Raw genomic sequence first — 57671 nt, forward strand, 5'->3', positions numbered from 1 at the left:
ATCGGGTCGGTCAACACTTGCGTTAGATTCGCGACTTCCCCCTCGGGGGAATCTGTGCTTAAAAGAGTTTACACAAAATTATTGACAGACCCTCATTATAGACGTTCCTGTTATAGGTGTTTTGTGAAAATATGAGTATTAGGCTCTCCAGTAAACGAAGCAGCGGCAGACAAGACTCGGAAAATAAAGTCTTAGGCTGCCGCTGTTGTGTCGAGCACGTTTCTCGTGAGCACGATAGTCTTATATTTTAATTAGAATCGCTGCTTATAGTTGTGAGGCTTGCCGAACACCTAACGCAGTGACGTCCCGACGGGCTTAGGGAGCTGGATGTGGTCACTCGCTTCTCAGAGTGATGGTGTTAGCCGAAGGAAGTTCTGGAAGCAGCCATTGCATTTAAGGCGTTCTCAAAATAGCTATATACTTCATCTGCGATTCCCAGAAACTCTTCGACAAGTACATTACTATCCAAGTAACAGGCATACAGATAATCAACTAAAGCGGAGTCAATCTCACAATAGTTTAATATGGCATTTTTCATCTTAAGAATGTCATCTTGCCATGTACCTGTATCTTCTAAAACCAAAGAGTATAATGCACGAATTAATCTCTTAGAGTAACCTTTAATATATCTAGTTTTCATTGTGTTATCACTAGCATTAGAAAGTAAACTATGTATATGTTCTACTTCCTCCTTGGTCTCTGTATTTAAGTCTAAAATGAACGCTGGAGAAATCATTATCGGGGGTACTTTTTCACCAACGTCATGACCATATATGCAAACACAAATGATCTTTATCCAAAAACCCCACTCATTCGGTTTACTTAATACATCGTCCATCGAGCAAATTATCGTATCAATCTTAGTTACTACCGGATACTCTTCCAATAGCCTGTCTTTAATATTTGACAATCTTTCGTGATCAATATCTTTGGGATTTACACATACAATAGTAAAGTCTGCATCTGACTTAAAAGGTTTAGCAGTTCCTTTGGGAATCGAGCCACACATATAAATGCTATGAATTGTACCTTTGAATTCGGTAAGTATATTATCGATATACTTATCAACAAAATCCTTATATTCACTTTGTATTACAATTCTATTGATAACTTTTTCTAATATCATATAGACTCCTCCTAAACTAAGAACTTCTTTCGGCTAACGTCTTTCTGCGAATTTCGTAAATTCGTCACGACTTAAGTTATTCACGAAATCATTCAACTATCCTGCCCGTTAACGTAACGAGAGTCAGACGGTCCTTAAGCTCGGCTGCTTCTGTCTGTACTGAGCTACGGTTTTCCGTTAGCTGAATAATCTACGAAGAAATTTAATCCACTTGGGCTCATATGCTTCACTTATTGGAATCCCTGTATAATAACTATGATAAGGGTCCATGTCCCATAATTTCAAAAGCCCCTCGGGAACCTCATACTTAAATAAGGGTGAGCTATGGTCTGCTCTAATATAATACTCATCACATGCAACACAGTACAAAATCTGTGATTGATCAGAGGAATATGCATAAATACTAAGCTCAGTGCTACAGGCTTCGCATCGACGTATTCGATTACGATTTAGCAAATCGATAAATAACTTCAGATTTACCATCTCCCCATATAACAAGCAATATCGATTGCATACTTGTATTCTGTTACGAACCTAGCTTATCCTCATACCGTTCTCCGTTCAAAAAGGCATATTCTTTTTCATATATTCGGGGTCTTCTCCACGCTATCCTGCCCGTTAGTTGAATAAGCATGCTTTCTTGTACTGCACAATATCTTCGTACTGTGTAACAACTAACAGAATAATTTCTGTCAAGTAGACTTTCGATGGATTAAGCTAACAGGCAGTTTATTTGATAATTATGGTGAACCAGGATTAGAATAGTAATATCAAATAAATAAGAGGAGCACGGCATAATGACTCAGGACGAAGTATTACAGGGCGGAAATGTTAACCTCATTGTCCGTAAGGAGAATACTGTTCTCCGCCCCACTGGTTATTGGAGTCCGTCTGTTCACCAACTACTTATACATCTAGACAAGCAAAGCTTCGAGGGAGCACCAAGATTCCTAGGAATCGATGAATCTAATCGTGAAATATTAACATTCATTTCAGGGGAAGTTCCAGGAAACGATTACCCCGACCTTGAACCTTACATGTGGTCGGATGAAACACTTGTGGGTTTAGCACGCCTTTTATGTCGTTTCCATGATGCAACAGAAGGCTCTACTCTCATGACGAAGGGAAAATGGCAGCTTAGTTATAGTGATGATCATTGTTACGAAGTGATATGTCATAATGACGCTGCGTTGTACGATGTGGTCTTTCAAAAGGGGATTCCTGTAGCGCTGATTGATTTTGACATGGCTGGACCAGGTCCACGTATGTGGGACATTGCGTACACCCTCTATACATCGATTCCGCTTACGAGCTTCTCGCCTGATTATTTTTCGGGAAAAACGGTAGGGTACCAAACAGATTTACATTCTATGGAGCGCAGTCGACGAATTCACTTGTTTTTTGAATCGTATGGAACCCCCGTGCCTTATGACCTGCGTGAGTGGATTATCAAACGATTGACTACTATGTGCGATACATTGAGAAATGGAGCCTCCGAAGGAAATCTTGCTTTTCAAAAGATGGTTGATGGGGGACACTTGGCCCACTATGAAAGCGAGATTCAATTTGTAACAGATCATTTCAAAGACTGGATATAGAATTAAGCATTACGCTAACGAGAAAATTCAGTTCAATAAACCAACAGTAGTCTAGACTCTTTTTCTCAGTTTAAGACAGCTGTTGGTTTTTATATTGGAGTCCTCAAAACGAGCTCGTTTGGTCGAATGTGACATAAAACCTCCACTATCTTGTTCAACTAAATATCCTGCCCTATCGTTGAATAAAAGCACCCGATCACATGGAACAGCTGCTTCCTTGGTATTATTGTTCTCATATTGCTTTAACGATTGAATACCAATTAATAGAAGAAGACCGTGGGATTGAGCATTCAATCACCTTTATTTATTTGCTTTGGTTTTACCATAATTAAAATTCTCCTGCCCTGTTCTCTTACATTCTCTTTGCTCTGCCATATCTAATCGCATAACTATAATCCTCTCGGTCGTTTTGATCTGCCCTCTGGGCGGCTAACTCATAATCGTATGGAAGTAAAATATTCTCGAGAACCCATGACTGATCATTTCGGCTTACAATCACATACTTTGCATGTGGTGTCTTTGATTCCATGTAATGAGGGTGGGGGGTGTCTTCAAAGTATGCTGGAAGCCCAACACTTCCAGCATTAACAATCCATTTGCCATCTGGTAACCACACTGTTTTTTGTTTATGTGTATGACCGCAAAAAATTAGTTTTTGATCGACAAAGGCTAGTTCAGACATTAGTTTCGCTACGCTCTTTTCAACAACACCATGTATTGAAACTTCATCCAATAGATATTCGTCATCTGATAAAGGAGTCCCATGGCAGAATAATAAATCATCAATAATACATGTTCTATTAAAAGTTTGAATCCAATGATTTATTTCTTGAGTCAGCAAAGGCTTTACATAATGAAAGGTCAATGAATCCATTTGATCTTGAAGCAAGTACCGGTCACAATTTCCCATAATGTTAGTTATATGGGGTCTCTTCATGAGCAATTCTGCAGTTTTAATAGGATCGATGGGACCGAACAGTGTATCGCCTAAATTTACAATTGTTTTTATTCCGCGTGAATCTATATCATTAAGGACGGCTTCTAAAGCATAAGAGTTGCTGTGTATATCAGATATGACAGCCATAGAACTACTTTTATTCAACTGCAATCACCACTTTCTGTATGTTTATTAATAGTATCAAGTATTTTACTACTGAATTTAACCAATGTACGATTCGATTCTGCAGCCGTACACTATTTGTCACCCAAAATTCTCCGTCACTCATCAAGGTCTTCAAGCGCTGGAACTCATGTGACTGACGCGTGTACTCGGTTGAATGAGATCCTCTGATTGCTTGTAAAAGCTCATTTGGATACTTGCCAGACTACCATTCCACCAAAAGAAATAACTTGGAATGCATCCTTAGTGATATCCTCTATGCTTGAAGCGTAATAAATACTCCTCCCTATATCTTCCTTTCATAAAGCTATCTGCGGTTTCAATATTACCTTCTAATCCCGAGGGCTTATAGCGTTAAACTGCCCGTTAGTTGAATAAGCATGCTTTCTTGTACTGCACAATATCTTCGTACTGTGCAATAATCACTATGACTCTTAATGAAAAAACCTTTTAAGCTAGCGGGCAGGATAGTATGGGTAACCATCTTGAAATAATTAGCGAGGTTAATTTAAGAAAAGGGCTGAGTAGATGCTAAATGGAAAAATCTTAGGAATCGCATATAATGTAATTCCGGTTAAAGATGTAAAAAAATCTGCAGAATGGTTTGTCAGTCATTTTGGTTTTAACATCAGAAACGATAGGGGAAATTATTTAAGCTTATTTAGGGGCAATCGTCCAATAATTGATTTAATTGAATCTGATAATGAAACAAGAGCAGTTTTTGAAGTAAATGAACGGCAAAGGTGGATTGTAACATTTTTTACAGATGATATTAGCTCATTACACATGAGGCTAACATCTGAGGGAGTTACGACCAGGCCAATTAGCAATGAAGGCATTTACGGCAAGTTTTTTGTTTTTGAAGACCTTGATGGAAATTTATTTGATGTATGGGAGCATAATGACTGTGAATTACTCTTTTGAGGCAGCAATCAACGGAATCATTTAGTTTAATAACATAGCGGCAGTCTATGAGCTGCCGCAATATGCTATGATCCTGACCTTCCTATCCCTCTCTTACTGCGCAATATGCGTCGAATGTGACATAAAACCTCCACTTATCTTGTTCAACTAACTGCTCGTTTGCTGAATAAAAGCACCCGATCATTGATCTGCTGCTTTCTCTGTATTACAAACTATCGTTTCCCGTTAGCGTAATGATGTTGGATTCGATCCGAGGGCCGAATGTCTCGAAGCGTGAATGTGGTGTTATATTAAGTCCCCTGACTTCTTGAGTTGCTCTTAAAATTGATTCTTGTTCTTAGTTAATTTACTAAATAAAGTCTTAGAAAGTCTCAGTTGATCCTCCAAGACAAATAAATCTCCCCCGACTTCTTCACGATCCTTCAAATTCAAAACAAGTGTTTCAGATAACTTATATATACTTGTAAATACTTCATTGAACCTGCAGTAAATATTCTTGGATATTAGTTTTCCTTCCTTTGAAAATATTGAATAAATTATGTTCCTGTGATTCTTAACATTCCTTTGAACTAATTTTATTGATAAAACTTCATTGTCAACTAATTGAAATGTTATGAAGTTATTTGTATCAGGATAAAAATATACATGACGTTCCGAAATTGTATTACTTTTTGAAATTAGTAACCTCAATTCTTTCAACATAAATCTCAAAGTTGTAATTGGAAGACCATTGTAATTTCTAGTCGGAAAAGTGAGGTCTGCTGTTTCAATGAAAAATTCAGTCATAAAAGTACTGTGTTCATGAGAGAAAAATATGTGACTTTGATCTATCTTGAATTCAAGTGCAGTTAGTTTCACTAAATCACTACTTTCAAATCGTTTATTAAGCTCTTAAGGGATTTCAATAATAACATATTACGAATATTTACTTGGATTATTCGTGAAGGTATTAAACTATCCTGCCCGTTAACGTAACAAGAGTCAGTCAGCCGGTTCTTGAGCCCGGCTGACTCTGTCTGTACTGAGCTATAGTCTCTCGTTAGTTGAATCTGCACGCTTTAATTTATTGCACAATATCTTCGTACTGTGTAACAATCTCTATGACTCTGGATGAAAAAGCTTCATTGAGCTATCTGGCAGTTTACGCTAATTAAAAAAAAGCTCTGTCCCGCACGAATGCAGAATCAGAGCTTTCCTTCTCTACAGATTTTAACAGCCGTTCTTATTATCCAGTGAACAATGTTCCTCTGATGTATTTTGTAATACATTTGTTTGGGTCAAGCGTTCTTCAATCTCCTCGATGCTCATAGCACCGCCTAGTGAGATCAACTTATTACCGTTACGTAGGAGTAAGCTGGGAAAGCTATTTATCCCAAGTTGCCTTACTTTTGCGAAATCTGCACGGGCTGCTCTTACTGCCGCTAGGTCAACCAATAGTTTCAGAACTGCGTCTGGATCAATATTGTTAGCCATAGCAATTTTATAAAACGTTCCTGGATCACTAAGGCTCATACCCTCGTAGTAAAATGCATGCTGCATGGCGGAGGCAAGATATATCGCACGATCAGGCGCTAGGGAACGCAAAGCGTTAAATCCGATTGCTGCCCGTTCAGAATCCAAAACGAAACTGCCCTCACTTAGGAGTTCCTCGTAAGCTGGTCCAAACTTAACACCAGTAAGTTGACTAATCCGCTTGTTTGCCTCTGGAATATGATGGAATGAACCGATAGAAAGAGTTCGATTACCAATAAATAGACCACCACTCAAAACAGTAAGTGGCAATTCGGGGTGATTTTCATGAAGACTGCGGATAGTTTTTGAAAACCCGTAACACCATCCACAGTAAGCATCCCATGCATAGATAAGTTCTTTATCAGTAGTCATAATGACTCCTTTCCAAATCAATTATTATTGACTCGCTCGTCAACAACTGTTTTTTGTACTTAGAACGTTTGAGCAAGTTCTTTTGCACGTCGGATAGCATCTTCCTTAATTTCTTGTGCTTTATCGTGAGCTTTATTGTGACCCTCAACGAACAATCCTTCGAAAGAAGGAATACCAAAGAAATTCATAATGACTTGGAGATGACGGTGCCCCATTTCAAGTTCTGATGCTGGTGCCTCAGAATAAAATCCGCCGCGTGCTTGAATGTGTAGTGCCTTTTTGTCAGTTAAAAGACCTACAGGCTGCCCTTGTTCCGTGTATCTAAACGATTTACCAGCTACAGAGACTGCATCAATGTAAGCCTTCATAATAGGCGGATATGAGAAGTTCCAAAAAGGAGTAACAAATACATATTTATCAGCCTGGATAAATTGATCAGACAATTCAGCAAGTCGTGTTACTTTAGCTTGTTCCTCTTCTGATAATTGACTGAATTCTGTACCTGAACTAAGTTTTCCCCAACCGCTAAATACATCTGCGTCGATATAGGGGATATACTCTTTATATAAATCAACTGCGATTACTTCATCCTGTGGGTTAACGTCTTTGTAGGATTCAATAAACGTGTTGCCAACAGTCATGCTGTATGACTGAGTTTCATCAAGTGGGTGTGCTGTGATATATAATACTTTTTCCATAAATAGTATCATCCTTTATAATGTATTTGCGTCATGTAACCAAACTTGTTACACCTACCTCTTGTAACTATAATAGTTACAAGTTTATTGCTTGTCAATACCTAGATTTTATATTGACCTTATTTAAATAAGCTAACATATATAATAAAAAATAGGAGAGGTGAAAGAATTGTCAATTAGTAGTCGTTTCTCAGTAGGAATTCACATTTTATCTTTGCTTGAGATAAATAAGACAGGAGTGAATTCATCGGAGGCAATAGCCAACAGTGTCAACACTAATCCCGTTGTGATAAGAAGAATTATGGGTATGCTAAAAAATGCTGAATTGGTTAGAATCAAACCTGGAATTGCAGGGGCTGAGTTGGCTCGGGAATTGTCTGAAATCACCTTGCTTGATGTATACAAAGCAGTGAATGTAGTAAACGAAAATGGATTATTCAGCATCCATGAAAATCCGAACCCAGATTGTCCTGTGGGCAAACAATTGCAAGAAACGATTGAACCCATATTTATTTTAGCCCAATCAGCATTAGAAAAGGTTCTTCAAGAAGTCACCATGGAGGATATTGTTAATAACCTTAATAAAGATGAAAAATAAGGATGACACTGGTTAATTAACCCAGATTAAAAGAGGCTGCAGCAAAATACATTCAATACAAATAGGTCGTAAACAGAAGATCGTGAGAAGAAGATCGTGAGAAGCAGATTGAGAATCTTATGGACGATGATTGGCAAGATTGATCAATAATATGTATTTCTACATTTGTAGTTTTCTTATAATAAAAACCCAACTTCACTTTTAGAAGTCGGGTTTATTCTATCTGATTTCTGTTTCTAACAGCGCTGGGTATTCTAAATCAGTAACCAGTCGCATTGATTGCAGAAAAGGTTTGTTGTGAATTTTCTTTTTAATCTATTTGGGGAATCAGTCTTGTTGAGATAGCGACTCGGTTGAATGTGTTAATCATTATAGCTGCCATAATAAGTTCTGCAATTTCTTCTTGTGAAAAATATTTCTGTACTTCATCATATATACGATCTGGTAGCTGTTCTTTACTTATAAGTGTAATTGCTTCTGTTAAAGCTAGTACAGCTTTTTCTTGTTCTGTGAATAGATTTGACTCTTCCCATGCACTTAAAGCATAGATTTTTTGCTCTGTTACTCCATAGGAACGAGCTTTTTTTGTATGTCCATCGATGCAAAAAGCACATTTGTTTATTTGCGAAGCCCTAATATACATTAATTCCTGTAATGACTTGTCAATAGATGACTCTGTTGCGACCTTATATAAATTGCCTACTGCTGAATAACCTTTGGGGAATACCTTTCCCATTATAAATCTAGTTTCCATTTAATTTCCTCCTCAAATAAATTTCATCTCATCAAATTAAACAACATATTGTTGTGTAATTTATATAATGTTGTTTATAATTTAATGATAAACTTTTCGTTACATTATTCAATCATCAACTTTTCATATTTTATCTGTTAAACGACAGAATACATGAAAGTGTTAATAATTAAAAAATAAATAGATAGGTGATAGAAAAATGTCTAAAAAAACGGATCTTCGTGTTATTCGCACTCGTAAATTAATAAAAGAGGCATTTCTAACCCTGGTGGAAGAAAAAGGATTTGATGCAATCACCATACAAGATATTGCGGATCATGCAATCATTAATCGTGCTACTTTTTATCTACACTATTATGATAAACACGATTTATTGGAAAAACTGACTGAAGAGGTTTTTAAGGAATTAGCTCAATTAATAAAGCCGACTTCATATGTTAAGAACAATGAAGTGCTTATTTCAAAATTAGAAAAAATGATACAGAACATATTTGAAAATATTGGTGAAAATATTCGTTTTTATCAAGTGATGCTCGGCAACAACGGTATATATGGTGTAAACAGTAAAATACAAACAATAATAAAAAGTAATTTTAAACAGGAGTTTTTGTTGCTTAATCTCTATGAAAAGGACCTATCAATACCAATGGATCTACTTGTTGAGTTTATGGCCTCTGCTTTAATGGGAATGATTCGATGGTGGATAATTAATGATCAGATCTACTCTCCAAAACATATGAGTAAAAATTTGGTGAAGATTATCACAATGGGTCCTTTGGAAGCAGCAGGTTTAAAAATTGAAGATAAATAAAAAAAGAAACTCTTAACTTCAGAATTAAGAGGTAGGGCAATTTCCCTACCTTATTGAATAACAGTATTTTGCTTGCTTTTGGTAACAAAATATTTAGGGTAATTAATCATTCAACTAAAGATAAAACGTTAGTTCAACAACACAGCGACATGTATGACTTTATTTTTCGTTCAGAGCTGCCGCGATGGGCTGAGCTTTTTCATCGTACAATCCCTCACTTACTGCGCAATATGCGTCAAATGCGACATAAAACCTCCACTTATCTTGTTCAACTAACTGCTTGTTTGCTGAATAAAAGCAGCCGATCATTGATCAGCTGCTTTCTCTGTATTACAAACTATCGTTTCCCGATCGTTCAATTGGTTGGAGTTATAAATTGAAAGACTCCAAATAAGACGAGTAAAACCACGAACACTAAAATAAAAGTTATGCCGAACCTCAATATATTTGAAGATTGAGGGTTATTGCTCTGAACCTGATTTTCTAGAAAGGCGATTCGTTTTTTAAGTTCCTGAATCTCCAGATCCTTCTCATTCTCCATTGGTAATCCTCCCTTTTATCAGGATGAAGACTTATTACAATTATACCGCATATTGGAACTAATCTGCCCGATAGTTAAACAAAAGCAGCCAATCACCTGATCGGCTGCCTTAATGTCTTTATTGAGCTAATGTTTCCCTTTATGCAGGAGCATTCAGCCCTTTTTGTTATGCAGGAAATAGCCGGACAATATCTTAAGGCTTTCTTCCCGCAATATGCCGCTTGTAACTTCAGGCTTATGATAAGAATGTTCAAATACAAGGGTTCACAGCTTGAATATAACGTGTACTCCTGTAAATCGGTAATCTGTGTTTCTGCACAGAATTTCCGTAGCAATCCTGCTTCTGCATGAAACGTTGGATCACTGAATAAATCTGGTTCTCGTTACTATAAACAAATTCCCTTTCCATCTAACCTCTATGATCCGCTTTAGGAGCTGCAGGCGAGTAAAACACGTCACTATGCATATGCTTGATCTTGTCCCAGTTGCCCGGATTCATCGTATCAGGAGAGCGTTGCTCCAGAATAGCCTGATACAGTTCGGTTTTTTGTTCCAGATGGGCGATATGCTGTTTGGCTTCTTCAAGCTTAGCAAGTGCGTCCTCTTTATGCTCCATCATGAGTGCGTAGCGCTGCGAGAGGGTTGCTTCTCCTTCAAGACAGAGAGTCACGTACAGTCTGATGGCCTCAATGGGCATCCCGGATTGTTTAAGGCATTTGATGCCATGCAGCCAGTTAATCGATTCCTCATCAAATATCCGGATATTGTTTTGATTTCGCTGTATGCTGGGCACTAAACCTTTATCCGTGTAAAAGCGTATTGCGTGTTCAGTGAGTCCCGTTATTAGAGCAGCTTCCTTGACTGTATGCATATGAAATCCTCCGTTCATTTTTTTGAATCCGCTTGACTTCGTGTAACACGAAGGACCTAAGGTTAGTGTAACGCAAATGAGCCGTAGGTGAAATCCCTGCTGCAATGTCCGGTTCAGGGGTTACGTGCCGTTGCTGTTAAACATTTAACCGGGAGGAATTACAATGCACAATGTTACATTAAACAATGGTGTAAAAATGCCGCTCATCGGCTTCGGAGTTTACCAGATTCCTGATGCCCAAGCATGCGAGAACGCCGTGTATGAAGCGCTGATGGCCGGTTACCGCTTAATCGATACCGCCGCCGGTTATCTAAATGAGGAAGCGGTAGGCCGCGCGATTAAGCGCAGCGGTTTACCGCGTGAGGAGCTGTTCATCACGACCAAGCTCTGGGTTCAGGATGCCGGCTACAGGAGCGCAAAGCTGGCGTTTGATAAATCCCTTAAGAAGCTCCAGCTTGACTATCTTGATCTGTACCTGATTCACCAGCCATTCGGTGATTACTATGGTGCTTGGCGGGCGATGGAAGAACTGTACCGCGAAGGCAAAAGCAGGGCGATCGGGGTCAGCAATTTCCTGCCTGACCGTCTGATGGACCTGATTGTCCATAACGAAATAACACCCGCCGTCAACCAGATCGAGACGCATCCGTTCTACCAGCAGGCAGAGAGTGCAGCTTTTATGAAAGAACAGGGGGTACAGCACCAGTCGTGGGCTCCGTTTGCTGAAGGCCTCAACAACCTATTCGGTAACGAGGTATTGCTCTCGCTGGCAGAGAAACACAATAAGTCTGTCGCCCAAGTCGTATTGCGCTGGCTTGTTCAGCGTGGGGTCGTTGTCATTCCTAAATCAGTCAGAAAAGAGCGTATTGCCGAGAACATTAATATTTTTGATTTTGAGCTCCGTTCAGAGGATATGGAACAAATGGCTGCCCTTGATACACGGTCTAGTCTCTTCGGTTCTTACCTGGATCCGAAAACCGCACATATGATGGGTAATTGGAAAGTCGATCTGTAAACCTTTATTTCTTTAAATAATCCTGTAAAAGAGGGTCCCCCGGCCTTCTTTTTTTATGCCTGTATGGACTCAGCACCGGGGCAAACACCATCCTTTTTTGCAAGGAATTTTGGTTATTTGTGATATTTCCCGTGCCGGCACGGCGGTAGAATTAGGGATGAAAGGAGAAGTGATTGCATGAACCAGGTATCACCGGCTGCTTCGAAAGCGATTAATAAGAAAGCGCTTAAACGAAAAGCTAAGCCATTTGCGGACTTTAGAGCGCACAAAACCTACTATTTTATGCTCATCCCGCTGTTCGCCTATTTTATAGCCTTTAACTACCTGCCGCTTGCCGGGCTGTACAATGCTTTTACCAATTATGATTTCAGCAAGGGACTGCTGAGCCCGTTCGTCGGCCTGCAGAATTTCGAGTTTCTGTTCAAGGGCGGGGCGGATTCGATCATCTGGAAGCTGACGCGCAATACCATTCTCTACAATGTGGCTTTTATTATCCTGAGTAATGTGTGCCAGATCGGGATGGCTGTGCTGCTCAAGGAGATTGCGTTCAAGCGGTTCGTTAAAACCTCGCAGACGCTGATGTTCATGCCTTATTTTGTCTCGATGGTTATCATCGGCTCCATCATTTATAACCTGTTCAATTTTAACTATGGCGTACTAAATAATATGTTCACTTCGCTGGGTATGGAAAAATTCGACTTCTACCGCACCCCCTGGGTCTGGCCGATCATCATTGTTGTCGTTGAGATCTGGAAGAGCCTGGGCTATGGAACGGTCATTTATCTGGCTTCCATTATGGGGATCGACGAGAGCATTTATGAGGCCGCTTACGTGGACGGAGCCTCCAAATGGCAGCGCATCCGTTATGTCACTCTTCCGCTGCTCAAGCCGACCGTCATTATACTGCTGCTGTTCGCGGTCGGCGGAATACTGAAAGGACAATTCGATCTCTTCTGGAATATCGTCGGCAATAACGGGCTGCTGCTGAACGCGACGGACATTATCGATACTTATGTGTACCGTTCATTGACCGTTAACTTCAGCATCAATCTGGGAACGGCTGCGGGCTTGTATCAATCGGTATTCGGCCTGCTGCTAATCCTGACCGTGAATGCCATTGTCAGAAAGGTAGACCGGGAAAATTCTTTATTCTAGAAAGGGCTGTGATTGCACGTGAGTTCTGTGGCTGTTGATAAGCACGGCAGTAAAATCCGCAAGGATGCCGGAACAAAAATATTTGATGTTTTCGCTGTAGTGGCGGTTTCCATCGGCGCTCTGCTCTGTGTCATTCCGTTCATTATTATGCTCTCCGGTTCCTTCAGCACAGAGTCGGAGGTTGTGCGGAGCGGATATTCGATTATACCCAAGGGCTTCACTTTGGAGGCCTACCGGGTTGTCTTCACATCACTGGGCAGCACCATCGGCAGAGCCTATATGGTAACCATCTATGTAACGGCGGTGGGGACCTTTCTCGGCCTGCTCTGTACCTCTATGGGTGGATATGTGCTTTCCCGCCCGGATTTTAAGCACAGGGATAAGGTGTCATTCTTCGTCTACTTCACGACACTGTTCAGCGGCGGCCTGATTCCTACCTATCTTGTTGTAGCCAATGTGCTGCATCTGAATCACTCGCTCTGGTCTGTTATTCTCGGCGGCCTGATGTCTGCGTTCAACGTATTCCTGTTCCGGAACTTCATCAAGGGAATTCCCGATGCGCTGATGGAATCAGCGAGAATCGACGGAGCCGGGGATTTCCGGATCTACTGGCAGATCATCATTCCGCTCACCAAGCCGGCTATGGCGACCATCGGTCTGTTCACGGCACTTGGCTACTGGAATAACTGGTTTACCTACAGCCTCTATCTGATTACGGATAAGGATAAATGGGGGCTGCAGTACCTGCTCTACCGGATGCTGTCCAGAGTAACAGATGCAGTCAAGGGCTCAGATGTCCTGATTATCCAGCAGCTGCCCAGTGAAACGATGAAGCTGGCTACGGCGATGCTGGTTACCGGACCGGTTCTGCTGTTCTATCCGTTTGTGCAGCGTTATTTTGTCAGCGGCCTGGTAGTCGGCAGTGTGAAGGGGTAAGAAACGGCAGTCCAAGGCGGCTGACGAATCCGGTTTGAAGCGAAGAAGATGTATATACTGTTTTCTCCGCTGAACATATACTTGTTCTAATAATGGAGGGGTTAAGCTTGAAGAGAAAGCAAATCACAAAGACAATGTTCGTCACATCCATGGCCTTATTGCTGGGCCTGTCTACAGCCTGCTCAAATTCGAATTCGGGCAGCGGTAACAGCGGAAGTGAGCCTGCTAAGACCGGTAACTCGGCAGCAACGGATGCACCGAAAGAAATCGTTGAATTGAAAGCGATTACGATGGGGAACGAGCCGAAAAGCGGTCTGGATAACTTTTACAAAGAGCTGGACGCTTTGACTGAACAGGATCTCGGTATCCGCGTCCGGTTCGACTATATCCCGTGGGGCGATGAGAAAAACCAGATCAGCCGGGCTATCGCCGCCAAGGAATATGATCTTTATGTCGGCGGTGCCTGGTCCGATTTTGCCAACTTTGCCACCAAGAACGCTTTTGCCGATCTGACGCCGCTTCTGGAAGAAACGCCCGATCTGGTAGAGCACTACAAAGGCTCGCTCGACCGCGTAAAAATCGACGGCAAGGTATTCGGCATTCCGCAATACAACAAGCCGGGCGGCGGCGGGGAAGGCATGCTGTACCGTGAGGACCTGCGCCAGAAGTGGGGACTTCCGGAGATCAACAGCCTGGAAACCGCCGAGCAGTATCTCTACAAAGCCAAAGAGGAATATCCGTCTACCCCGATGCTGAATGACAAGCGTTTTGGCACGAATATTTACTCCCAGCTGATTGCCAGCAAATACTATACGGTTGCCGCCGATTATGCTGTAGCCGCCTATGATGATCCTTATAAAATCATCAGCATTTACGATACACCAGAATATAAGGAGGCTGTGGCTAAGGCCAAGCAGTGGTATGACGACGGAATCGTTGATCATGACGTGCTTGCCGCACAGGGGAATGCGACTGCCGAAACGCTGGAGCTGATGAAGGTGGACCAGAAGCCGCTTGAATTCAACAATCACTTTGGTGCAGTCAGCAACAACTATATCAACCAGCTTAAAGAGGCGCTGCCGGATTCAACCTATGGCTGGTATGATTTTTTAATGGATAACAATGCCCCGGCCTTCCTGCCGAGAATGTCGCCAAGCACGATTACGATGATCTCTGTAGGCGCTAATTCCCAATATGCCCTGGAAGCACTGAAATTTATTGAAAAAGGGCATACCGACCAGACCTATTACAACTTACTCGCTTATGGTGTAGAGGGTGAAAATTACAAGGCCGACGCGGAAGGCTTCATTAATTATGAAGGGATTCCGACGGACAATATCAAGCCTGCCTGGACCGGGCTGGCTGACGGGTATATGGCACTCCAGGTCAAATATCCGGGTGAATGGAAAAGCATCTATGACGAGCTTCAGGCTGAAGGAATCAAGCGTTCGGAAGCAGGAGGTACAGATCCGTACGAAGGCTTCAGCTTCGACACCAGCTCGCTGGCTACCGAACTGTCCAATCTGGAGACGGTAAAAACCCAATATATCCAGCCGCTTAGCGTAGGGATGACCAATGACATCGGCGGCGATCTGGCAAAAGTACAGAAGCAGCTGAAGGATGCAGGCTTCGATGCTTATCTGGCTGAATTGCAGAAGCAGGTGGATGCATTCAAGGCATCCAAATAACAGGCTGTGCAAGCCGCCCGGCAGGGACATTCCTGCCGGGCGGATTTGGAAATAGAATCCGAAAGATGGTGGGAACATGGATAAACTAGTGGTTTACACTGCCCCGCCGGACGTACCCGCCAAGGAGGATTTTGCAGTATATGTGCGGATTCCCGGGGAAGCCTGGCAGCAGCTGTTTGTGTATGAGGTCAAGGTGGATATGCACAATGTGCGCTCTGCGTCTATGGCCTATTTTGATATGAGTGGGAAAGTGGAGGTACGGGTAGAGAGCCTGAAGCAGCCGGTTCATGAGGCGGTAATCCGTCCGTTGTCAGTGGACCTCCCTTTTGAGCAGACAGACATGGAATTGACCTTTATGCTGGACCGTCCGCAGAAGCTATCTATTGAAATCAACGGGGAGCGGTTCAGTAATCTGCACCTGTTCGCGAACCCCTGTGAGAGTGATGCACCGGACCCGCAGCAGGAGAACGTTCTCCTGCTGCAGCCGGCCATCCACCGGACGGAGGATATCAGCCGTCTGCTGGCACAGGCTGAGGGAACAGACGGGCGGGTGCGGGACACGCTGTATTTTGCACCGGGCATGCATTATATCGAGGAGACGCTGCTAAGGATTCCATCCGGGATAACCGTCTATATTGCCGGCGGCGCCGTGGTGGCAGGCTCCATGGTCTGTGATCGCGTGCACGATGTTTCCATACGATGCAGAGGGATCATCCGCCTGTCTGACTTTCACCGCTTCTCGGCCTTCCGCGGCATCCGGATTATGTTCTCGGAGCAGATCTCGGTTGAAGGCATTATTACGCTGGACCCGCCTCATTACAGCATTTATCTGGGCAAGTCGCGGCAGGTGTCCGTACGGAATTTCAAATCCTTCAGCACCCGGGGCTGGTCGGACGGCATTGATATGATGGCCTGCACTGATATTGAGATCGATGATGTTTTCCTGCGCACCTCGGATGACTGCATCGCGATCTACGGCTCACGCTGGGACTATTACGGGAACAGCAGCGGCATCCGGGTGCGTAATTCCATCCTCTGGGCGGACGTTGCCCATCCGCTGATGATCGGCACCCACGGCGACCATCACGGGGACGGGGATATTATTGAAGATATCGTGTTCGAGAACATTGATATTCTGGAGCACCACGAGCCGCAGGTGAATTATATGGGGGCCATGGCCATCAATGCCGGTGATAAAAATACAATCAGGAATGTGCTATACCGGAACATCCGGGTCGAGCCCTTCGAGCTAGGCCGTCTGATCGACCTGAGGGTGGTATGGAACAAGGACTATAATCCCGTCCCCGGACACCGGATTGAGCATATCCGCTTTGAGGATGTTTCGTATAACGGGAGTAATGCGCACCCGATCCAGATCTTCGGCTATGATGACAAACGGACCGCCGATCATGTGAGCTTCAAGCGCCTCAAGGTAAACGGGCAGACGATTCTGTAGCCGGAGCAGGGCTTGCTTGAGGTGAATGAGTATGTGCGGGGGATTTTGTTTGAGGAGTAAGATAGCAGCTGCAGTATACCGGCTGCTCCTCACAATTTAAGGATAAAAGGATGGTGTAAGTGAAGTGTTCACAAAGTTTCAGTATCAGCCTCCCGCTAACGGTTATCCCGAGTGGAACAACAATCCGGAAATCTTCAAGCTGAACCGGATGGACGCCCGCGCGTCCTTTACTCCTTATGACACCTTTGAAGAAGCAGTGAAGAATGATGCCGGAGCCTGCGCCCGGATGCTGTCCCTGAACGGCTCCTGGAAATTCTGCTGGGCGGAGAATCCACAGCAGCGGCCGGCTGATTTCTACAAACAGGCGTATGATGTTACGGGCTGGGCTGACATTGCAGTCCCTTCCCACTGGCAATTACAGGGTTATGACTATCCGCAGTACACCAATGTCAGGTATCCATGGAGCGAACGCGAGGACATCCGGCCTCCGTTCGCACCGACCGCCTATAATCCGGTGGGCTCTTATGTACGGATGTTCTCCCTTCCGGAATCATGGACAGGGAACCCGGTGTACCTGCATTTCCGCGGCGTAGAATCCGCGTTCTATGTATGGCTGAACGGGGAGCTGGTCGGCTACAGCGAGGACAGCTTCACCCCGGCCGAGTTCGATCTGACTCCTTATCTGCAGCCTGGTGAGAATAAGCTGGCTGTTGAAGTCTACCGCTGGTGCGATGCCAGCTGGCTGGAGGATCAGGACTTCTGGCGTCTGTCCGGCATCTTCCGCGAGGTGCTGCTGATTTCGCCGCCGCCGGAGCATATTTATGATTTCCGTGTGCGGACGGAGCTGGATGCAGCCTATGCCGATGCGGAGCTTGAGGTTCGCGTGAAGCTGCTACGGTATGCCGGAGGCGCTGATGGAGAGCTTCGGGTGGAAGGCGTGCTGCTGGATAACGCTGGCCGGCAGGTAACCGGCACTGACTTTTGTGCTGCTGCCTGCGTGAATGGCGGCTCGTTTGCCGCTGTGGAGCTGAAGGCGACGGTTCCGGGTCCGCGCAAATGGAGCGCGGAGCATCCGGAGCTGTACACGCTGGTATTAACCCTGCGTAACGCAGAAGAAAGAGTCCTTCAGGCAGTCAGCTGCAAGGTCGGCTTCCGCAGGTTTGAAATCAAGGACGGGCTAATGCTTCTGAACGGCCGGCGTATTGTGTTCAAGGGAACCAATCGTCATGAGTTCTCCTGCCATACGGGCCGTGCAGTCAGTTTGGAGGAGATGGTCAGGGATGTGCAACTGATGAAGGCCTACAACATTAACGCTGTGCGGACCTCCCATTATCCGAATCATCCGGCCTGGTACGAGCTCTGTGATGTATATGGCCTGTATGTCATCGACGAGAACAATCTGGAGAGCCACGGAACATGGCGCTTCTACCCGGAGGAGGATATTGTTCCGGGCAGCAAGCCGGAATGGCGGGAGAATGTAGTCGACCGTGCCCGTTCGATGCTGGAGCGGGATAAGAATCATCCGTGTATCCTGATGTGGTCCCTGGGCAATGAGGCTTCCTGCGGAGAGAATTTCCGGCATATGTACAGATATCTGAAGGAGAATGATCCTGCCCGTCCTGTGCAGTACGAGGGCGTGTTCCTGAATCGGGCGTTCGAGGATGTGTCAGATGTGGAGAGTCAGATGTACACCTTCCCGGCAGATGTGGAGAGATACGCGCTGAAGCAGCCCGAAAAGCCGTTTATTCTGTGCGAGTACAGCCATGCAATGGGCAACTCCAACGGCAACCTGTTTAAATATACCACACTGTTCGACAAGTACCCGGTACTTCAGGGCGGCTTTATCTGGGACTGGATCGATCAGGCGATCCTTACACAGACAAGTGACGGTACGGCATATTTGGGCTACGGCGGCGACTTCGGCGAGACTCCGCATGACGGGAACGGGTGCGGAAACGGTCTGCTGTTCGCAGACCGGCAAATCTCGCCCAAGCTGGATGAGGTCAAAGCCTGCTACCAGAACGTTGACTTCACGGGATGGAATCCCTTAACGGGGGAAGTAACGGTAAGGAATAAGTTCCTGTTCACCAGGCTGGATGAGTACGACTGGGTGTGGCAGCTTGTGTTCAACGGGCGGCCTTATGGAGCGCCGGTCCAGGGGGGCATTGCCGTTGAGCCGCTGACAGAGAGTAATGTCGTCCTCCGTATGCCGGAGCTGCCGCAGGGAGAGGAAGGTGAGCTGCTGCTGGAGGTCAGCCTTCGGCTGAAGCAGGATAAGCTCTGGGCCCGGGCAGGCCATGAAGTGGCCTGGGCACAGCTGCCTGTACGGCTGCAGGCCGGAGGCAGCACACGGGCTTACGACCCCGGAGCGGTCAATCCAGAACTGGTTGAAAGGAACGGCCGGTGGCTGCTGACAGGCAAGCAGTTCGAGGCAGTCTTTGACACGGAGACCGGAACGCTGGTCTCCTATCAGTTCGAAGGCACGGAACTGCTGCTGCAGGGGCCGGAGCCGGTGTTCTGGCGGGCCATGACGGACAACGACCAGGGCAGCGGGCTGCCGGTCCGGGCCGGTATCTGGCGCGAGGCCGGCAAGCAGCGGACCCTCCGCAGGCTGACCAGACGCCTGCTGGCCGGTGCATGGGAGATTACCGCTGAATTCAGGCTGGAAACAGGAGCCCAATCATGCTGTACGGTAAGGTATATGGTGTCAGAGGACGGCAGCATTGCTGTTGAAGAGACGCTGAATCCGGGAGACGGTCTGCCTGAGCTGCCGGCTGTGGGCATGTCCCTGCTGATGGACCCTGAATATGACCGGCTGGAGTGGTATGGACGCGGTCCGCATGAAAGTCATTGGGACCGCCAATGCGGCGCCCGGCTCGGGGTTTTCAGCAGCTCGGCCGCCGGGCAGTTTATGCCGTATCTGAAGCCGCAGGAATGCGGCAATAAAACCGGGGTCCGCTGGCTGAAGGTTCATAATCAAGCAGGCAGAGGCCTGCTGTTTACAGCAGACAGCGAGCTGGAGACCAGTGTTCTGCCCTATACGGCGGAGGAGCTGGAGGAAGCCAGCCATGCCTATAAGCTTCAGCCGTCAGATAAGACAGCCGTACGTATTCTGCATAAGCAGATGGGCGTGGGCGGGGATGAGAGCTGGTCAGCCAAGACGCATCCGGAATTTACATTGTACGCGAACCGGAGCTATTCCTACCGCTTTACGATGCGCGGTATCGGTGACGCAGGCGCGGCAGAATAAAGAGGATAGGCACGCAAGCGGCCGGAGCAAAAATAAGGAGGAGCAGCACATGAACAGCGCATATTTATTTGTACATTTCCGGGAGAAGGAGACGCCGGACGGGGAGCAGGTCTACTTCGGCCTCAGCAGGGACGGATTCAACTGGGAGCAGGTGAACGGCGGTGAACCGGTGCTGTGGAGCAATAAAGGGGAGAAGGGCGTGCGGGATCACACTATCGTCCGTACAGCATCCGGTACCTTTTATATTCTCTCCACCGATCTTAGCCTGGCTAACAGCTTTAACACCAGGTATGAAGGGAAATGGGCGAATATCGCCCGCAGCGGGAGCAAGCATCTGGTACTCTGGGAATCCGGGGATCTGGTGAACTGGTCGGAGGAAAGACTGGTCGGGCTGGGCGATGAAGACTTCGGCTGCCTGTGGGCACCGGAAGTATTCCATGATGCGGGGCGGGATGAGTACGTCATTCATTTTAGCGCAGCCCATGCCTCCAATCATTTTTGTGATAAAGCGATCTTTTACACACGGACCAGGGATTTCATAAGCTTTGACAAGCCGCAGCTGCTGTGCAGGAAGGACGGGAGCGGCATCATTGATTCCGCGCTGTATGAAGAGGGAGGCCGGTATTACCGGTTCCTGAAAAGCGAGGCAGATCCGGCCGGCATTCTGCTTCAGCATGGAGATACACTTACCGGAGCCTATACAGAGAATATGAGTTTTGCCGCAGAAATGGCTAAGCTTACGCCTGGCGCGTACGAAGGTCCTACCGCATTCAAGCTTCCAGACGGAAAATGGTGCCTGATGCTCGACTTTTACGGCGTGCGCGGCGAAGGACAGGGTTATGTTCCGTTTGTCGCCGACACGCTGCGAGGCGGGCAGTTTGTCCGCTCGGATGAGCAGTTCAGCTTTCCTTACTGCTTCAAGCACGGGACGGTGCTGGCCATTACGGCTGACGAATACGAGCGTATCCGGCGTCATTTTAACTAGTAACCAGAAAAAGAGCTTTACTGGAATAGGAGAGGGCCTTCATGAAAGTACTGGGATTGTTCAACAAAATGAACCCGGGAGGAAAAAATGAAAAGTCTAAAAAGCTGGATGTACAAATGTGCAATTGCGGCGGTTTCGGTTATCTTGGCGGCAACACCGGTTTTCCCCGCAGAGGCTGCGGGCGCTACAAATCGGCTGTCTGCCGGAACCGTCCTAACCTCTTCTGTGTCAGACGATGGAATACGTGCCGGGGTTACGGACTCCACTTATATTGAAGCCCCGGTAAGTGAATTGCCGGCTGAAGCGGCAGTTACTGTTACCGCGGCTGCGTACGGGAATGTAGTCCGCTACCCGTTTGACGGCAACGCCGGCAGTGAGGATGGCCTGGCTGACGCAGCGGTATCCGGAACCCCGGTCTATGCAGAGGGCCGGGTGGGCCAGGCGATCAGCCTGAACGGAAGCGACAGCTATGTGACCCTGCCGGCCACTCTTCCGCCAGCGGCTGCCGACGAAATTACCGTATCCGCCTGGGTGAACTGGAAGGGCGGAAAGGACTGGCAGCGTATCTTCGACTTCGGAAACGGCACGACCCAATATATGTTCCTGACGCCCAAGACAGGCAATTATATGCGGTTTGCCGTCAAGAACGGCGGGAGCGAGCAATCCGTCCAGACGGCCCAGCTTGCCGCAGGCCAGTGGGTGCATGTGGCTGTGTCGCTGGGCGGCGGCAAGGCGCGCCTGTATGTGAACGGGGAGCAGCAGGCCGAAGCCAATGTGTCGATTAAACCTAGCCAAATTAAACCATCGCTTAATTACCTCGGGAAGAGCCAGTTTGCTGATCCGCTGTTCAATGGCTCGCTGGATGAATTCCGGATCTATAATTATGCCTTGAATGCAGCTGAGCTTCAGGCCCTCTATATGTCCTCAAGCGTGGACTCAGCTATTGCCCAGGCCCGGAAAATCGCCGCAGAAGGGCAGCGGTACTATTCGGACGAAACGTGGAGCAGGCTGCTGGAGGTTCTGGAGCAGGCTGAGGGACTTAGGGCCGATCCGGCTGCGGAGCAAGCCGCTCTTCTGGCGGTTGCGGCTGAGCTGGTGGCTGCGATGCAGAATCTGGCTGAGCCGCTGCCGGTATTCATCAACAATACGGGGACAGAGCTTGTTCATCCCGCTGTCAGTGTTGCACCACAGGAGCTATTGCGGGTGAGAGAGCACATTCTGAACAAAGAGCAGCCGTGGTACGGGTACTATACCGCTTTTGCCTCCAGCAGCTTTGCTTCTAAATCTTATGCCATTAAAAATGATAAAGATCCGGCGGCAGATCTCAGCCACCTTGTGCCGAATTATTCATATAACAACTACAGCACCAGTCTGTTCAACAATCAGATGACCCAGGATGCCACTGCGGCCTATTATCAGGCTGTCATGTACTTTATGACCGGGGATGCAGATTACCGTGAAAAAGCCCTGCGTATCGTTCTTTTATGGGGAAGCCTTGACCCGTCGCTGGCAAAATACGTGACGGATGCGCATATTCAGCAGGGACCGCCCATGTACATGATGAATGCCGCAGCGGAATTGCTGCGTTACACAAGCACAGGCCGTGAGGAGCTGGAGTGGAAGGAGGAATATTCGCAGCAGTACAGCGACAACTTCCAGAAGCCGGCGCTCAGGCTGTGGATGGAGCGCAACACCAACTGGCTGAACCAGCATCAGACCTCGGTCATGGCTACGTTATCCTCTTACGTGTTCATGGACAGCAAAGCCGACTATGAACGCATTCTGGAGTGGGCGACTGTAAATGCCGGCACGACAATGCCGTATCAGAACGGTGCAATTGCCAATGCTATGTTTGAATTTACGGTAGACAGCAGCGGTAACGAGCTACCTGAGCCGGTTATAGCTGTTAAAGAGATGGTCCGCGACCAGCCGCATTCCTTTGATAATATTGAAGGTCTGGCCGTTCTGGCTGCGATCATTTCCGCTCAAGGCACATTGCTTGATCCGGTTAAAGGAACAGCATCATCGGATGCTGACGGTGTCGATGTATATTCCTTTATGAATGACCGGCTGATCAAGGGAGTGAACTATTACTACAAATATAATCTTGGATATGATGTGCCCTTTAATGACGGCTTGAATGCCCCGGTAAGTCCCGATAGACGGGGGCGGCTCGGCGGCCGTGAGGATTACTACTATATCTATAAATATGGAAAAGGCTATACGGACAATAATCCCGACTTTCAGTATGTAGCCGAAGCCATGTACCGGACACGGGAGGTGTACGGCCTGACGGTCAACGACTCCTGGCTCTATATTCCGGAGGCGGCTTCAGGAACAGCCGTACCTCCCGTACTCGCCCAGGAGAACGGGGGGACAGTGCCATACCAGCTGGAGACCCGGTTCACCCCGTTTGACAGCCGTATTGTCCGGACAGGAGATGCAGTCCGGGTAGAGGCATCAACAGAGGGCTCTTTATTTGCCGTCTACGGGATGGGCATCTGGCGTGGGGGCGACCTGGCTGTCAGAATCAGGAGCAATGCCATTACAACGCTGGCACTGCAGGGCGGCACAGACAAGGAGCCGTTTGCTTCGTTCCGGCTGCCCGATACCGGAGGGGAATGGAAATATGCGGTTATGAATCTATCTGCTCTGTCTGCTACGGCATTTCAGGCAGATTCGATCCTATATTTCAGAATATCCGGGGAGCCTGGCGATTCTATCGAATTAGACCATGTACTCCTCAACAGCACTACAGTTAAATCGCCGGCCTTCAAAGGAAATACCAGTACGCTGGGACTGGATGCCTATCCGTCGGCACAGCTGCTGTATGATGTCTCTAACGCAGCGGCCAATGCCGGACAGAGCTTAACGTATGGCATTTCCGGTGACGATGCCGGCTTCCTGACGGATGCGGAAATTTCCGTCAGCAGTGCGGGCGTACTGACCGGGAAGCTGCCGGCATCGCAGCCGCCCGGCAATTATTCCTTTTATGTGACGGTATCAAACGGAACCGCCATTAAGCTGCTGGAAGTCACCGTGACGGTAGCCAGCCTTTATAGTGATGCAATTGCGAATGCGGTTAGCGCCTATGATCCGGCCAAAAAGTATGAGACAGCCGGCTATAGCCTATTCCGCAGCAAATATGATGCTGCGCTTGCGCTCATCAGCTCCGGTGATGAAGCGGCGCGGAATACGGCGCTGCTGGAGCTTAAGGAAGCGGTACAAGGGTTGCGGCTGCTAAATCCGCTGCTTGATGACGGGGCGCTTGATCTGACCGGCATAGCTGCCGGGGCTCCGGACAGCGCAAGCATCAATATGGCTTCGCTGGTTGACCTGTATGCTTCCGGCATTCCGATCCGCTGGATTGCGGATGAGAAGCAGTTCACGATTGATTTCGGCGCAGGCTTCAAGGTGAAGCCGGATGCGTTCAGGCTGCTGCCGGACGCAGCATTCCCTGCCCGATCCGAGGGAGCAGTTATTCTGGCCTCCAATGATTATACGAACTGGGTGCGGATCTCTGATGATATCTCAGAATATACGACCAGCTGGTTCAGCTATACGGTGAAGAATGAATACAAGGATACGGGCTTCCGCTACTTCCGCCTGAAAGACATTACGGCAGGAGTGTTGAACAAGGATGATTACACCGAGGATCAGCCGTTTACTGTTGCGGATCTGCATATTTTCGGGGAGCGCTACGAGACAGCCGGTGTGGTCAGGGATATCAGCCTCAAGGTGCTAAATACCGTGCCGGTGCAGGATACGCTGCCGGTTCCGCCAAGAGCGGTCATCGGGGATAAAGTGGTTCTGTCCTTCTCAGCGGATGAACCGATCGGCAATATCCAGGCTGCGATCCAAGGGGAGCCTGTACAGGTAACAGACCACCAGAACGGCAGCTATACGGCCGAGTACACCGTCAGTGCCGGAACGAAGCCGGGCTATGCCGCCATTTCGCTGGATTATACTTTGGCAGACGGTACTCCGGCGGATACCGTATACAGCTACCCTGACAGCTATACCGCAGGTGCAAACAATACACTGGTGTCCCGGATAATTCTCGTTTCGAATACTGCCAACGAGATTAATGCGGCAGCCGAGGCGTATATTACCGGTTCAGACAATACCCTGGATGCGGGCGAGATCCCCTTATTGTTCGACGGTAAAATCTCCACCTTCCCGGATGTAAGAGCCGGAGGCGGCGGATACGGAACTTACACCCTTGATTTTGGCGCAAAGGACAGCAGCAAAAGGGTTCAGCTTGACCATATTGAAATACTGAACCGTAACGGGTTCCCGGCCAGAGCTTCAGGCGTGAACGTAAGCGCGTCGGCGGACGGAGTGACCTGGATAACGGTCTCCGAGAGTTCCAAAAATTACAGTTATGACACATGGCAGCCAATCAGAGTGCTGGACCGGTACAAGGACGCCGGGTTCCGGTATTTGCGGATTAACGGCGGCAACTGGTACGGGAATATCTCGGAGCTTCGCCTCTTCGGGCAGACAGGCACGGATCTCGCAAGCTACGATCCTGTCTACACAATCACCACAACAGCCAATGACCCTGCGGCCGGGACAACGATAGTGTATGTTAATCCGAACGGCCTGCCGCCTGCCCCGCAGCCTTCAGGCAATGAAGGAAGCGTGTTGACGGTGCATGGCGACCTTACAGCCGTTACAGTTCTTGCGGTTCCCGCGCCCGGCTATGAATTTGTGAAATGGGTTGAGCCGGTAAGCTTTTACGGCTTGTCTGCAGGTTATTTGTGGACGGAATACCCGCTGTTTAATCTGACAACTTATGCCGGTGGTTATCTTGGCGGAGTTAAATCCTACAATGTGACGCGTGACTGGAATCTGCAGGCTGTGTTCCGCAAGACCGGAGGAGCCGGGCCTTCTGAACCTGCGGCTGCACCCGGCAAGCCGGTTCTGTCCGACAACAACGGGCATGATACAGGGCTTAAAGACGGCAGCTACACCGTCACTATGAATTTATGGTGGGGAGAGAACGGGACTGCGTTCAAGCTGTATGAAAACGGCAAGCTGATTTCTACCCAGGAGCTGAAGAGCAGCTCACCGCAGGCACAGACCGCCAAGGCAGAAATATCCGGCAGAACGAACGGGACCTATACGTATGTCGGTGAGCTGATCAACAGCTACGGATCGGTGAAAAGTGATCCGCTGACCGTCAGCGTGACGGATGCGGCTCCCGGCAAACCTGTGTTATCCCATGACAACTGGGACAGTGACGGCAGTTATAGCATTACGATGAACCTGTGGTGGGGCACAAATGCTTCGGAATACCGCCTGTATGAGAACGGCAGGCTGGTTGATTCCCAGAAGCTCAGTGAAGCTACGCCGGCTGCCCAGACAGCAGTAACGGTGCTGTCAGAAAAAGCGGCAGGAGTGTATGAGTATCGTGCTGTTCTGGTGAATGCGGCAGGCGAGACAGAGAGCGGGACAATATCTGTAGTTGTAAAGTAAGGTACAGGATGGCGTAAAAAAGGATGCAGCTGCCCTGCGGGCAGACTGCATCTTTTCTGTTCAGCAGTTCCTGGCTGGCTGTTATCAATTCGATTAATGGAGGCTGATCATGACACCTATTCAAGGCATTAACGCCATTTTGGCGGGAGATTATCCGGATCCGTCCATCGTCAGAGCCGGAGAGCATTATTACATGACGCATTCTTCTTTCCACTACACACCGGGGCTGCTTATATGGCATTCCCTGAACCTGACGGACTGGGAGCCGGCCGGTCATGCCGTGCTTGAGCATGTAGGAGGTCCAATTATGGCACCGGATTTCATTTATCATGAGGGACTTTTCTATATCTATTTTCCTGCAGGGGGAACGAACTGGGTTGTGACAGCAGAGAATCCGGCAGGTCCATGGAGCAGGCCGGTGGATCTGAAGGTCGGGTATATTGATCCGGGTCATGCAGCAGATGAGCAGGGCAACCGCTATCTGTTTCTGTCGGAAGGCTACAGAATACGTTTGTCCAAAGACGGCTTGTCTACAGCAGGCGAATTAGAGCTGGTATATACGGGCTGGCGTTATCCGAAGGAGTGGCTGACGGAGGGCTTCTATCTGGAATCCCCCAAGCTGACTTACAAGGACGGTTACTATTATATGACCAGTGCACAAGGCGGGACGGCCGGACCGGCCACCAGCCATATGATCGTCTCCGCACGCGCGGCATCATTAGACGGACCGTGGGAAAACTCGCCGCATAATCCGGTTATACGCACACAGCACCGCAGTGAGCAGTGGTGGTCGAAAGGGCACGGCACGCTGGTGGATACGCCGGAGGGAGACTGGTATCTTGTCTATCATGCTTATGAAAAAGACTACTACCCGCTCGGCAGGCAGACGCTGCTTGAACCGGTAACCTGGACAGCGGACGGCTGGTTCACGGCAGGAGATCAGGAGGCGGGGGCAGCTTCCGCTTCGGGGCTTCTATCAGCAGAAAGGCAGCCCGATCGGGCGCTGGTATCTGAGGAATCGGGCGGCCTGGGGCTGCACTGGCATTTTTGGGGCGGAGTACACCGGGAAGATTACCGGATCGATAAGAATAGTGTAGTATTAAAAGCAGTTACCGGTGAGCAGCCCGGGCCGCTGCTCTGCATTCCTGTGCATCATACGTACACCGCCGAGGTTACCATAGCTGTTGGAGACGGAGCGTACGGGACGCTCGGCCTGTTCTACAAGCCGGGCTTTCACTACGGCATCGGCTTTGACGGCAGGGAGGCATTTGCATACCGCAACGGCAACGCGAGCGAACGCTCAGCAGCGTCCGGAGGTTCCGTGACCTTAAGGCTTATTAATGACGAGCATGAGGTAAGCCTGTATTTCATGAATGCCAAAGGGGAGTGGAGCAAGCTGGATCACGGGTTTGAAATGTCCGGCTTCCACCATAATGTGCTCGGGGGCTTCCTGAGCCTGCGTATTGCACTTCAGGCTTCTGGAGCCGGTGAGGTAAGGTTCAGCGGGTTTAAGTACCGGGCGGGATTATAAGAAAATAACCAAATTGCAGCGGGAGAGGATAACATAATGAAGGCACCTTTATTCAGGGACCCGGTATACGACGGGGCGGCTGATCCGGTCATTATCTGGAACCGGGAAGCACAGGAATGGTGGATGATTTATACGAACCGCAGAGTGACAGCGGAGGGGGAGGGGGTGGCCTGGGTGCACGGCACCGACCTCGGTGTTGCTTCCTCGCGCGACGGCGGAGCAAGCTGGCTGTACCGAGGCACCCTGCAGGGACTCGATATTGAATGGGGCCGCAACACGTTCTGGGCACCTGAGATTATCTGGCATGAAGGGCTGTACCATATGTACGTCAGCTATATTCAGGGTATTCCGTCCGGCTGGGCCGGCCACCGGCGCGACATGCTCCATTATACCAGCCCCAATCTGCTGGACTGGACCTTCCGTTCCCGGCTTGAGCTGAGCTCGGACCGGGTCATCGATGCCTGCATCCACGGGCTGCCCGGCGGAGGGTTCCGTATGTGGTACAAGGATGAAGCGAACGGGTCGCATACCTATGCGGCGGACAGCAAGGACCTGTACCACTGGGAGGTTACCGGACCGGTCGTAACAGGCCGGCCGCATGAAGGAGCTAATGTCTTCCGGTTCAAAGGCTGGTACTGGATGATAGTAGACGAATGGCGCGGGCAGGGCGTCTTTCGCTCCGGTGACCTGGAGACATGGGAGCGCAGCGGTCTGATCCTGGATCAGCCGGGAACCCGCAGGGATGACGGTACCATCGGGCTGCATGCAGATGTCGTTGTGCAGGGCGATGAGGCTTATATTTTCTACTTCACGCATCCCGGCAGAGACGGCAGCGAGAGTGAAGACAGTCCTGAAGACAGGTACCAGAGCCGCCGCTCCTCGGTTCAGGCTGCCCGGCTGGATGTCGTTGACGGCGTACTTGTCTGCGACCGCAATGAGGAGTTCGAGATCAAGCTGCTGCCGGAGCAGGATTAATACGCGGATTTGTTTGGTTTGTTCCTGCTCTTGAATCCATCCGGATCTTGCAGTCCTAACGGACAGCAGAGCCCTTATTTACCGCAAAGTAGCTATTCTAGCCGGGCTAACGGACCACGGCGACCTTATCGCCTCTCCAGCTGCGAATATTGGGCTGATTACGCTGACATAAAGGCTCTGGTGTCCGTTAGCTTGCAAAAAACGGGCTGAAGGCAGAAATAAGGGCTGCTCAGTCCGTTACCTGCGGGCAATGAGCAAACGGTACGGGTTCATCAGCGTGGATCAGGACGATTACAGCAACGGAACCCTGCAGCGCAGCAAAATTTATGAAACAGCTCCCCTCTTTTTAGGAAGGAGGGAGCTTCTTTTTTTTGCCGGAGCCTATCACTATTGTAACTGCTGGCAGCTGATTATTGGAGCAGGATAGAAGAGATAGAGCTGTACATAATGACAACTGAATGGGATGTAGCGCATGGAAAAGAACAATAAGGATTGGGGTTCAACCTTTGAGATGAATCCCGGGCAGACGTATTTAACGGATGAGGAGTATGCAGAACGGATCGCGCTGCTGCAAAAATATTTATTGCATCAACATTTTAACCGTCAGCACCTCTTTTCCAGAGGTTGTTGGCGGTTTTTTTTAATATAATCCTTAGTTAATTACTTGGATTAGTGTGAAATTAATCATATCACCTCATGTCAGCTTCGGGTTAAAATCACCCTAGTAAACCGATGACATTGGTTGTTATTTAGCTGTTAGATTGAAGGGTTTATTTTTGGCGGACGGAAGGTTGTGCAGATGAATTTAGACTGGGAGTTTATTATGGAAAGCCTGCCCTTGTACGGGGATGCCATGTGGCTGACGGTGAAGCTGGCGTTAATCGCGATTGTGCTGTCGCTCGTGCTCGGGCTTGTGTTTAGTCTGGTACTCTTTTATAAGGTTAAGGGGCTTAGAAGCATTATTCTGGCTTACATTGAATTGTCGAGAAATACGCCGCTGCTGGTGCAGCTGTTCTTCCTGTATTACGGCTTGCCGAAGGTGGGCATTCACATGAGCGAGTTCCAGTGTGCGGTGGTCGGGATGACTTTTCTCGGAGGCAGCTACATGACCGAAGCATTTAGAAGCGGGATCGAGGCGGTCGGCCGGACACAGCTGGAATCGGGTCTCAGCATCGGACTGAGCAAGGTGCAGCTGGCAAGATACGTGATTCTTCCGCAGGCGCTGGCTATCAGCATTCCTTCTTTGGGAGCGAACGCGATTTTTCTGCTGAAGGAAACGTCCATTGTCGGGGCAATCGCTTTGATGGACCTGATGAATGTCGCCAAGGATCTGATCGGCATGCACTACAAAACGGCGGAATCCCTGCTGCTGCTGGTGCTGGCTTATCTGATTCTGGTGCTGCCGTTGTCGCTTCTGCTCAGCTGGGTGGAAAGGAAGGTGCGGCATGCCGAATTCGGGAATTGAGGTGCTGTTTGAGGGCTCGAACTTCGAACGCCTGCTCGGGGGATTGCTGGTTACGATCGAAATTTCTTTTGTTTCTATTGTTATTGGAACCGTGCTGGGGGTATTGATGGGCCTGCTGCGGACGGTGAATTCCAGGGCTTTGCGGCTTGTTCTGCGGCTGTATCTGGAGGCCTTCCGGATTATTCCGATCCTGGTCTGGCTGTACGTGGTACATTTCAGCTTTTCACCTATGCTGCACATTGATATCAGCGGAGAGGCAACTGCAATCCTGGTGTTCAGTCTCTGGGGGGCGGCGGAGATCGGCGATATTGTGCGCGGTGCGCTGGAATCCATGCCGAAGCATCAGGTGGAATCGGGGCTGGCGCTGGGCTTAAGCAGAGGGCAGCTGTACCGGCATATTCTGATCCCGCAGGCGGTGCGGCGGATGCTGCCGGGCTCGATCAATCTGGCTACCCGGATGGTAAAGACAACGTCGCTGGTTGTGCTCATCGGTGTTATTGAGGTGGTGAAGATCGGACAGCAGATTATTGAGCTGGGTGTGATCAAAGCGCCGAATGCCTCTTTCTGGGTGTATGGATTTATTTTTATCCTGTATTTTATTGTCTGCTATCCGCTCTCCAGACTATCCAGAAGGTTTGAGCAGAAATGGCAAAATTAGCTGAGGAAGGAAAGGCAGTTATGACGAAGACAGGTGAACTTTTGCTGGAGGTAAAGGATGTCCGCAAAACATTCGGCGACCGGCAGGTGCTAAACGGGATTGAGCTGCAGGTGGAGCGGGGCGAAGTTATCGTTATTCTCGGACCTTCCGGCTGCGGAAAAAGCACCCTGCTGCGATGTCTCAACGGTCTTGAGCCGGTGCAGGGCGGACATATTCTATACCGCGGCCAGGATCTGGCCGGAGGAGATGTCAATTGGCGCGAGCTGCGCCAGCATATCGGGATGGTATTTCAGAATTATGAGCTGTTTCCGCATATGACGGTGATGGAGAATATTCTGCTGGGGCCGCTGAAGGTGCAGCGGAGAGAGCGAGCGGAAGCGCAGCAGCAGGCACAGGAACTGCTGGAGCGGGTCGGCCTGGCTGACCGGGCGGGCGATTATCCCCGGCAGCTGTCGGGGGGACAGAAGCAGCGGATCGCGATTGTGCGGGCGCTGTGCATGAATCCGGACATTATTTTATTCGATGAGGTGACGGCTTCACTTGACCCCGAGATGGTGCGCGAGGTGCTTGATGTTATCCTGGGCCTGGCGAAGCAGGGCATGACGATGATTATCGTGACGCATGAGATGGGATTCGCCAAATCGGTTGGCGACCGTATCGTCTTTATGGATCAAGGCACCGTATGTGAGGTTGCTCCGCCGGAGCAGTTCTTCACCAGTCCTGCGACAGAACGTGCACAGCACTTTCTTAATATTTTTGAGTACAACAAACTATAGAAACAGGGGATGAGAGAGATGGGTAAAGGCAAAAAGTTAATAACGGGTATTATTGCGGCAAGTATGCTGCTGGTGGGACTGACTGCTTGCGGGAATTCGGATAACAACGATGGATCAAATTCATCTTCTTCCAAATTTGCTTCGATTGAACAGCTGAAGAAGAACGGCAAGATCCGGATCGGGGTATTTGCCGACAAGCCGCCGTTTGGCTATGTGGACTCCGAAGGAAAGAATCAGGGCTTTGACGTCTATATTGCCAAAAGATTTGCCAAGGATCTGCTCGGCGATGAATCGAAGGCAGAATTTGTCCTGGTGGATGCGGCCAGCCGTGTAGCCTACCTTGAATCCAATAAAGTGGACATCATTATGGCCAACTTTACGGTTACGGATGAGCGGAAGGAAAAAGTCGATTTTGCCAGCCCGTATATGAAGCTGTCCTTCGGGATTGTCTCCCCGGACAGTGCGCCGATTACCTCCATCGACCAGCTGAAGGAAAAGGGCCAGAAGCTGATCGTCGCCAAAGGAACTACGGCTGAGACCTACTTCACCAAAGAATATCCGGACATTGAGCTGCTGAAATTCGACCAGTATACCGAGATTTTCTCTGCACTTAAGGACGGCCGCGGTGCCGCGATTGCCAATGACAATACCGAGCTGATCGCCTGGGCCAAATCCAATCCCGGCTTCACCGTAAGCATCCCGGCCTTCGGCGGCCAGGATACGATTGCCCCGGCAGTAGCCAAAGGCAACACCGAGCTGCTGAACTGGCTTAACACCGAGCTGGAGACGCTGGGCAAGGAGCAGTTCATCCATGAGGCCTACAAGGCGACGCTGAATGAGGTTTACGGAGAAGGCTACACCGATGAGCTGGTGGTTGAGGGCGGTAAGATCGAGTAGCAGCAGATTGTAAAAGAATACAGGGGCCAAATAAAGCTGCGCTGTGCGGATAATTCCGCCTGGCGCAGCTTTTGTATTAGGCGGGAATGCGAAAACAGCGGTAAAAGTCCCGTTGTTTTTGCATCTCCATACTTGAGCGAGCGAATCAGGGAGAAGAGCAGGCAATCCCCCGGATATACTCGATAAAATCCCGGATATGCCGGGCATAGATTGGCTCGTCCCGGTAGACGAGGCAGATGTGCCGGCGGTTGACGTAGCCCTCTCCCGGCAGGGGGCGCCGGATCAGCTCACCGGCTGCCGTTTCTTTAAGGACGCTGCGCAGCGGCAGCACTCCGATGCCGGAGTTGAATTTCAGCGTCTCCTTGATCGTTTCGATGGCTCCAAGCTCCATGACGGACTGAAACTGGATTCCGGCATAAGCCGCCCACTCCTCAGCCAGCTGCCGGGAGGTGGAGCCCTGCTCATGCAGCAGAAAAGTCTCGCCCTGCAGCTGGTCCGCAGTTAGAGGCTCGGCCTCATCCAGCGGATGGCCGGGCTTCATCACCAGCTGCAGCTCATCCTCAATGAGCGTCAGAACCTGCAGGCCCTTCAGCGGTTCATCCGGCAGGGAGATGACGGCTGCATCAATCTCGTGATGCCTTAAGAGCGAAAGCACGGTTTCGGCTTTTTTTACCGTCAAGAGCAGGTCTGTTTCAGGATACCTGTGCTTGTAATCCGCCAGGAAGGGAGGCAGATAATAAGTGGCCGGTGTATAGCTTGCGCCAAGCTTCAGCCTGCTGTGTGTATGCAGAGCCCTTATCCGCATACGTTCAGCGGCTTCCTCCATCAGCGAAACGACACGCCGTGCATACGGCAGCAGTTCTTCCGCCGCTTCCGTGCGGATCAGCTTCCGCGATTGCTTGCGGAACAGCGGGGTGCCGAGACTTTCCTCCAGCTTGCGCAGATGAAAGCTGACAGTCGGCTGCGTCAGCTCCAGCGTCTCCGCTGCCTCCTGCAATGTCTCCCTGCGCATAACCTCCACGAATACTTTCAGCTGCTGTACGTTCAATGATCTCACGCTCCCTCTATACTTGAAATATAGACGTTATCTATTAAACATTCAATATACATAGATATATTTAATAAAACTAACATCCAGGCTTAACGTTGCTCTTACATAAGGTTGTTAAAGTTTGAAGTAACGCTAAGGCGAAACAAGAAGCTCAAGGGGGATTAATCAATCGTGAAACGGAATTGGCTCAAAACAGCAGGTATTGCAGCAGGTGCGCTCTCACTACTCGCGGTAACAGCATGCGCAGGACAAAACCAGAGTAATACAACTGCTGCAGCGGCTGACGTGAATGCGGCGGCTACAGCTGAACCGGCGGCAACAGCAGTACCTGTGGGTGACCAGACGCTGACAGTGTACCTGAATGATTTCGATTCGGTCATCGGTGAAATGTTTGAGAAAGAGACCGGCATCAAGCTGAACATCGTCTCCGGTAACGGTGCCGAAATTATGTCCCGTATTGAAGCGGAGCAGGGAAATCCGCAGTGGGATGTCGTGTGGATCGACGCAATGCCTTCGATTAACGGGCTGGATGCCAAAAGCCAACTGCTCACCGGATGGACGCCGGATAATGTGGCCGGACTGAAAGATAACTATGAATCGCTGATTCCCAAAGACGGCTCGTATTATCCGACCGGTGCTCATGCAGCCGGAATCATCGTCTACAATAAAAACAACATCACGGGTGCAGATATTCCTGCCTCCTGGGAAGATTTGAGCCGCGCAGCCTATAAGGGCAGACTGGGCATGGCTGATCCGGCGATTGCGGCACCGGCGTATCCGTTTGTTTCCAGCTTTTTCGAGGATAAGGGAATGGACGGCGGGAAGACCTACTTCAATACATTAATGGAACAGGGGCTGCGCGTGTATCCGAAGAATCCGCAGGTGGTGCAGGCTCTGACCGCCGGGGAGATTGATATTGCTGCGCTGCAGGAATCGAATGCGTATTCCATGGTGGCTGCCGGAGAACCGGTGGAGCTGGTATGGCCTGAAGAAGGAGCGCCGGCGTCCGTACGTGTTGCTGCAATCCAGAAGGATACGGAAAAAGCTGACGCAGCGAAGCAGTTCGTGAGCTTCCTGCTGGAGCCGGAAGTGCAGCAGGAGCTGATTAATACCGGGGACGAGGCTTACTTCGAACCGTCGGCAGAGGGCGCAGAACCGAAATCTGACCGTGCCGCTGATGCCAAGCTGAACTTTACAGAGGCCGCATGGGCGAGCGGGCATGAAGCTGAGATCAAGCAATGGTTTGCCGATCAGGCTGTGCAGTAAGCTGGTAATATGCTAAAGGCACTTAATGTAAACCGGCTGGGCTGGATCGTCAGCATCCTGCTCGCCATTCTGGTCCTGTTTCCTCTGGCAGCGGTCATCATCCAGGTGCTGCTGCCGGGCGTTTTCTTCGGTGAGCTGAATTTTGGCGATCTGTCGCTCCTGCTTGATGTATTCAACCGCCCGCTCTGGAGAAAATCGCTCGAAAACTCGCTGCTGCTGGGCATCGGCACTACGCTGTTTGGAACCATTCTGGGGACGGTGCTGGCCATGGCCCGTTCCCGCTGGTCTTTCCGGGGGGCTACGCTGCTGGATGCCGCCGCCTGGATTCTGTTCATTATGCCTTCCTTCATTCTGGCCCAGGGCTGGATTATGTTCTCCGCCGGCAACGGCCTGGCCGCATCCCTGTTCGGCTGGAAATGGGTGAGCTCTGCTGTATTCTCACCGGCCGGACTGGTTGCGGTGATGACCTTCAGCAAGTTCCCGCTCGCTTATCTGACCGTACGGGCGGCAATGGAGTGGAAAATGGATATGCTGTCACAGGCCGCACGGCTGTGCGGCGCCAGCTCGTGGCGCGTATGGCGGACGGTAGAGGTTCCGCTGCTGCTTCCGTCTATTTTTTCAGGCGCATTGCTGGTCTTTATGGATACTGTCGGAGACTTCGGTCTTCCTTCGGCGATAGCGGTAGTCTACCGTTTTCCGACACTGCCTTATTCCATCTATTCGGCTATTTACACTTCTCCGATCCGGTTCGATATGGCGGGTGTGCTGTCCCTGTATCTGGTGCTGCTGATCGCCATGGCGATCGCCGTCCAGTTCTATGTGCTGCGCAGAGCCAGATATGACATTCTGTCAGGGCGGGCTGTCCGCTCGGCCCCCGGCTCTGCCGGTAAATACAGCTGGCTGATCAGCTGTGCGGTGGGTCTGCTGCTCGTCATTGTCATCGGTATCCCGATCGGCTCAAGCCTGGTCATGTCCGTTCTGCAGGTACAGTCGGGCGGACTGGTCAGAGGTAATCTGACGCTTGAGCATTACAGCGAGCTGTTCCGCCATGGGGCGGATCTATTCCCCGGCATCGGCAGATCACTGGCGATTGCGGCTGCAGCCTCCGTATTTGGACTGATTATCGGCCTTGGTGCGGCGTTTGTGCTGTCGTATTCCCGGTTCAAATTTAAAAAGCTCATTGAGACAGCTACGCTGATCTCTTTCGCAGTTCCGGGCGTTGTGCTGGGTATCGGGTATATTTTTGTCTGGAACCAGAAATGGCTTGAGCCGCTTGGGCTCAGACTGTACAGCAAGCCGCCGATTCTGGTGCTGGCTGCGATCGCCGGAGCCATCCCGGTCATAACCCGGGTGATTACCGGCTCGATGGCCAAGGTTCCGGGGCATCTGCTGGATGCCGCACAGATCCAGGGGGCTTCCCTGGTCACCCGGGTGCGTACGATCCTGATCCCGCTGATCCGCGGCGCACTGGTTTCGGGTGCACTTGCGGCCTTTGGCTCCTGCATCTTTGATCTGGCGGTCAATTCCATCCTGTTCCCGCCGAATTTTGTAACCCTGCCGATTGTCATTGATGATGCCTTTGAAGATATGCGGTTCGGCTACGCATCTGCGGCTACAGTGACCGGAGGCGGCATTATCGTATTAATCCTGATTGTAATTGAAACTATCTTTAAGAAGAGAGGGGCCAGAGCATGAGCCAATCAGAGACCGTACACGCTCCGGGTGTCCCGCTGCTTGAAATCAGAAATCTGCAGAAAAGCTACGGCGGTTTCCAGGCGCTGGGCGGCATCAACCTAGAGCTGCAGGAGGGTGAAATTATCAGTGTGCTGGGTCCCTCGGGCTGCGGTAAGTCGACGCTGCTCCAGCTTGTTGCCGGATTAAGCCAGCCGGACGGGGGAGAGATTCTGCTGCACGGGAAGGCGATTGCCACTGCTTCCCGGATGACTCCGCCCGAAAAAAGGGGCATCAATATGGTGTTTCAAGATTATGCGCTGTGGCCCCATATGAATGTGTATGACAATATCGCTTACGGCCTCAGACAAAAGCGCCTGCCGGCGCAAGCCATTAAACAAAAAGTGGAGGAGGCCCTGACCCTGCTTCAGCTCGAAGGCTTCGAGCAGCGTCTGCCGGCGCAGCTGTCAGGGGGCCAGCAGCAGCGGGTGGCTATTGCCCGCGCTATGGTGACAGAACCGCGGCTGATGCTGCTGGATGAGCCGCTCTCCAATCTGGACATGCGGCTGCGCGTGGAGATGCGCACCGAGATGTCCGTGCTGTTCCGCAGGCTGAAAATGAGCGTGTTCCATGTGACCCACGATCCGGAGGAAGCTTTCGCGATGGCTGATAAGCTGCTGCTGATGCGCAGCGGGGCGGTGGACCAGCTTGATACGCCGATAGCCTGCTACAATAAGCCTGCCAGCAGGCAGGCAGCCTCGCTGCTGGGAGCAATTAATGTGCTAAGCGGCACCTTTGCCGGCACGCCGGGGGATGCAGCCCTGAAAGGTTCAGCAGGCCTGCTGCGCGGGACCGTCTGCGGGCCGGACGGAAGCCTGCGGGCGGAAGGCAGCGCGGAGTTACGCTTCCGGCCTGAAGCAGTCAAGGTACTGCCCGCCGGAGCAGAAGCTACTGCTGAACGTGGAGATTTTAACCGGATTGAAGCAACAGTGATCCACTCGACCTTTGAAGGAACCAAGTGGCGGACGATGGCAGAGTCGGCAGCAGGAGAACGTTTATACCTGTTCAGTGAAGGGCAGCGGGACGGCGGGAGCATCATCCATGCCGAGCTTCCCCGCGAATCCGCCTATATTTATGCAACCTGAGAGCAAGAAAAGAACCTAAAGATCACTTCGGGAAGGCCGCTGATATTGTGCTGCACACATCATTGAATACAGGCAGACTGCTGGCGGTTTCAGACATCCACGGACATGCCGGAGGGCTGCTGCAGCTGCTTGATACCGCTGAATATAATCCCGCATCAGACCGCCTGATTCTGGTGGGGGATTACATAGACGAAGATCCGCCGAGCTGGGAGACGCTGCATCTGATCAGAAAGCTGACGGAGGAAGGGGCATTGGCTGTGCCGGGCAATATGGAGCTGCGGCTTTCAGCGCATTTCATAGACCGGGCACCCGGAGCATCCGGGAGCCTGGAGCTCCGGGAATGGCTGCAGGGGCTGCCCCCGTATATCGAAGCGGACGGCTACCTGTTCGTCCACGCCGGATTCCGTCCGGATATGCCGCTTGCAGGGCAGACGCTGCAGGACATGACCGAGATCCGCGAGGATTTCTGGGGAGCCCAGCCGCCGGCGTACGCCGGCAAAGGTATCATTTTCGGGCATACGCCAACCTTTAAAATAGGCGCTAAAGCAGGCGAGGTCTGGAGAAAGCCCGGTTTAACCGGCATCGATACAGGGGCGAAGCACAACTGCCGGCTGACACTGCTGGATGTTCACAACTCCGTTGCCTACTCCTGCTCGACGGAAGAGACCCGTCAGCATTACAGGGACTTCAAAGTGGAGAACCTGAAGGGGTGTTAATGCTTGTTCCTGAAGGTGCTGCTACCATTATCCATTACCGTTTTTCGCAGCAGATGCCCCGCTTCCCTTTTTCAGCTTTCCTATTACCAACAGCAGAAATGGTAAGCCAAGCATGTTCACCGGCAGAGCGAAAGGCACCCAGTACCGCTGCAGATAATTCGTTGTAGCTTCAATTACATTTTGCGGAATCAGCGCAAAGACAAACATAACCGGAGCAATGAACCAGGTCATAATTCTCCAGCTCCGTATCTTCAGAAATTGCGCGGTTCCGTAGCTTAACAAGAAGAAATAGACGGCCAGCTTGACAAATACACTGGAAATCCAGATCACGACCGGAACGGCATCGAAGTTATCGATGAAGCCAAACAATGAGATTTTTTGAGCCATTTCGAAAAACGGATACCACATGTTAGGACTGAGATTGACTCCGAGTACAGCAATGATCATTATAGTGGTCAGTAGTACGATCAGGTTCGCAACCAGCACTGCCAGGATCGTATAGGCCCGCCCTTTGCGTGGCTGTGATAAGAAGGAAGCAAACATCAGGTACTCGACAGAATGGCCCAGATACGAAGCCGGAGCCAGTGCCCCTTTTATAATATTCTTATAACCGCTATCCGCATAGAAGGGGAGAATATGCTTCAAGTTAATGTTATTGATGTTGGCAAGCAGGACAAGCACGACCATGATCAGAATAATGGGGCCGAGAAATTCGCTGCAGCGGGCGATCCCTTCAATTCCTCCGCTATAGGATGCATAGGCAATCAACAAGACCATCAGCAGAATAACGAATTCCTCAGGGGTCTCTGGAAGGAGCATGACACTAACAAGGTCTGAAAACTGGCGGAGTACAATCGGGGTAATCGTATACCACTGTACAAGATAGATGACAATCACCAGCTTGCCAGGCCAAGTCCCCAATACTGACGGGGCAAAATCGATCAGATTCTGGCCTGGAAAAATGCGGGCGACTGCCGTTACCAATAAGGCAATGACCAGTGCTATGCAGCCTGCTGCAAGGATTGAGAGCCATGCATCCTGCTTAGCGGCCTCCAGGCTCGGGGTAATCGTCATAACCAGGGTCATGCCGAGATTCATACTCAAGATGATCCAGAATACCTGCACGCCGGAAATTTTCAGATTCATTGTGTGCATCCTCTTCATTTTATGGTTTGTCTATTTTTCCAGATAAGTACGGCCGTGAGTTTTACCTAATTGCTCGATATGAAACTCAACTTCAATATTTACTTTCATTGCGGGGAAAACTTCGCTCCAGGAGTCCTCAATATTTTTCCAGTAGTAAGGGTGTTCGATATGGAGCTCCTCGCCCAGGCCAAAGATGTCCGACTTCATTTCTTTCTGGACATGTGTCAATAAGCCCTCGAACCTGCTCTTCAATTTCCTGGAAAATAGCTGCTCTACGTTTTTCCTGTTCTTCTCATTGTCCAGATTCAGCCTTGTGTTGTTAGAGACGACCTTGACTATGGCATGGAATTTGACTTTGGCCTGGGGATGACCATCGATTATCTTTGTATGAACATGCACGCTGCTCTCTGCAGCCTTCACGCTGATGGTGCCTTTATAATCTCTGTCTTCAGGCTCCGCCTGAATCGTAAATCCCAGACGGTAGGAGTCGCCAATCCACCAGCGCAGCAGCTCCATTTCATCAGGCTGTGTAAATCCGCTCAGCTTATTGCCGAGGTAGACTGCAGCCCTGTCGATCGCAATCGACTCTTTATCTGTCCCCTTACGGATAATCCGGATAGCGGCAGTTACGGGAGAAGTGCCGGGTGAGGAGAAGGCCTCCAGAAATTGATCGAATTTCACAGAGAAGCTCTGTCTGCTGCTTTGGATTTTGCTGATGGCGAGTGCCGGGATAAGCTCCAGTGGATAAGGGGCGCTGAGAATCTCTTTGGCAGTTGCTCCATAGGCCGTTAACACGTAGCTGTTGTAACGGGTCTCCGGGAACCGTGTAAAAAGGTCCTGAATCTGATTAAGGCCATGCCGCGCGTAATTCTCCCCAATCAGGAACACTTCCCTGTGGCCAAAATAAACGTATCTGGACATTTGCTGCTGTATCCGGCCCAGAGCTTCCTGCAGATCATTTCCTTTGGCGGAGATGATGACTACCTGCTTCTGGCTGCCCCCTGACTTCACCGCGCTGGGTATGCCCGTAGGCAGCGCAATCTGATAGGACACCTCGACAAGCCCGCTGTCCGTAAGATCAATCCCGCTGCCCATGATTAAGGCAAGATCATCCATCTCCCTGCGGTCCCAGCAGCCGGTTGTCATACAGAGGATAATCAGTAGAAGCATATATCTGCATGCCACTGCCAATCTGCTCATTTTTAATCCCACTCCAATTAATGCCTTGTATGTTTATGGCGTTTTCTCAAAATTTGCCACGGGGCTCTCCATAACGAGTCGGCCAGTCCGGTCATTTTTACAGGTGCAAGCGGAGACATATAGGGTACACCGAAGGAACGTAAATTGACCAGATGCACCAATATAACAATCAAACCGATGCCAACCCCGTACAGGCCGAAGGTTGCAGCAAGCAGCATGAGCGGAAAACGGATAATGCTGATTGCCTGGCTCATTCCCGGATTAGGGATCAGAAAAGATGAGATTCCGGTTATGGATACAACAATGATGATCGTGGCCGAAATGATGCCGGCCTGCACGGCTGCTTGTCCAATAACAAGTGCGCCTACAATGCTGATTGTCTGGCCCACAGGACGGGGAAGTCGAATCCCGGCTTCACGTAAGGCTTCAAAAGTAATCTCCATAATTAGCGCCTCCACGATTGCCGGGAAAGGAACAACCTCACGGGCGGCAGCAAGACTCAAGGTTAGGCTTGTAGGGATCATTTCCTGATGGAACGTTGTAACGGCAATAAAGATAGAAGGCAGCGCCATAGCAAAGAAAGCAAACAGATACCGCAGCCAGCGCAGCATGGTGGCAAACATAAATTTCATATAATAATCTTCTGCAGACTGAAAGCCGAACCAGAAGGTAACGGGTAAGATTAACACCATTGGCGAGCCGTCGGTGATTACGGCTACCTTTCCTTCAATCAATGATCCGGTTGTCATATCCGGACGCTGGGTCGCCTGAATGACGGGAAAGGGCGAGTAGGGATGATCGCTGATTAATTCTTCGATATAACCGGATTCCAGGATGCTATCCATGTTGATGTCGGCTATACGTTTTTTTACTTCCTCAACCACGCTTTTCTGGGCGATATCTTCAATGTAGACGATGGTAACATTAGTGCGGGAAAGGCTGCCGGCACTGAGTTTTTCTGTTTTCAGCCGGGGGGTACGGAGCCGGTGCCGGATCAGGGCAAGATTGATGTCCATTTTCTCAATGAATCCGTACCTCGGCCCGCGGATAACGGCTTCCGTTGACGGCTCATCCAGAGCGCGGTTCAGCGTATCCTTGATCGAGTAGGAAAAGGCTTGTGAAGAGCCTTCAATAAACAGGAGGGTCTCCCCGGTGACAATGCGCCCTGCAGCTTCTTTCATAGTCAGAACTACTGAGGGCTGGACAATCGAAGAGAGGCCCGCTGTAAGCTGTTCATGCAGCCGGGATAGATCGCTGACGGGAGGCTCTGATTCCTGCATAATAGGCTCCAGGAAGCCGTCGTCCCACAGCTGCTTGTCGATCAGCACATCCAGATAAACTGCTATGGCAGGCATAGAGCCGAAGATCAGCAGCTTGCGCACAACGAGATCGGAGCAATTCTCAAATACTTGAGTAATGCAATTCCTGTTATCCTCCAGCCTATCAGAAATATTGGAATCTATTTCAGGTTCCAGTGCATTTATTTTTTTGGCAAAAGGGTCTTTTGACCGTTTGTTTAGTCTCATTAGCCTGCCACCTCCAGATGCCTTAATATTCACCATCTATTCCCTGATTATCCATATGAATCAAAAAAAGGCAATCCAGCGAAGCTGCATCAGCCTCAAGGGATAGCCTTGTATATCAGGGTATATTTTCCCGGCTGCTGTAGATACTTCAGGCATAGCATACAGATGCTTGAGAAAAGGATGTGAGGGAGGTTGAAGCTCTTGGGAAAGGTTCTGGCTTTTCTGTTTATCATCATCCTGTCAGGGGCAGTGCTCTACTACTCAACCATGCTGGCGGGCTAGCTGAAATCCTTGCTTACGATCTTTTCGGCTGTCCGTGTAGCCAGCGCCTGGGTTGTTAATGTCGGGTTGGGGCCGCCGATTCCGTTATAGTGCACACTGTTATCCGCAATGAATAAGCGCTTCACCTGATAGGGCTCGCAGCTCATATCGGTGACGTAACCCATCCGCATTGTACTTTCCAGATGCAGCATGAAACTAAAAGGGGTAAAAAAGCTCTTCCTTCGGTCCTATTCCCCGGACTGCTGCATATACTCCCGCGGCGACATGCCGGTTACCTTCTTGAACACCTTGCTGAAATAGAAGGCACTCTCATAACCGAGCTTCTGCGAGATTTCATAGATCCGTCCTTCACCGCGCAGCATCATTTCTTTGGCAGCCGTTATTTTGGTCTCGGTGATATATTCGACATAATTGACCTTCGCGGTCTTGGAGAACAGGTGGCTCAGGTAGTTAGGGCTGAAGTTGAAGACATCGGCTACCTGGTTGAGCGAGAGCTTGGAGCCAAGATTCCGTTTGATATACTCCTGGACATTCTTGACAATCTGCTCCTTATAGCTCTGCCTGCGGGTGGACAGCATTTCCGAGACACCGTCGCGGAAGCAGACCAGCCAGCCGGCAATCTCTTCAATGGTATGCATCTGGTAGATTGCGCGGTAGCCCTCCGGCTCATGGCTGAATATATGCTCAACAATCTCTTCACCGTCCGCCAGCAGCGAGGTAGCCATGTAGAGAATATTGCAGGCCGCATCGGTGGCGGGAACAAGCAGGTCGGACCGGCCGTCGAAGATTTCAATCATTCTGGAGATGATGGTGTACAGCGCCTGGGTATCCATCTCCTCAAAGGCCCGGCGGATCTCGGAGCGCGACTCCGAGAAATCAAACAGCGGAAAGTCCTGCTCCGGCGGCTTGCCCTCGGAGTAGAAGACGAAGGACTGGGCTTTCACTGCAGCCGGCAGCGCCTTGCGCGCGGCAAGATAGCTCTCCCGCAGCTGATACGGGTCCTCCACGGCGAAGCCGATCGCCCCGATAATCGTCACATTGAAATAGTTGTGAAGGACGGAGGCCATATCGGCCAGCAGCTTCTGCGTATCCGGCATCCACAGCTGCGGATCGGTTCCGCAGACAGGAAGGGTTACGGCAAAGTTGCGCAGGTCAAGGCTCGTTACATGGCAGGGCCGGATGGACGTAAGCGTATCCTTGGCCATCTGCACCGTGCTTGAGCAGAGGGCGACCAGCTTATCCCCGCGCGGCGGGACGGTGTCCGGGCCGAGAATCCGGCAGGTGCAGACCACATAGGCGGAGCCGCTGAGGTCGAGATCGAGGTCCTCTTGCTGCAGCAGGTACTGGTTCTTGTTCTCGAACAGATTGTTGAACAGCCGGACGAAAAATTTATCCCGCTCGGCCTGCAGGTTGCCGCGGTGCACCAGCTTGGGATAGCTCTCGATCGTCTGATATTCCCCGAGCAGGGTGATCGCCCGCTGGATGGAGGCAGCCAGCGTCTCGGGGGTCAGCTCCAGCTTCACCAGATAATCGGCAGCCTGCACTTCAATGGCGCTGCGCGCATACTCGAACTCCTCGTAGCTGGTCAGGATGATGAACAGGGGGACGCGGCCGTATTTTTTGCGTACGGAATCAGCGACCTGCAGACCGGTTTTGATCGGCATTTTGATATCGCTGATGACAATATCCGGGCGCAGGCTGTCGATCATTTCCTCCTCCTGGGCCCCGTTATGGGCAATGCCAACAATCTCTATGTTATACTGCTCCCATTTCAGCATGGATTGCAGGCCGATGCAGACAAGTACCTCATCATCGGCAATCAGCAGCTTGATCAAGCGTATCACTTCCTTGCTTTTAGTAGTGCAGACTATTCCTTCAGCTGGAACGGGATAAGAAGCTTCATCTGCGTATATTGTCCCGGCTTGCTCTCAATCGACAGCCCGTAAGGCTCCCCGAACGCCAGCTGCAGCCGCTCATTGACGCTGCGCAGCCCGACGTTCTCGAACAGCCCCTTGGACCCTTCCTCCGGCTTGGACAGGATATGCGTAATCTGCTCCTCCTCCATACCGATCCCGTTATCCTCGACTGTAATCAGAATGTCGCCGAAGCCGCTTTTGGCCACGGTAATCAGGATGTCGCCTCTGCCCTTGGGCTCAATGCCGTGAAAAATCGCGTTCTCCACCAGCGGCTGCAGGGTAAAGCGCGGAATCAGCCCGCCCAGCAGCTCCTCGTCCGCGATGCTTTGCACCATCGTTACAGTGCTTCCGTAGCGGTATTTCTGGATCAGAAAATAATCCTCCAGCAGGTTCAGCTCGTCGCGCAGCGGCAGCAGACGGCGGTTGTCTTTGGCAATGCTGCGCAGCAGCCTCGACAGGGAGGTCGTCATTTCCGCAATGCCGGTAGCGTTCTGGATCGTAGCCATCCATTTAATCGAATTCAGTGTGTTATAGAGAAAATGGGGGTTGATCTGGTTCTGCAGCATCCGGTACTCCAGCTCCTGCTTCTGCTTCTCATCGGCCAGCCTGCTGTCCATCAGGGCAATAATATCCTGGGACAGGCGGTTGATCCCCCTGCCGACATCCCCAAGCTCGCTGTTCCACTCAATGTTGCGGTCAAGCAGGAAGTTGCCCTGGGCGATTTTGTCGATCCGCTTCTTCAGCTTCTCGACAGGCAGGCTGATCGTCCGGGTCAGATACAGGGTAATGATGCCGCTGAGCAGCAGGACGAGCAGGCAGACACCGAACATAATCGGTATCCATATATTTGCCTTGGGCGCGAACTGGTTGCCGGCGATGGTCTGGGTCAGCTCAACTCCGCTTCTGACCACGTAGGAGACGGCCAGTGTCTGCTCCTCACCCTCAAGGCTGATTTCAGACAGCTTGGTCATCGGGCCGACAGGCTCATCCTCGGTGTAAGCGACCGGCTCATAGGGCGTTGTAATCTGCTGTATTTTGTCACCGATAATCTCATAATGATTCGTGCCGAGCGTCAGCAGCAGACGCGAATCCTCCGGCAGGGTGTAGCCCTTCAGCTTGTCGGTAATGACCGAGGTGTTGACCAGCAGATAGACGGTCCCGATCCGGGAGGCATGATCCCCGTAAATCGGCAGAATAAACGGAATGCCATAGGCAGTGGAGAGCGGGTCCTTGATCACCTGGTCAAATTCCTCTGTAGTCTCGTTGTTCAGTCCGGTAATCTGGCCGATATTGTGAATGGTAAGCGGAGTGGATATACTGACTGAATTGTCGAGCTGCAGGAATTTCCCCTTATTGTCGGTGACGATCAGCCGGCGGACATAATTGTAGGAGCGGTTAATCTGAAAATCCTCCTGCATCGAGCTGAAGACATCCAGCGCATCCCTGGCCTTGGCATCGGGTGATTCGAAGTAGTCCGCCAGCAGCGTATTGGTAGTAGAATTAGTACTGCTCGTCATGGCCAGAACGGACAGGTTAAGCAGGTCTTGTTCTATAATATGGGAGACAAGCTGCAGATTGAACTCGGTTGCCTGGATTGTCGTTTTGCGCTGATAATAGGAAATGAGCTCGTAGCTGAAAAAGGACAGCAGGGTGGCGATCAGCAGCGCAAATACAATCATGATCAGGATGATGCGGCTTTTAATAGTAGATCTTCTTATCGTGGTGATTCTCCCCTTTGGTACACAAGAAATGTAATGAAGCGTTTACAAGATTGCCGGATGCTGCTGCAAAAAGCGTTATAACCACCATAGCATATTCCGGTATTGCAAAATAGAGGGGGAGGCAGGAAGCCGAAATTTTACAGGTTTTGAATAGAAAATTACATGTCATGGACAATGAAAGCGCAAACAGGACATAAAAGTGAATGATCTGCGCAGGAAAATACATCCCATCTCCCGCTATAACCCGGTAGAATGTGAAATAGCTTCAGAAGATGATGACTGGTCAACAATACAAGAAGAAAAGGGGATAATTCAATGAATTACAAAAGATTGTATGGCATGACCTTCACTGCAGTGCTCTCCATGGGCCTCTTGGCGGGCTGCTCCGGCAACAACAATAACGCCCAGAACAATGCCGCTGCAACAAATGCTCCTGCTGCCGGCACTAATGCAAGCGCTTCCTCCGAACCGGGCCAAGAGCCTGTTACGTTAAAATGGGCGCTGTGGGACTGGGAAGCAACCGCTTACTATAAACCGCTGATCGAGGCTTACCAGAAAGAGCATCCGAACGTGACCATCGAGTATGTTGACCTTGGTTCCACCGACTATATGACCATGCTGAGCACACAGCTGTCCGGCGGTGCCGATCTCGATATCCTGACCATCAAGGATATTCCGGGCTACTCCAACCTGGTGAAGCAGAACCATCTGGAGCCGTTAAAAGGATTCATGAGCTCTAACAGCATTGATCCTGCGCTGTATGGCGGTACGGTAGAGCAGATTGAAGTGAACGATGAGGTTTATGCACTTCCTTTCCGCAGTGACTTCTGGATCGTGTACTACAACAAAGACCTGTTCGACAAAGCAGGGGTTGAATATCCGAGCAATGACATGACCTTCGAGCAATACGATGAGCTGGCCAGAAAAATGACCTCCGGCAGCGGTGCAGAAAAGGTATACGGTGCGCATTACCATACCTGGCGCAGTGCGGTTCAGCTGTTCGGCATCCTGGACGGCAAGAACACTGTGGTAGACGGAAACTATGACTTCCTGAAGCCTACCTATGAGCGCATTCTGAAAGAGCAGGAAGATGGCATCGTGATGGATTATGCAACACTGAAGACTTCCAGCACGCACTATTCCGGCGTATTCTACAACAACTCCGTTGCCATGATGAACATGGGCAGCTGGTTTATCGCCACCCAGATTGAAAAGGTGAAGAGCGGCGAGTCCCAGGCTACCAATTGGGGTATCGTGAAGTACCCGCATCCGGACGGCGTTGAAGCAGGAACTACACTGGGAACGATTACTTCACTGGCTGTTAACCAGAAGTCCGAGCACAAGGAAGCTGCCCTTGATTTCATGAAATTCGTGACCGGTGAAGAAGGCGCTTCTGTCATTGCTTCCACGGGTACCATTCCGGCGATCAAAAACGATGAGGTTATCAGCTCGATCACTTCCATCGACGGCTTCCCATCTGACGAGAACAGCAAAGCAGCCCTGACTACTGTGCAGACTTACCTGGAAATGCCGATGCATGAAAAGAGTGCCGACATCGAGGTAATTCTGAATGAAGCGCATGACAACATCATGACCAAAAATGCGACGATTGACGAAGGCCTGAAGGACATGAACACCCGTGTGCAGGCGCTTTTGAACAACTAAGCAGTGATTCTCAGGGGGCGGGCCATGCCCGCCCTTTGCATAGAAGGTAGAAGGTTTGGAGGAGAACGAATGCAAAATGAAACCGTACTTAGACCAAAAAAAGCCCCAAAAAGCATACTGTCCAAGGGAGTCCGGGATCATCTGGTAGCATACAGCTTTATCGCACCGAATTTTATCGGCTTCGCCATCTTTACGCTTGTCCCTATGTTCTTTGCCTTTGTCCTGGCGTTTGTGAAATGGGACGGAGCCAATCCGATGGAATTCATTGGCCTTGATAACTTTACCCGGCTGATCAAGGATACCACCTTCCATAAAGCGCTGTGGAATACCATTGTCTATACAATCGGCGTTGTGCCGTTTACGATGGCCGTTGCCCTTGCGCTGGCAATTCTGCTAAACCAGAAGATTATTGCCCGTAACTTTATGCGGACCGTCTTCTTCTTCCCTTATGTCGCATCGCTTGTAGCGGTGGCGGCGGTATGGAACTTTATTTTCAGCCCGACTATGGGCCCTGTCAACAACATCCTGCATCTGATCTCCGGCGTACCGATTGAGGATCTTCCCCGCTGGGCGGCGGATAAAGAGTGGGCGATGTTCACGGTCATTTTGTTTACGGTCTGGAAAAACATGGGCTACTACATGGTCATTTACCTCGCAGGCCTCCAGGGGATCAACCCGGAATTATATGAAGCTGCTGAGCTCGACGGCGCAGGCGCCTGGAGAAGGTTCCGCAATGTGACCGTTCCGCAGCTGGCACCAACGACGTTCTTTGTTCTGATGATTCTCGTCATTAATTCGTTTAAGGTCTACGATATCTTCATCAACCTGTTTGCCGGTGCCGACAATCAGCTGAACGACTCAACAAGAGTAATGGTCTATCAAATCTACAACACGGCGTTCCGTTCACTTGATTACGGCTATGCCAGCGCCATGGCGATTGTGCTGTTCCTGCTGGTGCTTGGTATTACGATCGTCCAGTTCCGCGGCGAGAAGAAGTACGGATAATAGGGGGATATGAATGATATGGTAGGTTCAAATAAAATCTTCAGAGTCAGCTTGAAAGTGTTAGTGTACGCTTTGCTCGCTGCAGCAGTCTTCTGTATGCTGATTCCTTATGTATGGATGCTGTCCTCATCACTCAAGATGAACAAGGATGTCTTTTCCTTCCCGATGCAGTGGATTACCGATGTGCCGCGCTGGCAAAATTTCGTGGACATCTGGACCCGGATTCCGCTCGGAAAGTTCATTTACAACACGGCGAAGCTGTCCGTAGTTGTTACGATTCTGCAGCTGCTGACCTCAAGCTTTGCAGCCTATGCATTCTCCAAGCTGCAGTTCAAGGGGAAAAATATCCTGTTCCTCGGCTACATCGCTACAATCGCTATTCCTTGGCAGGCTTATATGGTGCCGCAGTTTATCATGATGCGTTCGCTCGGGTTGAACAATACCCACTTGGCGATTATCCTGCTGCAGGCGTTCTCGGCATTCGGGGTGTTCCTGATGCGCCAGTTCTATCAGGGTGTGCCGGATGAATTATGTGAAGCAGCGCGGATCGACGGCCTCAGCGAATACGGAATCTGGGCGAGAATTATGCTCCCGCTGTCCAAGCCGGCCCTGTCGACACTGACGATCTTCACCTTCGTCAACACCTGGAATGACTTCCTCGGGCCGATGATTTACCTGACCAAAACCGAGCTGAAGACGATTCAGATTGGACTTCGCATGTTCATATCCCAGTATTCCGCTGAGTACGGGCTGATTATGGCCGCCAGCGTAGTGTCGATCATTCCGGTTGTTATTGTCTTCCTTGCACTGCAGAAGTATTTCGTTCAGGGCGTTGCGGCATCGGGGATTAAGGGTTAGAGAGAACACCGTTTTAGCAGTTAAGCCTGGCAATTGCCTTACCCGCAAGCTGCCAGGTTTTAATTTTAAATTTAATGTATACGCTTTCTTTTGGTTTTGGTTTGCCCACTTTACATTTTGAAGGAGGACAAGTGAATGAACAGAAAGCCAGCATCAGCCAAAAAGTTATTTTCCATCCTGATGACTGCCATGCTCGTGCTCGGAATGTTTCCGGGACCAGGCCTGCCGTCCGCATCTGCTGCAGCTGCGGATAATGTATACGCGGCTGCCTACATGGGGGCGGAGACTGCCGCGGGCACCAATTTGCCGGCCAGCATTAATATCGGAGGCAGCAGTGTAGCTGTCAGCTGGAATATTGGGGAAGACACCTTTGCTGTGCCGTACGAAACGGTAACCGTAAGTGGAACAACAGCCAGCGGTCCGGTTACAGCCAGCGTTCAGGTCATTCCGCCCGCGGATTATCCGCTGGCCTATTTTGTGGACAGCGGCCGGGGCGGAGACTCGGTGGGGAACGTGCCTACGGCCTCCCCGCTGTATGAAGCGGTCAAAGCCCTCAGCGGCGGCGGCCTGATTAATCAGGCACCGGACCAGCGCTATGTCAGCGGCTCCACTGACTGGGGCTTCGACGACTCCGTGCAAAAGATCAAAAATTCCAAGGACGGCGGACATACCGATCCGGCTACAGATCCATCTGTCTGGGTAGTCGGTGTACGCGCTGCTAACGATAATATCGTCTACCAGCTGAAGGCGCTGGAAGCCGGAACGTATACGCTGAGCAGCGGCTTCTACGACTGGTATGGCAGCCGTTCGCGGGTTCTTCAGCCGCGGATCGAGTACCAGGACACAAGCGGAGGCAAGCATACCTTGTCACTGAACCCGTTCAATATCAATGCATCCAAAATCAACTCCGGCGAGTTTACTGTTCCCGCAGATGTGGACACCAGCGCTCCCATGACGCTGACGTACGCTTACGTGTCCGGCGAGAAGCCTCTCCTTAGCTGGTTCGCCATCGCCGAAGGCGGAATCAAAACGCTCCTTGACGATGCCCGCCAGAATGCCGCCTCCATGGTGCAGGTGCTGCTGAACGGCAACGATATTCAGGCGGATAATCAGAACGGCCTTACGTTCAAGGGCTTCGGCGTACTGAGCGCCAACAGCACCAGTGCGCTCCTGATGGACTACAAGTCAGAGCAGCCGGAAAAGTATACGGAAATGCTGCAGATTCTATTCGGCGGAGAGCATCCGCTCATGACCCATGTCAAAATCGAGATGGGCAATGACCGCAACAACTCCACCGGACCTGATCCGGCTACGATGCGTACAGCGGATGAGCAGGTCAACGTCAAGCGCCATCCCGGCTTCCAGCTGGCGGCAGATGCCAAGGCCGTTAATCCGGACCTGAAGGTCAGCATCCTGCGCTGGAGCGCTCCGGCCTGGGCGGATAACAACGACAAAATCTATACCTGGTACAAAAACACGATTCTGGAGGCTTACCGCCAGTACGGCTACATGACCAACTACGTTAACCCGTACATTAACGAGCACGCTCCGGATATCGAGTGGACCAAGCAGTATGCGGAAAAGGTCAAGACCGATAATGAGGGCTTTGCCAGTACAGAGGAGCAGGCACTGTATAACCGGATTCAGGTGGTTATCTCCGATGAGGTCGGCATAGGCTCTTTCGGCAGTGCCATGGTAAGCGATGAGTCACTGCGTAGTGCTGTCCCGATCGCCGGATACCATTACAACACCGATGATGATGCCGCAGGCAATTTCAAAAAGCTTGCCGAGCAGTATGATATTGAAATCTGGAACAGCGAGGCGCAGGCTACTTTCAGTAATTCGGCGTTCCGTCCCAATAACAATGTGAAGGACCCGACAACGGCCGGAACGGGAATCGGCGGAGTAGGCGGTCCGCTGGAAATGAGCAATACGATCATTAAAGGATTTGTGAATTCACGCCGTACCCATTTTATATACCAGCCGGCAATCGGCTCCTTCTATGAAGGCGGGCAATATTCCTTCAAGGAGCTGGTCAGCGCACGCGACCCTTGGTCAGGCTGGATTCACTATGATGCAGGCCTGGTGATTCTGCAGCATTACAGCCGGTTCGCAGAGCTGGGCTGGGAAAATGACGACAACACAGCCGGCATTTGGAGAGCTGTTCCAAAGGCTAGCAGCACCGGTGCTACAGGAACCAATCCGGTTAACGGACGCAACGGAACGCCAAGCTATATTACGCTTGCTGCCCCTGACAAAAGCAATTTTTCGACCGTCATTGTAAATGACAGTGAGTACACCAAAACCTACAAGCTTCAGGCTGTCAATATGGCATACACCGGTAATCCTTCCCTGGAGGTATGGGAGACCCGTGCAGCAGATGCCGGAAAGGCATTCAACAGCAATTACATGCAGTATCTCGGCGATGTGTCCGCAGACGGCGGCGGTGTGTACACCGTTATAGTGAAGCCGTATTCGACGGTTACGGTAACCACGCTGGATACCAAGGACAAAGCAGAGTACCGTACCCCGCTGCCTGTAGAAGGCGAACGGACAGTGCTGGATACAGATGCAACTGGAGCGGTGCCGGATACCGGAGACAAATTCCTGTATGCCGATGATTTTGACTACTCGGACCGGACAGTTGTTAAGATCGGGGCAGGCGGAAAGGCTACCGGCACCGAGAGCTTTATCGACTCCCGTGGCGGATCAAAAGGCGCCATTCCGCGCTATACTCATGACCGCAACGGCGCATTTGAGGCTTACCTGCCGGACGGATCGGATAACTACGTTCTCCGCCAGCAGCTCGACCGGAGCATTATGGGCCTTGGCGGTACCTGGAACGGCGGCGATCCGGTTACAGCTATCGGTGATAACCGCTGGGCCAGCTATAAAGCCAGTGTGGACGTTTCTTTTGAAAACAACAGCACCCAGGGCGGGGCGAACTATGCGGCCATCGGTGCCCGTTATCAGGGTGGCGGCAGCTCACACACCATAGGCGGCACCCCATATGTGCTCAAATTCTGGTTCGACGGCGGCTGGCAGCTGCTGGTGAACGGCGGGGCCGTGGCCAGCGGAAATGCGGCGACAGGGACCGGCGGTGTGAAGATCGAAGGCTTCAATACGGCGTATGATGCCTGGCATAACCTTGCAATTCAGGTTGCCGGAGCCACCGTTACGGCTTATCTGGACGGGGTAATGCTGGCTGCTTATACCGATCCGGTTCCCGAATTGTCCGGCCGGGTTGACCTGGCCAGCGGCTACTATCATGTCCGGTTCGACAATCTGAAGGTAGAGACGGTAGACGGCTATGCCCCTTACTATTCCGAGCTGCTGGACAATCTGGAAATGTATGATCTGGCTGCTGCTCCGAATCCCAAGCTGTCCTACAGCGGGAACTGGAATCATGCCAACGGCGCCGGCATGTTCATCTACCAGCGCTCCACGTCCACCAGCCAGGGGGCAGATGCGACGCTTGCGTATACGTTTGAAGGCACCGGGCTGGATATTCTGGGGCCGAATGACGGATCAGCGAAGCTTGAGGTGACGGTGGACGGTAAGACTGCTGTGCAGTCAGCGGAAACTATGGCCTCGAAGGAGCTTTATCAGACCTATGCGCTGCGCGGGCTGAAATACGGCCAGCATACGGTGCAGATTAAAGTGTTAAGCGGCACGCTGGTTGTGGATGCCGTGGCGGTTGTTTCCGGGGAAGTGCAAGGCTCACCGGATACGGCAGCGCTTGCTGAAGCGGTGGGTGCAGCGAAGGAAATGGTGAAGCTGGACGAATATGCGGAAGCAGACTGGCAGCTGTTCACAGCGGCACTGGGCAGTGCGGAGGGTGCACTGGCTGATATTGCCGCTTACCGGCTGGATCAGGAAGGAGCAGCGCAGCTGGCAGAGCGTCTGATCTCGGCGCAGAATCAGCTGGCTACAGGCGACCTGCGGGAGCTGGCTGTTCTGCCGGACACCGCGACCTATGCCGGCAAGCTGCCCGTGCTTCCGCAGCAGGTGGAAGCGACACGGGCGGACGGCAGCAAGCTGCCTGTAACCGTGAAGTGGAATACGGCTGAAGTCAGCTTTGATACACCATATGACAGAGTGGCGGTTACCGGTACGTACGGCAACCTCAAGACGGTTGTTTATGTAGAGGTGGTGCCGCAGGGTCTGGTTTATTTTGTTGATCCGGGCGTAGCTGCGGAAGGGGTTACTCCGCCGTATACTGTTATTAAGAATTTTGTAGGTGCCGGTCTGCTGAATGAGCAGGCGGATCAGCTCTCAACGGGAGACACGGTATGGGGGCATACCAATACCGGAGCAAATTACGGGATGAAAGGGCTCGGAGGTGCGGTGGTTACCACGGATAAGTCGCAGACCGGGGTCTACGGCTCCAACACCAGAAACACTCCGCTTGTGTATCTGTTCCCGCTGGAAGCCGGTAAATATATCCTTACTTCCTTCCACAGGGACTGGTGGAGCAATGCTAACCGTACAATGGATATTACCGTCAGCTATAACGATGCTGAGGGTAAGCCGGTAACGGAGACTGTCCGGACCGGACTGGTTGCGGGACCGAACGGCGTCCTGCTTAACCATGATTTCACCCTGCCGGTGAGCGGAACCGTGAAGTACACGATTAACAACACTTATTCAGGTAATCAGGCTGCGCTGGTCAGCTATGTGGCTGTAGCCAAAGACAAAACCAGTGTGGCCAATGAGCTGGCCGTGAATGAGGCCAAGAGCATCATTGAGGGAGCAGCCTTTAATGTGAAGAAGGCGGAAGCCAACAGTGAAGAGGGCGTGCAGACCTGGCTGCAGCAGACGATTTCCGGGCTGGAAGGCTTGAGTGAAACAGGTGTGACAATTGGTGAAGTAACCTTCACTGCCTTCCAGGAAGCAGCCGATGATGCCGCAGGCAGCTTCAGCTTTACTGTAGCGTTAATCAAAGGAGAGGCGCTGTCTTCAGGTTCGGCCAGCGGTACGATTACACTGCCTGAGCCGGATGTAACACCTCCGGTTATTACCCTGAACGGTGATCGGGTGGTTAATGTTAAGCTAGGCTCGGACTATACAGATGCCGGGGCTACAGCAGCCGATGAGGTGGACGGTGATCTGACAGACCGGATTGTCACCACAGTCAGCAGTGAGGTATATGGATTGACAGCGCTTGATACAACTAAAGCGGATGTCTACACCTTCCACTATAATGTCAGTGATGCCGCAGGCAACAAGGCGCTGGAAGCAACGAGAAAAGTAGTTGTAGCTGAAGACCCGGATACGGTAAAACCGGTTATTACCCTGCTTGGTGAGCCAACTGTAGAGCTGGCAAACGGTGCAGCCTATACCGATGCCGGAGCAACGGCGGAGGATGACCGGGATGGGGATATCACAGACCGGATTAGTGTGAAGATTTCTATGGACGGCCAGTCGGTAGCTGCGCTTGATACCACACAAGCAGGTACTTATCTCTACCATTATAATGTAAGCGATACGGCGGGCAATGCTGCAGCTGAGGTTACCAGAACCGTAACCGTTGCTGAGAAAGAGCAGCCGCCGGTAACGGAACCGACACCAACACCGACGCCTTCGCCGACACCTACCCCTGCACCGACGGATGCGCCTGTGCAGACTGCTCCACCGGTGGCGGCTACGCCAACACCGACACCTGCGGTGCAGACTGTGCGGACGCTGGAGCAGAAGGATATTCCTGCTGCTGCAGACGGAGCCGTTACGGTTCAGCTGGCTGAAGGTACGGAATCCGTGGTGCTTCCGGCAGGTATTCAGGGATTGACCGGCAGCAATACATTGCGCCTGGCCTGGAGCAATGCTGCTGTGGAATTCAATCCTGATGCGCTGAAGAGCATTGTAGAGAAAGCAGCAGCAGGGCAGGTGCAGGCCGATCAGGTGCGCATCAGGCTGACAGGCCTGAAGACACCGGCAGCTGCAGCGGAGCAACTGATCAACACCCAATCTGCGGACAGCCCGCTCCGCTTGTCTGCGGCAGGGGAGGTCATCAGCTTCAGTCTGGAGACTGTTGCTGCGGACGGCACTGCTACAAAGGTAACAGCGTTTGATGTACCGCTGCGTCTGACCTTCAATGTTGACGCGGATGCCAACCCCGATCTGCTCGGCGTGTACTATATTGCCGGGGATGGAAAGATTGAGTATGTTGGTGGCACCCTGAAGGATGGAAAAATGACAGCGGCAGTGAACCACTTCAGCCAGTATGCAGTGCTGGAGTATGACAAGAGCTTCACGGATGTCGGCAGCGGCATGTGGGCCGGCAGCGTAATCAAGTCGCTGGCCGCCAGACATATTATTGAAGGAATTTCCGCTGCGGAGTTTGCGCCGCAAGGGCAAGTAACAAGAGCGCAGTTCGCGGCGATGATTGCCCGGGCGCTCGGCCTGGAGGCTGCGGATGGAAGCACTCCGGTATTCCGGGATGTTAAGGCTGGAGCCTGGTATGCGGACAGCATTGCTGCCGTCAATCAGGCAGGCATTGTACTTGGAAGAACGGCAGATACCTTCGTTCCGGACAGCAGCATTACCCGTGAGGAAATGGCTGTAATGGTTGTGCGGGCATACGAGTATCTGCAGGGAGAGAAGGCGCAGGCAGCTTCTGCCGGATCGTTCAGTGATCAGCCGCAAATCAGCGGCTGGGCAGAGGAGGCAGTAAGCATCGCTGTAGAGGCAGGAATTCTGCAAGGACGCGGCGGCCGGCAATTTGCTCCGCAGGCACTGATGACCCGTGCCGAAAGTGCGCAGGTGATCTACAACCTGCTGAAGCAGCAGTAGGCATGCAATAAAAACCCGGCAGCCTGTGCTATTGCAGGCTGCCGGGTTCTTATTGGGCGGGAGGACGAAGAAAGGAGCACTTGAGGAATTAGGTGGATTTCTGCCACCTAATTTCAGTATTTTTTAATAAAAACGATGAATAGTTGGAATGATTCCGCTTACTTTGGGCAAATCAGGCTTCAGGAGGGGAGAACGTGCATTTTAAGTGGAGTTTTTCCCACTAATACCTTGTGAGAGGTGTTTTGTTGAGAAATAGGTGGAGAAATTCCACTTAACTATGAGCATATGGGTCCCGTTTCCGGCATACGGCCAGCTGAAACCAAAAGAGAATACCGCTGTGGCCAACCACTAGCTGCTAACCGCCAGGAGCCCAAAGCCCAGAGCCCAGAGCCCAGAGCCCCACTACTCAGTCAGCCCGCTCCGCCAGCTTGCCGTATTTGCCCGGCGGAATGCCGGTGATGTTCTTGAAGGTGCGGATAAAGTTGGCATAATCGTTGAAGCCGGTCAGATAACAGGTG

General features: G+C 50.6%; 39 protein-coding genes and 3 pseudogenes (1 of these 42 running past the window's edge). 28 read left to right on the plus strand and 14 right to left on the minus strand.

Translation table 11 applies throughout. The annotated features are described in order from the left end of the window. Window positions 1–358 precede the first annotated feature (358 nt). Window positions 359–1126 carry a nucleotidyltransferase domain-containing protein gene (locus M2108_RS25525; protein ID WP_277472257.1) on the minus strand — a complete coding sequence of 256 codons (768 nt, stop codon included), beginning with the start codon at window positions 1124–1126 and terminating at the stop codon, window positions 359–361. Window positions 1127–1923: 797 nt separating this feature from the next. Between M2108_RS25525 and M2108_RS25530 the strand changes: the two genes are divergently transcribed. Next, window positions 1924–2724: an aminoglycoside phosphotransferase family protein gene (locus tag M2108_RS25530; RefSeq protein WP_277472256.1), complete on the plus strand. Its 801-nt coding sequence runs from the start codon at window positions 1924–1926 to the stop codon at window positions 2722–2724. Window positions 2725–3076: 352 nt separating this feature from the next. Here the strand turns inward: M2108_RS25530 and M2108_RS25535 are convergent, their stop codons facing one another. After that, window positions 3077–3808 carry a metallophosphoesterase family protein gene (locus tag M2108_RS25535; RefSeq protein WP_481856948.1) on the minus strand — a complete coding sequence of 244 codons (732 nt, stop codon included), beginning with the start codon at window positions 3806–3808 and terminating at the stop codon, window positions 3077–3079. 564 nt (window positions 3809–4372) lie between these two features. On the opposite strand from M2108_RS25535, the gene M2108_RS25540 reads away from it, so the two are divergent. Then, window positions 4373–4768 (plus strand): VOC family protein, encoded by a 396-nt coding sequence (locus M2108_RS25540; protein ID WP_277472254.1) that lies wholly within the window; start codon window positions 4373–4375, stop codon window positions 4766–4768. 1209 nt (window positions 4769–5977) lie between these two features. Here M2108_RS25540 and M2108_RS25545 read toward each other — a convergent pair. Then, the gene (locus M2108_RS25545; protein ID WP_277472253.1) at window positions 5978–6652 is read right to left on the minus strand and encodes a DsbA family protein; all 675 of its coding nucleotides are present in this window, start codon (window positions 6650–6652) and stop codon (window positions 5978–5980) included. Window positions 6653–6711: 59 nt separating this feature from the next. After that, on the minus strand, window positions 6712–7350 hold the full coding sequence (locus M2108_RS25550; protein ID WP_277472252.1) for an FMN-dependent NADH-azoreductase: 639 nt from the start codon (window positions 7348–7350) through the stop codon (window positions 6712–6714). Window positions 7351–7519: 169 nt separating this feature from the next. Between M2108_RS25550 and M2108_RS25555 the strand changes: the two genes are divergently transcribed. Next, on the plus strand, window positions 7520–7948 hold the full coding sequence (locus tag M2108_RS25555; RefSeq protein WP_277472251.1) for an Rrf2 family transcriptional regulator: 429 nt from the start codon (window positions 7520–7522) through the stop codon (window positions 7946–7948). A 310-nt stretch (window positions 7949–8258) separates the two neighbouring features. Here M2108_RS25555 and M2108_RS25560 read toward each other — a convergent pair whose 3' ends face one another. Continuing rightward, window positions 8259–8702: a carboxymuconolactone decarboxylase family protein gene (locus M2108_RS25560; RefSeq protein ID WP_277472250.1), complete on the minus strand. Its 444-nt coding sequence runs from the start codon at window positions 8700–8702 to the stop codon at window positions 8259–8261. Between the two features lie 199 nt (window positions 8703–8901). Here M2108_RS25560 and M2108_RS25565 point away from each other — a divergent pair, with 199 nt between their 5' ends. Next, window positions 8902–9513: a TetR/AcrR family transcriptional regulator gene (locus M2108_RS25565; RefSeq protein ID WP_277472249.1), complete on the plus strand. Its 612-nt coding sequence runs from the start codon at window positions 8902–8904 to the stop codon at window positions 9511–9513. A 950-nt stretch (window positions 9514–10463) separates the two neighbouring features. Here the strand turns inward: M2108_RS25565 and M2108_RS25570 are convergent. After that, window positions 10464–10925, minus strand: coding sequence for a MerR family transcriptional regulator (locus tag M2108_RS25570; protein ID WP_277472248.1), 462 nt, complete (start codon window positions 10923–10925; stop codon window positions 10464–10466). A gap of 163 nt (window positions 10926–11088) precedes the next feature. On the opposite strand from M2108_RS25570, the gene M2108_RS25575 reads away from it, so the two are divergent. From M2108_RS25575 to M2108_RS25650, 16 genes and pseudogenes are all read left to right on the plus strand, one after another. Continuing rightward, window positions 11089–11940, plus strand: coding sequence for an aldo/keto reductase (locus M2108_RS25575; RefSeq protein ID WP_277472247.1), 852 nt, complete (start codon window positions 11089–11091; stop codon window positions 11938–11940). A gap of 177 nt (window positions 11941–12117) precedes the next feature. After that, window positions 12118–13095: an ABC transporter permease gene (locus tag M2108_RS25580; RefSeq protein ID WP_277472246.1), complete on the plus strand. Its 978-nt coding sequence runs from the start codon at window positions 12118–12120 to the stop codon at window positions 13093–13095. 18 nt (window positions 13096–13113) lie between these two features. Beyond that, window positions 13114–14031 (plus strand): carbohydrate ABC transporter permease, encoded by a 918-nt coding sequence (locus tag M2108_RS25585; protein ID WP_277472245.1) that lies wholly within the window; start codon window positions 13114–13116, stop codon window positions 14029–14031. Between the two features lie 107 nt (window positions 14032–14138). Beyond that, complete coding sequence (locus M2108_RS25590) at window positions 14139–15719, plus strand: DUF3502 domain-containing protein (protein WP_277472244.1); 1581 nt, start codon at window positions 14139–14141, stop codon at window positions 15717–15719. A 76-nt stretch (window positions 15720–15795) separates the two neighbouring features. Continuing rightward, a complete protein-coding gene (locus tag M2108_RS25595; protein WP_277472243.1) occupies window positions 15796–17175 on the plus strand; it encodes a glycosyl hydrolase family 28 protein in 1380 nt (459 codons plus the stop codon). 124 nt (window positions 17176–17299) lie between these two features. Further along, window positions 17300–20425 carry a beta-galactosidase, LacZ type gene (gene lacZ / locus M2108_RS25600; protein WP_277472242.1) on the plus strand — a complete coding sequence of 1042 codons (3126 nt, stop codon included), beginning with the start codon at window positions 17300–17302 and terminating at the stop codon, window positions 20423–20425. A 49-nt stretch (window positions 20426–20474) separates the two neighbouring features. After that, complete coding sequence (locus M2108_RS25605; RefSeq protein WP_277472241.1) at window positions 20475–21410, plus strand: glycoside hydrolase family 43 protein; 936 nt, start codon at window positions 20475–20477, stop codon at window positions 21408–21410. A 108-nt stretch (window positions 21411–21518) separates the two neighbouring features. After that, window positions 21519–22304 (plus strand): annotated as a pseudogene (locus tag M2108_RS25610) (LamG domain-containing protein); the annotation flags it as partial. Window positions 22305–26321: 4017 nt separating this feature from the next. Continuing rightward, window positions 26322–26891 (plus strand): annotated as a pseudogene (locus tag M2108_RS25615) (chitinase N-terminal domain-containing protein); the annotation flags it as partial. A 109-nt stretch (window positions 26892–27000) separates the two neighbouring features. Further along, window positions 27001–28422, plus strand: coding sequence for a family 43 glycosylhydrolase (locus tag M2108_RS25620; RefSeq protein WP_277472239.1), 1422 nt, complete (start codon window positions 27001–27003; stop codon window positions 28420–28422). 36 nt (window positions 28423–28458) lie between these two features. After that, complete coding sequence (locus M2108_RS25625) at window positions 28459–29397, plus strand: glycoside hydrolase family protein (RefSeq protein WP_277472238.1); 939 nt, start codon at window positions 28459–28461, stop codon at window positions 29395–29397. A gap of 472 nt (window positions 29398–29869) precedes the next feature. Further along, window positions 29870–30046, plus strand: coding sequence for a hypothetical protein (locus M2108_RS25630; protein WP_277472236.1), 177 nt, complete (start codon window positions 29870–29872; stop codon window positions 30044–30046). A gap of 150 nt (window positions 30047–30196) precedes the next feature. Further along, a complete protein-coding gene (locus M2108_RS25635) occupies window positions 30197–30862 on the plus strand; it encodes an amino acid ABC transporter permease (RefSeq protein ID WP_277472235.1) in 666 nt (221 codons plus the stop codon). Then, window positions 30843–31520: an amino acid ABC transporter permease gene (locus M2108_RS25640; RefSeq protein ID WP_277472234.1), complete on the plus strand. Its 678-nt coding sequence runs from the start codon at window positions 30843–30845 to the stop codon at window positions 31518–31520. The genes M2108_RS25635 and M2108_RS25640 overlap by 20 nt, the downstream gene beginning before the upstream one ends. Window positions 31521–31540: 20 nt before the next feature. Continuing rightward, window positions 31541–32296: an amino acid ABC transporter ATP-binding protein gene (locus M2108_RS25645; RefSeq protein WP_277472258.1), complete on the plus strand. Its 756-nt coding sequence runs from the start codon at window positions 31541–31543 to the stop codon at window positions 32294–32296. Between the two features lie 18 nt (window positions 32297–32314). Continuing rightward, window positions 32315–33193 carry a cysteine ABC transporter substrate-binding protein gene (locus M2108_RS25650; protein ID WP_277472232.1) on the plus strand — a complete coding sequence of 293 codons (879 nt, stop codon included), beginning with the start codon at window positions 32315–32317 and terminating at the stop codon, window positions 33191–33193. A gap of 145 nt (window positions 33194–33338) precedes the next feature. Here M2108_RS25650 and M2108_RS25655 read toward each other — a convergent pair whose 3' ends face one another. Next, window positions 33339–34241 carry a LysR family transcriptional regulator gene (locus tag M2108_RS25655; RefSeq protein WP_277472231.1) on the minus strand — a complete coding sequence of 301 codons (903 nt, stop codon included), beginning with the start codon at window positions 34239–34241 and terminating at the stop codon, window positions 33339–33341. Between the two features lie 174 nt (window positions 34242–34415). Here M2108_RS25655 and M2108_RS25660 point away from each other — a divergent pair, with 174 nt between their 5' ends. The 4 genes from M2108_RS25660 to M2108_RS25675 are packed head-to-tail and all read left to right on the plus strand — an operon-like array spanning window position 34416 to window position 39042. After that, window positions 34416–35510 (plus strand): extracellular solute-binding protein, encoded by a 1095-nt coding sequence (locus M2108_RS25660; protein ID WP_277472230.1) that lies wholly within the window; start codon window positions 34416–34418, stop codon window positions 35508–35510. Between the two features lie 9 nt (window positions 35511–35519). Further along, entirely contained in the window at window positions 35520–37205 is a 1686-nt protein-coding gene (locus M2108_RS25665) for an ABC transporter permease (protein WP_277472229.1), read from the plus strand. Continuing rightward, window positions 37202–38326, plus strand: a complete 1125-nt coding sequence (locus M2108_RS25670; protein WP_277472228.1) for an ABC transporter ATP-binding protein — start codon at window positions 37202–37204, stop codon at window positions 38324–38326. Before M2108_RS25665 ends, M2108_RS25670 begins: the two co-directional genes overlap by 4 nt. A 47-nt stretch (window positions 38327–38373) precedes the next feature. After that, complete coding sequence (locus M2108_RS25675; RefSeq protein ID WP_280777236.1) at window positions 38374–39042, plus strand: metallophosphoesterase; 669 nt, start codon at window positions 38374–38376, stop codon at window positions 39040–39042. A 27-nt stretch (window positions 39043–39069) separates the two neighbouring features. On the opposite strand, the gene M2108_RS25680 is transcribed toward M2108_RS25675, so the two are convergent. From M2108_RS25680 to M2108_RS25705, 6 genes and pseudogenes are all read right to left on the minus strand, one after another. Next, the gene (locus M2108_RS25680) at window positions 39070–40188 is read right to left on the minus strand and encodes a GerAB/ArcD/ProY family transporter (RefSeq protein WP_277472226.1); all 1119 of its coding nucleotides are present in this window, start codon (window positions 40186–40188) and stop codon (window positions 39070–39072) included. A 30-nt stretch (window positions 40189–40218) separates the two neighbouring features. After that, entirely contained in the window at window positions 40219–41388 is a 1170-nt protein-coding gene (locus M2108_RS25685) for a Ger(x)C family spore germination protein (protein ID WP_277472225.1), read from the minus strand. A 17-nt stretch (window positions 41389–41405) separates the two neighbouring features. Beyond that, window positions 41406–42914: a spore germination protein gene (locus M2108_RS25690; RefSeq protein WP_277472224.1), complete on the minus strand. Its 1509-nt coding sequence runs from the start codon at window positions 42912–42914 to the stop codon at window positions 41406–41408. Between the two features lie 278 nt (window positions 42915–43192). Next, window positions 43193–43399: pseudogene (locus M2108_RS25695) on the minus strand (GMC oxidoreductase); the annotation flags it as partial. Between the two features lie 24 nt (window positions 43400–43423). Then, on the minus strand, window positions 43424–45031 hold the full coding sequence (locus tag M2108_RS25700; protein WP_277472223.1) for an AraC family transcriptional regulator: 1608 nt from the start codon (window positions 45029–45031) through the stop codon (window positions 43424–43426). A 32-nt stretch (window positions 45032–45063) separates the two neighbouring features. Further along, a complete protein-coding gene (locus tag M2108_RS25705) occupies window positions 45064–46791 on the minus strand; it encodes a sensor histidine kinase (RefSeq protein ID WP_277472222.1) in 1728 nt (575 codons plus the stop codon). 357 nt (window positions 46792–47148) lie between these two features. On the opposite strand from M2108_RS25705, the gene M2108_RS25710 reads away from it, so the two are divergent. From M2108_RS25710 to M2108_RS25725, 4 genes are all read left to right on the plus strand, one after another. Next, window positions 47149–48498 carry an ABC transporter substrate-binding protein gene (locus M2108_RS25710; RefSeq protein WP_277472221.1) on the plus strand — a complete coding sequence of 450 codons (1350 nt, stop codon included), beginning with the start codon at window positions 47149–47151 and terminating at the stop codon, window positions 48496–48498. A gap of 69 nt (window positions 48499–48567) precedes the next feature. Further along, a complete protein-coding gene (locus M2108_RS25715) occupies window positions 48568–49503 on the plus strand; it encodes a carbohydrate ABC transporter permease (RefSeq protein WP_277472220.1) in 936 nt (311 codons plus the stop codon). Between the two features lie 18 nt (window positions 49504–49521). Next, the gene (locus M2108_RS25720; protein WP_277472219.1) at window positions 49522–50361 is read left to right on the plus strand and encodes a carbohydrate ABC transporter permease; all 840 of its coding nucleotides are present in this window, start codon (window positions 49522–49524) and stop codon (window positions 50359–50361) included. A gap of 135 nt (window positions 50362–50496) precedes the next feature. After that, window positions 50497–57153, plus strand: a complete 6657-nt coding sequence (locus tag M2108_RS25725) for an S-layer homology domain-containing protein (protein WP_277472218.1) — start codon at window positions 50497–50499, stop codon at window positions 57151–57153. A 406-nt stretch (window positions 57154–57559) separates the two neighbouring features. On the opposite strand, the gene M2108_RS25730 is transcribed toward M2108_RS25725, so the two are convergent. After that, on the minus strand, window positions 57560–57671 hold the end of the coding sequence (locus M2108_RS25730) for a helix-turn-helix transcriptional regulator (protein ID WP_277472217.1). 740 nt of this gene lie beyond the right edge of the window; the window shows 112 of its 852 coding nt (coding positions 741–852); the start codon falls outside the window, past its right edge; it ends in the stop codon at window positions 57560–57562.

Source organism: Paenibacillus sp. PastM-3, from assembly GCF_029893965.1.
In the GTDB taxonomy this organism is placed as follows: Bacteria; Bacillota; Bacilli; order Paenibacillales; family Paenibacillaceae; genus Paenibacillus_AQ.

Excerpts from the sequence above, each read along its gene's own strand:
- M2108_RS25525 (WP_277472257.1), bottom strand. The coding sequence starts at position 1,126 with ATGATATTAGAAAAAGTTATCAATAGAATTGTAATACAAAGTGAATAT.
- M2108_RS25530 (WP_277472256.1), top strand. The coding sequence starts at position 1,924 with ATGACTCAGGACGAAGTATTACAGGGCGGAAATGTTAACCTCATTGTC.
- M2108_RS25535 (WP_481856948.1), bottom strand. The coding sequence starts at position 3,808 with ATGGCTGTCATATCTGATATACACAGCAACTCTTATGCTTTAGAAGCC.
- M2108_RS25540 (WP_277472254.1), top strand. The coding sequence starts at position 4,373 with ATGCTAAATGGAAAAATCTTAGGAATCGCATATAATGTAATTCCGGTT.
- M2108_RS25545 (WP_277472253.1), bottom strand. The coding sequence starts at position 6,652 with ATGACTACTGATAAAGAACTTATCTATGCATGGGATGCTTACTGTGGA.
- M2108_RS25550 (WP_277472252.1), bottom strand. The coding sequence starts at position 7,350 with ATGGAAAAAGTATTATATATCACAGCACACCCACTTGATGAAACTCAG.
- M2108_RS25560 (WP_277472250.1), bottom strand. The coding sequence starts at position 8,702 with ATGGAAACTAGATTTATAATGGGAAAGGTATTCCCCAAAGGTTATTCA.
- M2108_RS25565 (WP_277472249.1), top strand. The coding sequence starts at position 8,902 with ATGTCTAAAAAAACGGATCTTCGTGTTATTCGCACTCGTAAATTAATA.
- M2108_RS25570 (WP_277472248.1), bottom strand. The coding sequence starts at position 10,925 with ATGCATACAGTCAAGGAAGCTGCTCTAATAACGGGACTCACTGAACAC.
- M2108_RS25575 (WP_277472247.1), top strand. The coding sequence starts at position 11,089 with ATGCACAATGTTACATTAAACAATGGTGTAAAAATGCCGCTCATCGGC.
- M2108_RS25580 (WP_277472246.1), top strand. The coding sequence starts at position 12,118 with ATGAACCAGGTATCACCGGCTGCTTCGAAAGCGATTAATAAGAAAGCG.
- M2108_RS25595 (WP_277472243.1), top strand. The coding sequence starts at position 15,796 with ATGGATAAACTAGTGGTTTACACTGCCCCGCCGGACGTACCCGCCAAG.
- M2108_RS25605 (WP_277472241.1), top strand. The coding sequence starts at position 20,475 with ATGAACAGCGCATATTTATTTGTACATTTCCGGGAGAAGGAGACGCCG.
- M2108_RS25620 (WP_277472239.1), top strand. The coding sequence starts at position 27,001 with ATGACACCTATTCAAGGCATTAACGCCATTTTGGCGGGAGATTATCCG.
- M2108_RS25625 (WP_277472238.1), top strand. The coding sequence starts at position 28,459 with ATGAAGGCACCTTTATTCAGGGACCCGGTATACGACGGGGCGGCTGAT.
- M2108_RS25630 (WP_277472236.1), top strand. The coding sequence starts at position 29,870 with ATGGAAAAGAACAATAAGGATTGGGGTTCAACCTTTGAGATGAATCCC.
- M2108_RS25635 (WP_277472235.1), top strand. The coding sequence starts at position 30,197 with ATGAATTTAGACTGGGAGTTTATTATGGAAAGCCTGCCCTTGTACGGG.
- M2108_RS25640 (WP_277472234.1), top strand. The coding sequence starts at position 30,843 with ATGCCGAATTCGGGAATTGAGGTGCTGTTTGAGGGCTCGAACTTCGAA.
- M2108_RS25645 (WP_277472258.1), top strand. The coding sequence starts at position 31,541 with ATGACGAAGACAGGTGAACTTTTGCTGGAGGTAAAGGATGTCCGCAAA.
- M2108_RS25650 (WP_277472232.1), top strand. The coding sequence starts at position 32,315 with ATGGGTAAAGGCAAAAAGTTAATAACGGGTATTATTGCGGCAAGTATG.
- M2108_RS25665 (WP_277472229.1), top strand. The coding sequence starts at position 35,520 with ATGCTAAAGGCACTTAATGTAAACCGGCTGGGCTGGATCGTCAGCATC.
- M2108_RS25670 (WP_277472228.1), top strand. The coding sequence starts at position 37,202 with ATGAGCCAATCAGAGACCGTACACGCTCCGGGTGTCCCGCTGCTTGAA.
- M2108_RS25680 (WP_277472226.1), bottom strand. The coding sequence starts at position 40,188 with ATGAATCTGAAAATTTCCGGCGTGCAGGTATTCTGGATCATCTTGAGT.
- M2108_RS25685 (WP_277472225.1), bottom strand. The coding sequence starts at position 41,388 with ATGAGCAGATTGGCAGTGGCATGCAGATATATGCTTCTACTGATTATC.
- M2108_RS25690 (WP_277472224.1), bottom strand. The coding sequence starts at position 42,914 with ATGAGACTAAACAAACGGTCAAAAGACCCTTTTGCCAAAAAAATAAAT.
- M2108_RS25705 (WP_277472222.1), bottom strand. The coding sequence starts at position 46,791 with ATGATTGTATTTGCGCTGCTGATCGCCACCCTGCTGTCCTTTTTCAGC.
- M2108_RS25710 (WP_277472221.1), top strand. The coding sequence starts at position 47,149 with ATGAATTACAAAAGATTGTATGGCATGACCTTCACTGCAGTGCTCTCC.
- M2108_RS25715 (WP_277472220.1), top strand. The coding sequence starts at position 48,568 with ATGCAAAATGAAACCGTACTTAGACCAAAAAAAGCCCCAAAAAGCATA.
- M2108_RS25720 (WP_277472219.1), top strand. The coding sequence starts at position 49,522 with ATGGTAGGTTCAAATAAAATCTTCAGAGTCAGCTTGAAAGTGTTAGTG.
- M2108_RS25725 (WP_277472218.1), top strand. The coding sequence starts at position 50,497 with ATGAACAGAAAGCCAGCATCAGCCAAAAAGTTATTTTCCATCCTGATG.